The organism is Pectobacterium brasiliense (assembly GCF_013449685.1).
In the GTDB taxonomy this organism is placed as follows: domain Bacteria; phylum Pseudomonadota; class Gammaproteobacteria; order Enterobacterales; family Enterobacteriaceae; genus Pectobacterium; species Pectobacterium brasiliense_A.
The window spans coordinates 1-56,600 of the sequence record NZ_JACDSF010000010.1 but is presented as its reverse complement, the minus strand read 5'-3'; the positions used below and the strand labels follow the sequence as shown (position 1 = coordinate 56,600).

The window sequence follows — 56,600 nt, the reverse complement described above, 5'->3', positions numbered from 1 at the left end:
GAAGCAAATGCATGAGCTTCCACGTCATCGCATCCTTGCTGAAGGCGCTTTCTTTTGGAATATCCGGCAGCACATGGCGACACATATTCCACAAAAAAACACCGGGCAGCGGGAATTGAATATTGGCAGCAATCCCGAAGTGTCCAGCCAGTTCAATTTGCAGCCACTGCGCCATCCCCGGACTTTGAACTAAAATCACTTCCTGCTGGAAGGGATCCGCAAGCGGCTGACGTTTTATCAGCTCAACCATCAGTCTTTTCAAGATATCTAACTGATTAGAGTGATAGATTCTAAACATTCTGGCTCCTGCTCGCCGCGGCTTACGATTTATAGTTCATAGTTTACCCAGGTATGCCTACCCAACAGGCGATGACAGGCAAAACCAACGGTTTAGTGTAGCCTGATAGCGACGTGGCGTCATGACTCTTGCCGTTACCTGACGGCATTCTCCGTTCTGGAGCTGCTCTGACACACTAAACTGCCAGTTTTTACTCGCAAGAGACGCGGCATTATCAATATCAGACGGATTATACCGTACACCCGCTTCATAGGCCTCCAACTGCTGCATCGCAAATCGCCAAGCCTGACGCTGCTGCAACTGGTGTTGAAATGACTGCTGCAAGATTTGGTGATATTGCAGTAGCCCCAGCAGCGACACGGCAAACAGCAGCGCCGCTACCAGCGTCTCCGGCAGGCTAAAGCCAGATTGATGGCTCACAATCCCCTTGTTCAGCGCGCTATTCCGTTGCATCACAGCGTGTCACCTCCTTATCAGGACAAAAATCCAGCCAGCCGTTACCCAATGGTTGAATCGCAATCTGGTTCGACGACAGTGCCGAAAAGGATACCCGTTGGTACAACGTCAACGGTCGCGCTGAAGCGGGAAGCGTTCCTTCGCCACGCAGTAATCCTTGTTCCCCATCCGAGGCCGCACGCAGACACACCACAAGCTGTTCTGCCGACAGCCGCTGACACTGCCAGTTTTCTGTTAGCGTTCCCCAACGCTGCCCCCTTCCCCAGTTCAGCGAGGACAATGCCTGATTGAACGCTCGCAGATAGTGCCGTTCATCGTTCCCCACCTGAATAGCAGCATCAAGCTGGCGCTGCAAGCCAGACATCAATAGCAGACCGATAATGGCAATGAGCAGCACCATAGCTAGCGTTCCACTTCCTTCCTGATATCCCTTTCTCATTGGTTGCGACCAAGAATAAGGCGAGTGGTATGCTGCCGAACGGCAGGACGCTTGGCCCAATAGCCAGCGAGCTGTAATTCATATAACGCCGCCTCATTTTGTCCAGACAGGCGCTGTAACCGGAACACCGTGAGCACCACCTCCTGCGGATCAAACAGCTTCTCCCATCTGTCGCCCTGACAGTTATGCGCCCCGCTCTGAATTTCCAACGACCGACCGCGCAGGCGATAGCCAAAAGACTCGGCATCCTGCTGTTCCCCACCATCCCAAACCCCATTTCGGTTCAGATCGTAAGAGACATTCAGACAGCTGTTTTCCGCCTCGCCCGGATACTTCCCTATGCTCATTGCCTTTCCCTGACAGGTTCCCGCACAAAAACCGGCCCGACGAATATCTTTCTCAACCCCCATCGCCACCTGACTGAACAATTGCTCCAGCCGGAAAAGCTGTGCACTATCCTGACTTTGACCGCGCAGCAGAGGGTACAACTGCGCCGCCGACAGCATAATCAGGCTACCTAAACTCAGTGCTAACAGGATTTCCGGCAGAGTGAATCCACGCTGCTTACACCTCAGCCTTGGTTGCCTCAATTTTGTTCGTTTCAACACGAGCGGTTTCAGCATAGGGGAATCGCCAGGACAACCTGCGCCTCGCTGCACAGACGCATTCGTCCTCTCACCGAGATGATGAGGCGTAGCTGACCCGCAGAATTCGACAACGAGATGTGCCCGGCCTGTGCCGCATTACGCAAGCCAAAGAACGTAAAAACGTTGCTTGTGAACTTTGTCAGCACAACATCCTGCGTGCGGCGAACGAACTGCCCCGGATGATTCTCACGGCACGTCTCCTCTGCCTGCTTTTCATTCTTCCCCGCCACCATGCACCATAGCTCTCCCTGCGGTATGAGCTTCGCCGTGCGGGTTTCGTTATGCCAGTAGGCATTCGCCTGAACCCGACTCAAAAAGTCCAGCAGTTGCTGCGCACTCTGCTCCAGACGGATTGCCTGCTGATACTGCATCCAGCCATGCAAACCACCGCCCGCCATTAGCGCCACAATCGTCAGCACCACCAATAATTCAAGCAAGGTGAACCCTCGCCGTTGCCGATTCCCTGTTTTCATGGCGTCAGGATAGTGAGTCTTATCTGTAAAAACAGCGTGTTAACCGCGTTATACGCGGCGGCTCGCAATGTTTTACTGCAACGGTGTAACAACAGAAAAAGCGTGCGGGGAGGTAGGGAAAACGAGGGAATAGCAGGAGAAACCACGCGGTGAAGGAGGTAATGTCACACCCCGAGTAAGTCGGTGACAAGGAGGAATCGAATTCAGGATGAGGAGATCGAAATGAAATCAATAACAGTGAGAGAAAATGGGATCTTGGCTCTGGAAGTGGCAAATCGTTACTTTAGTACGGTTAACCTTGGTATGTCAGTTTCCCCAATGAATCAGGATGATGTTGACTGGTGCATTGCTCTTGCCAGAGAAAGCGATTTCGATATTGACTGGCGTTTGGCAAAAATGAGTCTTTACGCTGATAGTGAATTCGGGTTTATCTTTAAGATCGATGCTCACATACCAACAACAAAACCTGACGGGGCTTGTGTTTGTTCGTTCAACACAATAAACCATATATTAAGCATTGAGTTACTTCAGAATTTCTCAAAAAGGGGTTCTATTCTGGATGGGAAAATGTTGACCTATTGTTTGGTCATCATCCTATTTTTTCTTATCAAGGTGGAAGGTGAAGGCCTTTATATTCAAAGCCTAGTCAATGAAAAAGTTGCTGATTATTATATCAAAAGTCATCAATTTTTAGATGTAAGCGGAGATAAATCTATCCTCTTTCGCTCGGCAGATGATTTACTCAACTGGTTCATATCGTATTCAAATCGGAGATAGCACATTGAGGAAGAGTAAATAATGCGCGACAATGTGGCTAATAAATCGTCATTTTGCGAGGTGGTTATGAATAAAGAGCCGACAGATTACCGTGCAACAGTGTCATCTCGACAGATGAAATCTCATGCTGGCCGCAAAATGCAAATGACCAGTGAGGAAGAATTATTTACTCTCATGTTTATCGCAGCAGATGGGATTAAAAACTCCCCAGCACCATCGATTCAGGAAGCGGTGGGTCCGTTGCACGAAGAGAAATAATAAAAAAGGCCGCATTACGCGGCCCTCGAAAACATGAGAGAGGCTTTAGATCGCAACCGGTGCTTTGATGGCGGGATGTGGGTCGTATCCCTCGATTTCAAAGTCCTCGAAGCGGTAGTCGAACAACGTATCCGGACGGCGCTTAATCACCAGTTTAGGCAGCGCGCGTGGTTCACGGCTCAACTGTAGATTCGTCTGTTCCAGATGGTTGTTGTACAGATGCGTGTCGCCGCCAGTCCAGACGAAATCACCGACATCCAGATCGCACTGCTGCGCCACCATATGCACCAGCAGCGCATAGCTGGCGATATTGAACGGCAGACCGAGGAAGATATCGCACGAGCGCTGATAAAGCTGGCAAGAGAGTTTGCCATCCGCCACGTAGAACTGGAAAAACGCGTGACACGGTGCCAACGCCATTTTGTCCAGCTCACCCACGTTCCAGGCAGACACGATAATACGGCGAGAATCTGGATCTTGTCTCAACTGGGTCAGAACATTCTTCAACTGGTCGATCTCACGACCGTCGGCAGCCCCCCACGAACGCCACTGTTTTCCATAAACCGGCCCCAAATCGCCGTTCTCATCCGCCCATTCATCCCAAATACTGACTTTATTTTCATGCAGATAAGCAACATTGGTATCGCCGTTCAGGAACCAGAGCAGCTCATGAATAATCGAACGCAGGTGGCATTTTTTGGTGGTAACCAGCGGAAACCCGTCCTGCAAGTTGAAACGCATCTGATGGCCGAAAATAGAACGCGTGCCCGTGCCGGTACGGTCGGCTTTCGGCGTGCCCTCTTCAAGCACTTTTTTCATCAGATCCAGATACTGTTTCATACTACCTCACCACAAATATTAAAGAAGGACGGCGGATTATTGCTGCGCAGGCTGACGGCGGTAGGCCCAGACCATCATCAGAATACCAGCGATCACCATCGGCAGAGACAGAATTTGCCCCATGCTGAACAGGCCACCGAACAGCCCCAGCTGCGCATCCGGCTGGCGGAAGAATTCAGTAATGATTCGGAACATGCCATAACCGATAAGGAAAAGCCCTGAAACGCTGCCCATCGGCCGAGATTTACGAATAAAGAGATTCAGAATGATAAACAGCGCCACACCTTCCAACATCATTTGATACAGCTGGGAAGGATGACGCGGCAGCATACCGTACTGATTGAAAATCGCCTGCCATTGCGGGTTACTGACGGCCAGCGCCATATCTTCGCCGCGCGAACCAGGAAACAGCATGGCCCACGGCGTATCCGTCGTCACGCGTCCCCACAGTTCGCCATTGATGAAGTTGCCCAGTCGGCCAGCACCAAGCCCGAAAGGAATCAGAGGGGCAATAAAATCAGCAACCTGGAAGAAATGGCGTTTGGTGCGATGAGCGAACCACAGCATGACGCAGATAACGCCCATTAAGCCGCCGTGGAACGACATGCCGCCATCCCAGACTTTGAAAAGATAGAGCGGGTTTTCAAGAAATGACGGGAAGGCATAAAACAGGACATAGCCCAGACGCCCGCCGACGAAGACCCCAAGGAACCCCATATACAGCAGGTTTTCGACTTCATCTTTGGTCCAGCCGCTCCCCGGTTTATTCGCCCGACGCACCGCCAACCACATGGCAAATACAAAACCCACCAGATACATCAGCCCATACCAGTGCAGCGCCAGCGGGCCGATTGAGAAAATCACGGGATCAAACTGAGGAAACGCCAGATAGCTTGTCGTCATCATTCACCACATATTTTATTGTGTTATCCCTACTTTTGGGATTGTCATTGATAGGCAAAAGGCAGGAGAATGAATCCGTTCCTGCGAACCGCGGTGGCGAATCATAGCATACGCGCCCACGCTCGTTGATCGCGGAGGGGAAAAGTTCTGTAAAACATTGAGTCGTTGTTAAACATTTACTCGCAATTAAATCTTAATGTCTCCGTCAATACCGCACCGCGACGGATTAGCGTCCACCGCGAATCAAGCCGCCCAATCCGCGCTCTTCCATGAAGATCGCGGCCCACTGTCGAACTTCCGTCGCACTCTGCGCACCGAGTAGTTGCTTCACCAACGCCTGCGATTCCGCCAACGTAATTTGGCGCAGCAGATATTTAATTCGCGCAACGCTACGTCCGTTCATACTGAGCGAGCGATACCCCAACCCCGTCAGCAGCAGTGCGCCGAGCGCTTCGCCCGCCATTTCACCACACACGGAAAGCGGAATATTATGCCGCTCACACTCGACGGCAATCATATTCAACGCCTGCAACATGGAAGGATGCAGACTGTCATAAAGCGATGCCACATGAGCGTTGTTACGATCTACCGCCAGCAGATACTGCGTCAGATCGTTCGTACCAACCGAAACAAAATCGATGCAGGAAGCCAGATGAGGGAGCAGGAACAGCATCGACGGGACTTCAATCATGATCCCAATTCGCGGCTTGGGCTGCGGGAAGCCCAGCAATTCTTCTACTTCGCCTGCGGCCTGATCGATCAGGCGACGTGCTTCGCTGATTTCATCCAGACTGCTGATCATCGGCAGCAGGATATTGAGATTGCCAATATGCGCGTTGGCACGCAGCATCGCGCGCACCTGAATCAGAAAGATTTCAGGCTGATCGAGCGTAATACGAATGCCGCGCCAGCCAAGGCACGGGTTCTCTTCGCTAATAGGCAGATAAGGCAACGGCTTGTCCGCGCCGATATCCAGCGTGCGCAGCATCACGGGGCGCGTAGGGTAAAGCGCCAACATGCTTTGATATTGCGCCATCTGCTCATCTTCAGACGGAAATCCGCTTTGCAACATAAACGGGATTTCCGTGCGATACAGCCCCACGCCATCAACCTGATTGATAAAACGTTTTTCGTGTTCAGCGCTGAGCCCAGCATTCAGCATGACCTGCATACGTTCGCCGCTTTTCAGTACAGCAGGCTGTTCCATCTCGCCTTCGGCCAGGCGAGTCAGCTCATTTTCTTCCGTCAACAGACGCTGGTATTCCTGTACCAGCACGGGTTCAGGATCGACCAGCAGCTCACCGCGATAGCCGTCGATAATCAACTGTCGCTGATGCAGCAGATCGGGCTGGATGTCTGCGCCCACCAGCGTCGGAATGCCCATGGCACGGACGAGAATCGCCGCATGCGAATTCGCGGCACCGTCATAGACAACAACGCCCGCCAGACGCTCCGGCGGCAGTTCCGCCAGCAGCGTGGCGGTTAATTCATCCGCCACGAGGATAAAGCGCTCAGGCCATTGCCCCATGATTTGCGCGTTATCGTCGAGGTGGAACAACAGCCGTTGCCCCAACGCACGCAGATCGCCCGCCCGTTCGCGTAAATAAGTATCCTGCAAATTGGTGAATTGCGCGGCAAAGCGCTCGATCACCAGCTTCACGGCCCACTCGGCGGCATTGCCCGCATCCACTTCCTGAAAGAGTTCTCGCTTGAGCCGCGCATCGTTTAGCAAGTGCGAGTACAAATCGAAAATCGCCGCGCTCTCTTTCTGCGCGCTGGCGCTAAACCGCTTGCTGAAGCGACGGAATTCCGCCGTGGCCTCTTCCAGCGCCTGCGTTAAACGGGATCGCTCACGCTCGCTGTCCAGACTCGATGCGGGGAAAACCTGTTCCAGAGAAGGCTGAGTACAATCCTGCCAGCCGGGGGCAATCGCCACGCCGGGTGCCGCCACCAGCGCCTTAACGCGCGTCTGACGGTATTGACCGAAGAGCGTTTTTATCTGTGAAAGGGAAAGAATAGCAGCCATCTGCGTGGCCAGCGTCACCATGAACGATTCTTCGTTTTTATCAAACTGACGATGTTCACGCTGCTGCACCACCAGTACGCCCAGCAGGTGGCGACGGTAGATAATGGGAACACCAAGAAAAGAGCGGAAATGTTGCTCTTTCACGGCAGGGATATATTTGAAACTAGGGTGTGCACGCGCGTCGGCCAGATTGATGGGCTCAGCACGTTGCCCGACTAGCCCGACAATACCTTGCCCAAACGCCAGCGTAACCGTGCGCCCGCGCGGCTTTTTCAACCCGCGCGTTGCCATCAGGTAATAACATTGACGATCGTGATCGGCCAGATAAATGGAACAGACTTCCGTGTCCATAGCCTGACAGGTCTCATTGACCAGAATGTCCAGCGCATCACTAAGGCGGGCCGTTGCCGCAACGTTTTCGACAATTTCTCGCAAGCGCGTGAGCATAATGTGCCTGAATTACCCTCTTTTTCGCCGAGGACCAGATGGGGTAACCACCCGAGCCGCAACACTCTCCTGAAGCAGTATCACCGGATTGATAAATTCCTTCATCACGCGACGATACACATCTCGCTTAAAAGAGACGACCTGACGTACCGGATACCAGTAACTCACCCAGCGCCAGCCATCAAATTCCGGCGTGCCGCTGCTCTGCATATTGATATCCGACTCATTACATATCAACTGTAGCAAAAACCATTTCTGCTTTTGGCCGATACAGACCGGTTTTGTATCCCAACGCACCAAACGCTTTGGTAATTTATAGCGTAACCAGTTACGGGTAGATGCCAATACGCGCACATCCTTTTTTCTTAACCCGACTTCTTCAAACAGTTCGCGGTACATCGCCTGCTCAGCACTTTCACCGGGGTTAATTCCCCCCTGCGGAAACTGCCAGGAGTGCTGACCATAGCGCCGGGCCCACATCACCTGCCCCTGCCGATTACAAATTACAATACCAACGTTTGGGCGGTAGCCATCATCATCGATCACCGACTACCTCGATAAACATCAATGCAAAGATGACCTGATTGTTTCACACTCCCGTCAGGCGGTAAACCACTGCTTAGAAAGCATGTGATACGAATAAAAGTAAGATAACCCACAGATAAGATCAAAGTTATAAACATGTGAAGACCAGAATCGGCAATTTATTCACTTTTTCTGTGGACATCTTTGTGCAGAACCCATGAAGAAGTGAGTAAAACTCATTTTTCATGAAGAAAAAACATTAATGCGAATTAAAAAATAATGCTTTTTATTCATTAAATTACAAACCACCTGACGTAAAAAAGCAGACCCTTATTTTTTGTTCAAATGGCATACAACGTATGATTGGCGAAAGATTGCACTATGACGATTTTATCCACAGGGAATACCTCAAAGTCAGGCAATAAATAGGCAAAAACAGCAAAAAGGTCAGGAGTCAAGGCTGTAAATCGAACCAGTAATTCATGTTTATGTGGGTTATCCAAGAAATCTGTGGATAACCTAGTGTAAGATCCTGTTTATTGTCGGTGGCTATACGTGCACAGTTTGCCAAACGGTGTTAAGTGATCGCCATCACACTAAAAAAAAGCACTACGAATCATGCTATTATTGTTTTTCTCCACAGTCTTGCAGGCTGTGCACTGGTATTCTCTGTCTGTTGTATTTTTTTTGAGCGAAAAATATCGAGCTATACACTATGAATTCACCCACGGTTCACACGACTGCGCCGCCAAATGAGCACACGTTGCTGGAACGCGCGCAATTCCTCGCCGGTTATAATCTCGCGGAATTAGCGGACATCGCCCGCCTGCCCCTTCCCGCTAACCTAAAACGTGATAAAGGCTGGATTGGTATCTTGCTGGAGCGTTTTCTGGGTGCAAGCGCGGGCAGCAAACCCAAGCAGGATTTCCCCGACATCGGCGTTGAACTCAAAACCATTCCTATTGATGAACAGGGCAAACCGCTGGAAACCACGTTCGTCTGCGTCGCACCATTAACAGGCAACAGCGGCGTGACGTGGGAAAGCAGTCACGTACGACACAAGCTCGCGCGGGTACTGTGGATTCCGGTGGAAGGCTCGCGGCACATTCCGCTGGGGGAACGCCGTATTGGCACACCGTTGATCTGGAGTCCCAATGAAGAAGAAGAGGAACAACTGCGCTGCGATTGGGAAGAGTTGATGGATCTGATCGTGCTTGGCCGGGTAGAAAGCATCACCGCTCGGCATGGCGAAGTGCTACAGCTACGCCCCAAAGCGGCAAATAGCCGGGCATTAACCGAGGCGATTGGCGAATTTGGTCAACCGATTCTGACCTTGCCACGCGGGTTCTATCTGAAAAAAACCTTTACCACGCCGCTACTGGCTCGCCACTTTATGCAGCTCAGCCGTTGAATTTCATTAGCACAATACTTCATCAGCGCCCCGCTTCATCGTACACTAGCCTTATACGCCGCACTCTATTACGTAGCAATCGTGCGACAAGGAAAGCGATCTGGGAAAAGCCTGACGCCGACCCAGAGTAAAAAACCAGGGCAAAAGGGACGCCAGCACACGGCTGCTATGCGAAGTATGAACGTTATATCTCTACGACATCACACTTTCGCTTGCCTACGCCCCGAGCTGGCAGAGTATAATATCGTTTACGTTTCGTTTAAGGTGTATTGATATAATGTTTGATTGGATTGTTGATCCGAACGCATGGTTAGCATTGGGAACGCTGACTATTCTGGAAATCGTTCTTGGGATCGATAACATTATTTTCCTGTCTCTGGTTGTCGCCAAACTGCCTAAAGCCCAGCAAAACAAAGCTCGCCGCATCGGGCTGATGGGGGCGATGTTAATGCGTTTGGGACTGCTCGCTTCTATTGCCTGGGTCATGCGTCTTACCGACCCGCTGTTTACCGTCGCTGGCAATGAAATCTCCACACGTGACCTAATCCTGTTCTTCGGGGGGCTCTTCCTGATCTGGAAGTCGAGCAAGGAAATTCACGAAACCGTCGAAGGCGGTTCAGAAGACCATACTTCCAAGGTGCACTCTTTCTTTGGCGCGATTGTGCAGATCATGATGCTGGATATTATCTTCAGCCTGGATTCGGTGATCACTGCTGTCGGCCTGTCTGACCATCTGTTTATTATGATGGCAGCAGTTGTTATTGCCGTTCTCGTGATGATGTTCTCTGCGCGCCCTATCGGCGAGTTTGTTGAACGCCATCCGTCCGTCAAAATGCTGGCCTTGTCATTCCTGATCCTGGTCGGGTTCACCCTGATTCTGGAAAGTTTCGACATTCACGTACCGAAAGGCTACATCTACTTCGCTATGTTCTTCTCAATGTCCGTCGAGGCGTTGAACCTGCTGCGCAGTAAAAAAGAAAAAACAGCACACTGATCGCTGCATAGCGAGCGCTCACGATAAAGACGTCATAATCAGGCGGCAACCTGCCGCCTGATTACACAATAATTAATTCCCTCCAAACACATTTTTTCCATTATTCCTACGTTATCCCCCGCAACCATTTGCTAGACTCACCTTAGATTTTGGCATTTATGAACGGGTTAATATGATGAAAGTACGGATGAAAATGGCAATCACACTGGCGTTATTATTCACTCTGGCAGGCTGTTCCAGTGACTACGTGATGGCGACAAAAGAGGGGCAAATGCTCCTGACGCAGGGAAAACCCGTGCTGGATAACGATACCGGGTTGCTCAGCTATACCGATGAGCAAGGTAATCAGAAGCAAATCAACAGCGATCAAATCTCCCAGATCGTGCAGCGCTAACGGCAACGTTAGCCCGATATTCACCCCATCGAACGACGCTCTTCGGCAAAATCCTGCTGAAGGGCAACAGAAGAGACTTCCCCACTCGCCACGGCTTCGTTTATAGTCGAATTCAGGTGTGTTTTCCCAAACTCATTGGAATCGCAGCAAATCATGCGGAAATGACGGGAAAAGCGCCTGCTATTTTCAGACATAAGGAAGCTGGCAATGCAATATCACCGTATTCCCCATAGTTCTTTAGAAGTGAGCGTGCTGGGTCTTGGTACGATGACCTTTGGCGAACAGAACAGCGAAGCAGACGCTCATGCTCAGTTAGATCACGCCATTGCCGCAGGTGTTAACCTGATTGACACAGCAGAAATGTACGCCGTTCCTCCGCGTCCGGAAACACAGGGGCTAACCGAGAGCTATATCGGTTCCTGGCTGAAATCCCGTGGCGGACGTGAAAAATTGATTGTGGCCAGTAAAGTCTCCGGCCCCGTGCGCGGAAACGATCACAGCATCCGGCCACAGCAGGCGCTGGATCGAAAAAACATCCGTGCCGCGCTGGATGCCAGCCTACAACGGCTGAACACCGACTATATCGACCTCTATCAGCTGCATTGGCCACAGCGCCAGACCAACTGTTTTGGCAAGCTGAACTATCAATATACTGATAACAAATCGCAATATACTGACGACAAACCGGTCGTTACGCTGCTGGAAACGCTGGAAGCGCTGAATGAACAGGTGCGTGCCGGTAAGATTCGCTACATCGGCGTCTCCAACGAAACCCCGTGGGGCGTGATGCGCTATCTGCATCTGGCGGAAAAACACGATCTGCCACGCATCGTGTCAATTCAGAACCCCTACAGCCTGCTAAACCGCAGTTTTGAAGTCGGCCTAGCGGAAATCAGCCAACATGAAGGCGTAGAGCTGCTCGCCTATTCGTCACTGGCGTTCGGTACGCTGACGGGTAAATACCTGAATGGCGCAAAACCTGCTAACGCACGCAACACGTTGTTTAGTCGCTTCACCCGCTATACCGGCCCGCAGGCGCAGGCAGCGGTTGCTGAGTACGTGGCGCTGGCGCAAAAGCACGGCCTGAATCCGGCGCAAATGGCATTGGCGTTTGTGCGTCAGCAGCCGTTCGTTGCCAGCACGCTGCTGGGTGCGACCACGCTGGAGCAGTTGCAAATCAACCTCGACAGCCAGAACCTGACGCTGGACGGCGAGATCCTTGACGAGCTGGAAGCGATCCATCGTCGTTTTACGTTCCCGGCACCATAACGACAAAACCGAGCATTACTTGATGCTCGGTTTTCTTTCTTTGTCTGTACTCGACTTGCACACTTACTTCAACGTCTGCAACAGACTCTTGCGCTGGTTTTCCAGCGATGTGACGCGGCTACATACGTCATTGCCGAAGCGCTGGAACTCCAGTTCCTGATTGTTCCATTCGGCCTGAATCGCTTTCTGCAAACCACCGAGGTTGCCCATCATCGCCTGTAGTGGGTTGCCGCCGCTGGACATCTGTTTCACGCCCATTTCGTTCAGGCTGTCCTGCAAGACGCCGCCCATGCTTTGCTGCACGAGCTGCTTGCCATCTTGCTCAACTTGCTTAATCGCCTGATGGTGAAACGTCAGGCCATCGGTGCGGTGTTCGATAATTCGGTTCATCTGCTGCTTGAGCTGTTTATCCAGCGTAGTCAGACGATTGCGCACATTGCTGTCGCTGCCAAGCTCCTGCACGATGACGTTATCCAGCGCGACTCGCGCTTTTTCAAGATGCTGCTGCGCGCCCTGATCGATCCACGGCAGCTGCTGGCGTAAATCTGCCTGATAGGCTTTGGCCTTCTGGCGCTGTTCGGCATTCAGAGTCAGCGGCGTACCGTTACGGACGATATCGCCCTGCGGGGAGAGTTGTAAATTGCCGCTGGCACCCACGACCTGTACGTGTTGCGGACTGATAATGATGTCGTCCTGCGGGTTCACGTTGCACTGGTAGGCTGCCTGCGCTTGCCAGGACAGCAACATCAATAAACCCAGGGTTATTTTACGCGACATATTTTCTCCTGAAGAAAACAACGGCAGTAGCGGGAGAGCGGTAATCCGCCCGTTGAAGAGGCGGATAACGCCTGAGCCAGAATCAGCTCAGGCATGCCTTGATAAGACCAAGGATTACAGCAGGTGTTCTGGCAGATCCCACCAGATATCGAACAGGTTGCTGACTTTCACGTCCGTCAGTTTCTGCTCTTCCAACCAGCGGCTAACCAGTTGGCGATGCTCTTCGGTGCAGTGACCAATTTTTTGCAGACAGATCAGACCTTCCCAGAGCAAATAACCGCTGCCTTCAAATGCCAGTCCTTGTGGTTCAATGACGTCGTCAACGAACTTATCCATCAGTTGATCGATATCTTCTACGCTAGTGCCTTCTGGAAAGCGGAAGCTGACAGAAAAACCTAATTCCTGAAACTCATCGATATGAAGCTTTTTACGTAAACGACGGCTACGAGCTTGTGCCATTTTATTTTATCCTCTCAAACATCAGATCCCACACGCCATGCCCCAAACGCTGGCCGCGCGCTTCAAATTTCGTCAACGGACGGGACTCCGGCCGCTCAACGTACTCATTATTATTGGAAAGATTACGGTACTCGGTGACAGAGGTCATCACTTCGAGCATATGTTGCGCATAAGGTTCCCAGTCTGTTGCCATATGGAACACGCCGCCGACTTTCAGCTTACGCTGTACCAGTTGGACGAAAGGTACCTGAACGATACGGCGTTTATTATGGCGGGCTTTATGCCACGGGTCTGGGAAGAAGAGTTGAACCATAGACAGTGAGCCATCCGGGATCATATTCATCAGCACATCGACCGCATCGTGACACATCACGCGCAGATTGCTGATTCCCGCCTCCTGTGCGGCAGCGAGACACGCCCCCACGCCCGGCAGGTGAACTTCGATGCCGAGGAAATTCTGCTCAGGATGCTGTGCCGCCATCGTCACCAGCGAGGCGCCCATCCCAAACCCAATTTCCAGCACTACCGGGGCGTCACGACCAAATAGCGCGTTAAAATCGACCAGCTCGGTCTGATATTCCACGCCCATCACCGGCCAGTAGTTATCCAGCGCCAGCTGTTGCCCGTTCGTCAAACGCCCCTGACGGCGGACAAAACTGCGGATACGACGCATCGGGCGCCCATTTTCATCAAATTCCGGTGAAATGACGTTGTTAATCATAAAGAGTGCTTACTTGCTGTCCGATTTCATTAAGGAAACGCGCATTATGCAAGGATACCGTGGTTTAGCAAGCCCACTGCCTCGGAAAGTTCCGGTTTACAGCACATTCACTCTGTGCTGGAATCGCTATCAAACTTTTTACCTGCCGGATAGTGACCCCATTTTATGATGCAAGCGCAACAGTTCGCCCATCAGGTGCTGGACTGGTATCAACGCTATGGCCGCAAAACCCTGCCGTGGCAGCTTGAGAAAACTCCCTATAAAGTATGGCTATCCGAAGTGATGTTGCAACAAACGCAGGTCACCACGGTTATTCCCTATTTCCAACGCTTTATGGAACGCTTTCCGAACGTAAACGCACTGGCGGCAGCGCCGCTGGACGAAGTGCTCCACTTGTGGACCGGGCTGGGCTACTACGCCCGCGCGCGCAACCTGCACAAAGCGGCACAGACCATCGTGTCACGTCACGGCGGCGAGTTCCCCACCACCTTTGATGAAGTCGCGGCATTACCAGGCGTCGGACGTTCCACCGCTGGCGCGGTGCTGTCGCTCGCTCTCGGCCAGCATTACCCCATTCTCGACGGTAACGTGAAGCGCGTGCTGGCACGCTGCTACGCCGTTGACGGCTGGCCGGGCAAGAAAGAGGTCGAAAAGAAACTGTGGGCACGAAGTGAAGACGTCACGCCAGCCGAGGGCGTCAGCCAGTTTAATCAGGCGATGATGGATCTCGGTGCGATGGTCTGCACCCGCAGTCGCCCCAAGTGCGAGCTGTGCCCGCTGAACACCGGCTGCATTGCCTATGCCAACCACAGCTGGGCGCAATACCCCGGCAAGAAACCGAAGCAGACGCTGCCGGAGAAAACCGGCTGGTTCCTGCTGATGCAACAAAGTTCTCAGGTCTGGCTGCAACAGCGACCTGCCGTCGGCCTGTGGGGCGGGCTATTTTGCTTCCCACAGTTCAGCGAACGTCGGGAATTGGAACTCTGGCTGCAACAACGCGGTCTGAATCCTGATGGATTGCAACAGCTTGTCGCGTTTCGCCATACATTTAGCCATTTTCATCTGGATATCGTTCCGCTCTGGCTGGACGTATCGCAGACCGATCGCTCACAAAACCGGTCCTGCATGGATGACGGTGCAGGTCTCTGGTATAACTTAGCGCAGCCGCCGTCTGTCGGACTGGCCGCCCCGGTAGAACGCTTGCTGAGGGAGTTGGCTCACCCGCAGTCAACACATTTGAAAGCCTGCGAAATTGATGAGGAAGAAGCATGAGCAGAACGATTTTTTGTACTTTTTTACAACGCGACGCCGAAGGGCAGGATTTCCAGCTCTATCCGGGCGATCTGGGCAAGCGCATCTATAACGACATTTCCAAAGAAGCCTGGGCGCAGTGGCAAACCAAGCAAACCATGCTGATCAACGAGAAAAAACTCAGCATGATGAATGTTGACGACCGTAAGCTGCTGGAACAGGAAATGATCAAATTCCTGTTTGAAGGGAAGGACGTACACATCGAAGGCTATACGCCTCCGAGCCACTGAGATTGCGGGCTTTCGGGCCCGCTTACGTCCCCATTCCGACACGGCTTGTTATATGAAGAAAATGTTAGCTCTGCTGGTGATTGCACCACTGCTGGTTTCCTGTTCAGGAAACAAAGGGAATGCCAACGACGAAGAGTTTCTCAAGGATACCAACGCCTTCGATATTTTGATGGGCCAGTTCGCCAACAACATCGAAAATATCTGGGGGATGAATGAAGTACTGATCGCCGGCCCGAAAGACTACGTCAAATACACCGATCAATATAAGACGCGTAGCCACATCAACTTTGATGCCGGTTCAATCACGATCGAAACCATTTCGGCAACCAATTCCGTTGCCAGCTTGCGCCAGGCGATTATCACGACCCTGCTGATGGGCGATGACGCCAGTAACACCGATCTGTATTCCGACGCTAACGATATTCAAATCAGCCGCGAACCGCTGTTGTACGGACAGGTGCTGGACAACACCGGACAGCCGATCCGCTGGGAAGGCCGTGCCGCCAGCTTTGCAGATTACCTGCTCCAGAACCGTCTGCAAAAACGCACCTCCGGCATGCACGTTATCTGGTCGGTCACGATGCAGCTTGTCCCTAACCATCTGGATAAGCGTGCGCACAAATACCTGCCGCTGGTGCGTAAAGCCTCCGAGCGTTACGGTATTGAAGAGTCGCTGATTCTGGCGATTATGCAGACAGAATCGAGCTTCAACCCTTACGCCGTCAGCCGTTCCGATGCGCTGGGTCTAATGCAGGTGGTACAGCACAGCGCAGGACGTGACGTCTTCAAGATGAAAGGGAAATGGGGACAACCGAGTCGCAGCTATCTGTTCGATCCAGAACAAAACATCGACGCAGGTACCGCCTATCTGTCGATTCTGAAGAACAGCTATCTGGCCGGCATCGAGAACCCGACGTCGAAACGCTATGCCGTCATCACCGCGTATAACGGTGGCGCAGGCAGCGTGTTACGCGTCTTCTCCAGCGATCGCGATCGCGCCGTGGGCATTATCAACAACATGTCACCGAGCGATGTCTACCAGACGCTGACAACGAAGCACCCGTCTGGTGAATCACGTCGCTATCTGTACAAAGTGAACACGGCACAGAAAAATTACCGCCGCTAATTCACGCGCACCACAGAACGCCGTGCTACCGGGTTTACTCCGGTAGCACGGTTTCATCAGACCAGATATCTACAATAACGTTGTTGATAAACACGATGACCGCGATCCCTTTACCGTTGATTACCGCACTTCTGCTGGTTATTTTGTTTTTTCGCATCCAGTTTCTGGCTATTCACAACCATTCCCATAACAAGAACACTAAAAAACGCAGTGCAACGGCAGAAGCGATACTCATCGGCGTAAGCTGTCTTGCCCTGACGCTGGTGGCGTTACGCTGGGGCAGTCATGTTGCCTTACCCGCGTTTATTCAACCCGCGATTGCCGCATTAATTCCGCCGCTGCTATGGCTGTGCCTTTTCCCCCACGGCGACAAGGCATCTGAGGACATAACCCGCAGACGCCGACATTCTCTCTGGCATCTGTTACCGCCTTTACTCATCCTTGGCGCAGGCGCGATCCAGAACAGAACACCCGTTCCGCTTATCGATCTGATGCTGGTGAGTATTTACTTCGGTTATGGGGCAGCGCTGATTTACCGCGCTCGCCGTCTACAAACGTCATCACCCAAGTGGAAAAGCGCGCCGTTTATCGCCGGGCTGTATGTGCTTATCTCCGGCGCTATCGACACCGTCATTGCTCTGGATATCGCGTTCTACAGCGGCAATAGCGCAGCAACCATCATCACCGCATTCCACATCATCATGCTGGCGATATTGACCCTGCTGATCGTCACATACCGCACGTCACCGCAGGCAGGGCTTGTCGCGACGCCTGACCAGAAGCATGAAGCCATACCCGCCACCGAAGACGAGCACCAGCTCGCGAAAGCGTTAGATGATTTCATCCGCACTCACGCGCTGTACACCGATCCGGGCATGACGCTTCAGCGTCTGAGCAGGCGCATGGGCATACCGCTCAGACGCCTGTCCGAAACCATCAACCGCGTTCACGGTCGTAATTTCTCGCAGGTAATGAACGAATACCGCATCGAGGAGGCTAAGCGCCTCCTCAGCCAAACGGATGACCGAATCACCGATATCATGCTGGCCAGCGGGTTTCAGACTAAATCAAACTTCAACCGCGAATTTTTGCGGCTAACGGGGGTAAGTCCGAGCGTCTGGCGTAGTCAGTACCCACTTCAGGAACAGACTACGGCTTCCGCCACGCCGCCTGAAGAAAATCGCTGACATCCTTCCCAACTTCCTGATGGATCTGTTCACGCGAACGCTCACCGCCATCGAGACAAATCATGCCGTCGCCCGGGTTCTCGGCGTTGATAATCTCAACAGCACCCGGCTTACAAAGCTGCATAAAACTAAAATGCGTTGCGTCGGCAATTGCTTTATACGCTGAATGCGCTGGCGACAGCTTCTGCGCCAAATCGTGAGATTCCAGCCTGGCGGGTAATTCCTCATTGGGATACCCCGCCGCCATAATCAAGATAGGAATGTTTATTGCCGCCAGACTCTCTGCGGTAAACCCTCGCGCCAGCCCCATATCCAGCGAGACCACCGCGCTAATACGTGGATCGGCAAGTGACTTATCAAGCTGTGCCCGCGATGTGGCACTTTTTGCGACCTGCATCTCTTCATAGACTTTGCAGGACGCCAGCCCAGCGTGCGTCAGACAATCTTTCTCAAATTGCTCCGTACTGAAACGCCCACCAGCCAGCGCCAACACCGTCCATCCACCGAGTGAATGCCCCACGGCGGCAATGCGCTTCGCATCAACCTGCCCCGTCTTCTCTGGCATAGAGAGTAATGCCGTAATCACCCGGCTGAGGTCATGAGGCCGTTGCCACAGTGCCTGAGCGTTCTCAGGGCGCATGTCTTGCGTCGTGGTTCCAGGGTGATTGGGCGCAGCGACAATATAGCCTTGTTTAACCAACACCTGCGCCAGCCAGAATTGATTAAACCAACTCCCGCCGTAGCCATGTGAAACCACAATCAAAGGGTGTTCACCGAGTTCAGGCACAGCATTTCTACTCACAGCAATGCCGGGAAAAGCAACATTTTCACCCATGGTCGTGGTCTGTGAGGATGATGATGCAGGATAAAAGACGGCGACGTCTAACGGCCTGTTAGTGGCCTCATCCGCTAACGTGATGTGTTGAAACCCAATGCCCGCGTTTGCCATAACGGCAAAACTGAGTAGTAAATTCGTTATCAACCCTATCGTGATACGCCATGTCATGCCTATTTCTCCAAGTTTTTTGCTTTGTGAAAAATAGCATTTATAACAATAGCTTTCTTCTCTGTGCGACCTAAAACGCTATTTAGTCCTTCTCTGTGGTACATAAATTTGTCGCTCACAAAAAACTGCGGCCAGCATGTGCTGGCCGCATTCCCTGATAGTGGCGCAAAATTTACCTGCCTTCTTCCTACTTTTGGACATCAGCTTAGGTATATAGCCAAAAAAGTCTGTTATCGCTTAATTTTTTTGAATTGCTGTGTAGTCGCCGTTAATGCGGTTTCTGTCGGCAGCCGCTCCATAGAGCTGGCACCGTAAAAGCCATCGCACTGCGGGCAGTGATCCATAATGAATTGTGCGTCCTGCGGTGTTGAAATCGGTCCGCCGTGGCACAGTACAATCACATCCTTACGGATGGATTTCGCTTCATCCGCCCAGTGATTAATCAACGGCACGCAATCCGCCAGATTAAGCGCGGTTTCCGCGCCAATGTTGCCACCGGTGGTTAACCCCATGTGCGGCACAATAATATCCGCCCCCGCTTTCGTCATCGCGACGGCATCTGCCGCACTGAACACGTAAGGCGTGGTCAGCATGTCTTTTTCATGTGCCAGACGAATCATGTCCACTTCCAGCGCATATCCCATGCCAGTTTCTTCCAGATTGGCGCGGAAATTACCGTCAATCAGCCCAACGGTTGGGAAGTTCTGCACGCCAGAAAAACCCAGCGCTTTCAGGTCATCCAGAAATTTATCAAACTGACAGAAAGGATCGGTTCCGTTTACACCCGCCAGTACCGGCGTGTGCTTCACAACGGGCAGCACCTCTTTCGCCATATCCACGACAATCTCATTCGCATTGCCGTAAGCCAACAGGCCAGCCAGCGAACCTCGTCCCGCCATGCGATAGCGCCCGGAGTTGTAGATCACGATCAGATCGATACCGCCCGCTTCTTCACATTTCGCGGAAAGGCCTGTACCTGCACCACCGCCGATAATCGGTTCGCGGCGCGCGATCATTTCGCGGAATTTTGCCAGCAGTTCCTGACGATTCATGCCTGACATTATGCTTCTCCCTTCTTATTTCACTAACGCCCTAAACGCATCGACTGCGGCTTGGGCAAATAAAGGATCGTTAATATGGAAAGGCAGACGAATAATCTGTCGTTTTGCCGTTTTCTGCACAACACGCTCCAGCGTGCTGATAAATGCGTCACGGGCTTCTGGGTGCCAGAATGCTTGATCCGGTGCATCCAGCGCGGAGAAGCCGCCTTCCGGAATCAGGAAGCGCACCTCGCCTTCACAGCAGTTCAGCTTCTCCCCAATCCAGCGCGCCATCGCGATATTTTCATCTATCGTCGTCCGCATCAGGGTGACCTGCGCGTTGTGGTTGTAGAAAAGGCGATGCGCGTATTTCTCCGGCACGCTGGCGGGAGAACCAAAATTCACCATGTCCAGCGCGCCGCAGGACGCCACGTAAGGCACCTGCGTCTTGGCTATCACATCAAACCGTTCCGGCGCGCAGGCCAGCACGCCATCAAACAGTAAATCGCACACCTCTGTCGTGGTGAGATCGAGCACACCAGTAAGCAAATTGCTATCCACCAGCTTTTCCATCGCCTTCCCACCGCTGCCCGTCGCGTGAAAGACCAGACAGTCAAACTCGGCTTCCAGCAATGCACTGGCTTCCTGAATACATGGCGTCGTGACACCAAACATGGTCAGGCCAATCGCGGGCTTATCGTCATGATGCTCCTGAATATGAAACGTCACGGCGCCGGCGATCTGGTGTGCGGCATTGCCGAGAACCTGACGAGAAATACGGTTCAGGCCCGCCACATCGGTAACGGAATACATCATGCTGATATCGCTGGCACCGATATAACCGGAGATATCGCCGGAGGCCATCGTCGAGACCATCAGCTTCGGCATACCAATCGGTAATGCCTGCATCGCAGGCGTAATCAGCGCGGTTCCGCCGGAGCCGCCGAGACCCAGCACCCCAGCAATATCATCGCGGGACAGCATGAAGTGCTCAAACGCAACGGCCATGGCGCTAATTGCCTGACCTCTGTCATGGCAAAACACCGCCGATGCGCCCTGCGGATGGTAAGAGGCCACCGTTGCGGCGCTGATATCTGTCGCCTCTGACCCCCGTTTATCTGCTGACGGTGGTGTCGTTGACAGATCGACCATGACGGTTTTTAAGCCCGTAGCGGCAATCAGGTCGCGGACGTAAACCTGTTCTTTTCCTTTAGTATCAGCGGTACTTGCAATATAAACGCGGCCAACTTCACTTCCCACTTGGTATCCCTCCCACCGTTAGCGAAACAATTAATAGATTGATATAAAGACAATTATATTAAAATAAAAACAGAAAAGATTAATTTATCGCCATATTGAGACTTGAGTATCAGAAAGACAAACCATTAAATATTCAAATGAGACAAAAGTCTCAAAATGTTATGTATGGCATTACATTAACAGTAAGAAATCTTGACATGGCACAAGAATCACTCAATTTGCTATAGTTCACGCGACAACGCCGTCCGGCCCGAAAATTCAATGAGGTCTATGTGATTGAACGGGATGAAAAACTGACATCAACGAGGGCGAAAACCCGTCGTTTACTAATTGATACTGCTATAAATATGTTCGATCAAGGCATATTCCCTTCCATTACGGATGTTGCTGCTGCGGCTCAACTTTCACGCGCGACGGCCTACCGCTATTTTCCGACGCAAAGTGCGTTAGTCTCCGCCGTTGTCGGTGAAAGCCTCGGCCCGATTCTGGCATGGCACCCGACACAGCCGGATGCCAGCGAACGCGTTACCGAACTGCTACGCTTTGCTTACCCAAGGATGCTGGAACATGAAGGTGCGCTGCGTGCCGCACTGCACCTGTCACTGCAACAATGGGCCGATCGACGTTCCAATCGCCTGCATACGGACACGCTGACGCGTGGTAATCGTAAACGCCTGCTCAAAATAGCCACTGAACCGCTGGAAGGAAAAATCACGCCGGAAGCACAACAGCGGGTGATTTATGCCTTATCGCTTATTTATGGTTCGGAGGTTTTCCTGGTGCTGAAAGATATCTGGCATCTGGAAGAAGACGGCATTCAGGATGTCACGCAGTGGGTCGCCAAAGCCATTTTACGGCAGGCGGAAGAAGACGCCGCACAGGCAGCTTCACAGAAAACCTAACGAACATATTTATGCTGCGTCCCGCCCTATCACCGGATACGCAGCAACGGAAGAATATTCTTTACCAAGGGAACACATGATGCTGAAAGGTAAACGCGCGATTGTCACTGGCGGTGGTCGTGATTTTGGACAAGCGGTATCCGTCTGGCTGGCTCGCGAAGGGGTGAAGGTCGATCTTTGCGCCCGCAAACTGGCCGATGCACAGGCCAGCGTCGACATTATTCATCAGGAAGGCGGCACGGCACGCGCGTATCAGTGCGATATTGCTAATCCTGATTCGGTCAGAGATTTTTCCGCACAACTGCTGGAAGACAGCACGCCCGTCGATATTCTGGTACTCAGCGCCGCCCAATGGCTGGAAGGCGCATTGGGGGAAGGAGACACCGATGCAGATATCGTCAGCACCATCAATTCTGGCCTGACCGGTTCTATCCTGCTCACTAAAGCGCTATTGCCAAGCTTACGCCGTTCACAGGGTGCCGACATTCTGGCGATGGTTTCCGTCTGCGGCATCCCGCAGTTCCACGACTCTATCGCCCACCCCGCCTTCTTCGCCGCCAAGCACGGTATGAGCGGTTTTAGTCAGAATCTGGCGCATCATGTCGCGCAGGAAAATATTCGTGTAACGGGGTTTTATCCGCCAGATTTTGAGGTCACTGGCTTTGATGACAACGCCGACTCCGCTAGCGGGGAAAAAATGGGCGAGCACCTGCTGAACGCCCGCTCGGTATGGGAAGCCATGCGTTTCGTGCTCATCCAACCGCGCAGTTGCCATATCAACGCTATCCATTTTCAGGGGCCAACGCGCGCAGATCTTGGCGTGTAACCCATCACCTTTTACGCGCATCCCGCTCCGGTATTTATCACATAATCGGAGCGGTGAAGGGGGTTCCCTACCTAACGCCCCACGCTCCCCCACACATCATGCTCTGACACACTTTCCCACTATCCATTTTTTGCCACAGCACACAGGAAAAGGTAGCATCGCTGCCGTTGTTTTCTGCCATACGGCGGACAGGAATGTCCGACATAAAAAAATGCCACAGGCGAAAACATAATCAATTGAATTCGAAATAATAATAGCGAACGCGTCGCCAAGAGATGCGTGATAGACAGGAAAGCACGGACACCAATGACACAACATTTCTCCCCTCATGGCGAGCGTCATGCCGCCGAGCAACGTCTCCACGAAAAGGGTTATCACCAGAGTCTCGGTAATCGCCATGTGCAGATGATCGCCATTGGCGGCTCCATCGGCACCGGGCTATTCCTTGGCGCAGGTGCGCGTCTGCAAATGGCAGGGCCAGCGCTGGCGTTGGTCTATCTGGTTTGCGGTATCTTCTCCTTTTTCATCCTGCGCGCGCTGGGTGAACTGATCGTGCATCGCCCCACCAGCGGCAGCTTCGTGTCGTACTCACGTGAGTTTCTGGGTGAAAAGGCCTCCTATGTGGCAGGCTGGATGTACTTCCTCAACTGGGCGATGACTGGGATTGTCGACATCACCGCCGTCGCGCTCTACATGCACTACTGGGGCACATTTGCCGATGTCCCACAGTGGCTGTTCGCGCTGAGTGCACTGTCCATCGTCACGCTGATGAACCTGATCGGTGTGAAGTGGTTTGCCGAAATGGAGTTCTGGTTCGCACTAATTAAGGTCGCAGCCATCGCCATCTTTCTGGTAGTCGGCACAGTCTATCTCGGCACGGGCAGCCCGCTGGATGGCAGCACGCCCGGCCTGCACCTGATTACCGATAACGGCGGCCTGTTCCCGCACGGCATTCTGCCCGCTCTGGTGCTGGTCCAAGGGGTGATATTTGCCTTTGCCGGTATTGAGATCATCGGCACCACCGCAGGCGAATGTAAGAACCCAGAGCAGGTGTTGCCGAAAGCGGTCAATAGCGTCATCTGGCGCATCGGCCTGTTCTACGTCGGCTCTGTCGCGCTGTTGGTCTGCCTGCTGCCGTGGAACGCGTATCAGGCCGGACAAAGCCCGTTTGTGACGTTCTTCAGCAAGTTGGGCGTGCCCTATATCGGCACGATCATGAATATCGTGGTGCTGTCCGCCGCGCTGTCCAGCCTGAACTCCGGCTTGTACTCGACGGGGCGCATCCTGCGCTCGCTGTCGCTGGGTGGTTCGGCTCCCGCGTTCCTGTCGAAAATGAGCAACCAGTCCGTACCCTATACCGGTATTTTAGTCACGGTCGGCATCCACATTATCGGCGTGGTGCTGAACTACGTGGTGCCGTCGCAGGTGTTCGAGATCGTACTGAATATCGCCTCGCTCGGCATTATCTGTTCCTGGGCATTCATCATTCTGTGCCAGATGCAGTTGCGTAAAGCGATTCGTCAGGGGAAAGCCAAGCCGGTGGCGTTCAAAATGCCCGGTGCGCCTGTGACATCATGGCTGACGCTGGCTTTTCTGGTGAGTGTGCTGGGATTGATGGCGTTTGATTACCCGAACGGCACCTGGACGGTTGCGACAATTCCGGTACTGGCGATCATGCTGATTATCGGCTGGCGTGGGCTGAAAAAGCAGCGAGAAGCCGTGACGCTCGCCGACCAGCAGGAATCCAGCCTGCGTTAAGGTTAAGACAGAAAAAACTCAGGCTCGTTTCCGAGCCTGAGTGTCTTAGCTTACCGCTATCCGTAATTACTCTTCTACTACGTAACCGTACAGGCGCTTGCTGCCATCTTCTTCTGCGATGCTGTAAACGCCCTGCAATTCTGGGGAAAAGCCCGGCAGCAGGTTAATGCCCGCTTCCAGCGCCAGAAAATAGCGCTGTACCGCCCCGCCCCAGGTTTCCCCCGGCACGACACACAGTACACCTGGCGGATACGGCAATGCCCCTTCCGCCGCGATGCGTCCTTCTGCTTCGTCGATAGGAATCAGCTCGATATTCCCGCGCACAAATTCCCTGTTGGCATCCTGCGGCAACATCACCACGGACGGAAACTCGGTTTTGCGGAACATCGCTTTTTGCAGATCTTTCACGTTGTGCTGAGCGTAAAAATCATGCATTTCCTGACACAGCCGACGCAGCCGGTAACCGCGATAACGCTCTTTGTATTTTTGATACAGGCTAGGCAGCACTTCGCTCAGCGGTGCATCGCGAGCGATCAGCGTTTCGAAATGCACCAGCGCATTCACCAGCTCCTGCATTTTTGCAGCGTCTTCCGCTGGCGTTAGCAGGAACAGGATCGAGTTCATGTCGCATTTTTCAGGGATGATGCCGTGCTCGCGCAGGTAGTTGGCCAGAATCGTCGCCGGAATACCAAATTCGGTATAATCGCCGCTGATCGCATCAATACCCGGCGTCGTCAGCAGTAACTTGCAAGGATCGATAAAATACTGATCCTCAGCGTATCCTTCGAACGCATGCCATTTCTCGCCCGGCTCAAAGTTGAAAAAGCGCACGTCCTGCGCGATGGTCTCCGTGTCGTGATCCTGCCAAAGCGCGCCGCCCACCGTCACAGGCACGAACGGTTTGATGAGCGAACAACGCGTCAGCAACTGCTTACGCGCCTCAATGCCCAGCTTCACGCAATCCATCCACATCCGACGCCCGCTTGCCCCTTCATGCATTTTGGCATTGACGTCTAGCGCGGCGAACAGCGGGTAAAACGGACTGGTCGACGCATGCAGCATAAAAGCGTTATTCAGCTGTTTATGGTTGCAGAAACGACGCTGGCCTTTGATGTGGGTATCTTTCTTGTGGATCTGCGAGGTCTGGGAGAAGCCAGCCTGCTGCTTATGCACCGACTGCGTCACGAAAATCCCCGGATCGTTCTCATTCAGATCCAGCAACAGCGGCGAACACTGCTCCATCATCGGGATAAACTGCTCATAACCGACCCAGGCGGAGTCAAACAGAATGTAGTCGCACAGGTGCCCGATGCTATCGACCACCTGACGCGCGTTATAAATCGTGCCGTCATAGGTGCCAAGTTGGATCACAGCCAGACGGAACGGGCGCGGCTCGTTGGCGCGTTCCGGCGCAACTTCCGCGATCAGCTTGCGCAGATAGGCTTCATCAAAACAGTGCGCATCCACGCCGCCGATAAAGCCGAACGGGTTGCGCACGGTTTCCAGATAAACTGGCGTCGCGCCCGCCTGAATCAGCGCACCGTGATGGTTAGATTTATGGTTGTTGCGATCAAACAGTACCAGATCGCCGCGCGCCAGCAGCGCGTTCGTCACCACTTTGTTCGCCGAGGAGGTACCGTTCAACACGAAATAGGTTTTATCGGCGTTAAACACGCGCGCAGCGTGCTTCTGAGCCTTCTTCGCCGCCCCTTCGTGGATCAGCAAATCGCCCAGTTTGACGTCCGCGTTACAGATGTCCGAACGAAACACGTTCTCACCGTAAAACTCAAAAAACTGACGCCCCGCCGGATGCTTGCGGAAGAACTGGCCGCCTTGATGCCCCGGACAGGCAAACGTCGTGTTTTTCATGTTGACGTATTTGGTCAGCGTATCGAAAAACGGTGGCAACAGCGTATCCTGATAGGCTTTCGCCGCGCGCTCCAGCACGTTGGCGTGCTCGCCGTCGTCATCAAGAAGCAGCCATTCGCTACCCGCTGGCAGAACATCTAACTCTTTATCTTCATCAGGCTCTTCGACAAACGCCGGAATGCTAAAACCGGTGTGCTGCAATATCGACAGAATGCCGCTACGGGCTTCCTCAATAGAAACCACGACCGCCGCCACATCCGTGAAGTCAGTCTGACTCAACGCGACAATCTCGCGCGTTGTGATTAAACGGGTGGCAACCGCTGCATTCGCCGCAATTTTTAACTGTTTCATGTAACCAAACCCAAACGGTTAAAGGTAAGTGTACGTGCCTGGAAGACACCGTTCAGGGATAACAATCCCGACCAATCACAATGCCAATCAATAACGACAAGCGTATGATCCCTACAGGTAAACTGTAGGCTAAGAATGGAAAAACTGGAGCCAGCACCATCCGATAGACATCAGTAAAAGCAGAGCCGTACTCTATTTTTACTCATGCCTAACAGCGAGCGAACGAACGCCTCACCGCATGGTGAAGGAGGATAATCGACAGGAAGAAAAGTAAACCGCGCAGCGGTGGGAAGAAGAAACGCGCAGTGACGTCATCAGCGAGCTGGCGCGAGCGTTTTGCACCATGAGCAATGAATCTGACATATCGGCGATCCTCTTTAGCTATACGCTAACTACGCTTAAAGGGGCGTTCAGGTGAACGAGACGTTAAAAAACCGCGCAATAGTGGCATTATTCTTCATCAAATTCAACAATCCAGCCCGCACTCAACGCGGTAAAAAGTGCAACGAAACATGCCGAGCGTATACGGGAAGACGCATTACTAGGCTATACCCTAAATAATTCGAGTTTCAGGCAGGCGGCAAGGGAAGGAGTCCCGATGAGCTTACTCAGGTAAGTGATTCGGGTGACTGAGCGAAGCCAACGCACATGCAACTTGAAGTATGACGGGTATAAGCGTGCTGAAAGGATCGCCAGAAACTGGCTAGCAAATAATACAATTGCCTGAAAATAGCGCAGGCGCTCCGCTTTGTGACAGAAACCCATTGACGCCACGTGGCCAATACGGTTTAATGCGCCCCGTTGCCCGGATAGCTCAGTCGGTAGAGCAGAGGATTGAAAATCCTCGTGTCCTTGGTTCGATTCCGAGTCCGGGCACCACTTGCATCAAAGCACGCTGGTTAAGAATGAGAAGCTTAACGGGCGGTTAATACAGGGTTCGGTCATAAAATCGTTCCTGTGCAGAGATAATCGAAAGGCTGCACTGTGAATAAGAACTGAAATCCTCAAGATAGGGAATCTGTTAGCGCAGATTCCCTTTTCTCGTCAGCGTATGGTTACAGCGAATTACACTACTGTCAAGTCATGTAAAACGGGTTGCGCATAAATATCCGTATGTAACGCCAGCTCTTTTTCCAGCGTCCGTCCCACGATTTCCATGTTCAGTTCGACATATTCCATTGTTGTGCTCACATTTCGATGTCCCAGTAGATCCTTGACCAGCAGCAGATTACGCTCAGGTGCTTTCATCAACTCCGTCGCTAACGTGTGTCGGAAACGATGTGCTGACACCAGAAATCCACAATCCCGGGATAATCTGTTGAAAAAAGATCGGATGGTTTGCTGTGCTCTCTTTTCATCGTACTGATATTCATCTTTATGCCGGCGAGATTTCATAAAGCGGGTGACATCAAACAAAATATCGGAGGGTTCAGCCCCAGCCAGTTTTGCTCGCGCCAGTAGTGATGCCAGCCTCGCACGCAGTTGACGAACGGCAGGAACACGCCATTCGCGATGCGTTTTGCTCCCCTCCAGACGCAGCTCAATGTATCCCTCATCCAGATTAATATCCTGCAGCCGAATATGTAGCAATTGATTCTGCCTCATCCCTGTGTAGCGGAGCGTATCGAGCACGGTGAGCCAGTACCAGGCTGGATAAAGTGCGCATCGCTGCCCCCAGGTAGCATGAGGCTCTTCCGCTTCTATCCGCTGCATGAGTAGATAAATAGCGGTGAGTTGTTCACGCGTTAACGTCTTCTTCTTCTTTTTCTCTTTTTGAACAACCGTATCGTTAAAGGGATTCTTGTCCTGCTCTATTAATTTTCGCTCTATCGCAAAATTAAATATTGCCCGCATATGTGCCACTTTGTTATTCCATGTATGCGTCGATAAGTTGCGCTCTTTTAATAGATTCCTGCGCCATTTCAACACATCCCGGTGTGTTATTTGGGTAGGAAAAACTGACTCACCAATAAATCGACTAAAAGCATTCACTACCTTCCGATAACTAATCTCTGTTGCCTCACGTAAATTATGTGAGAAAAAATATTCATCAACGATTTCGTCCCAGGTCATTGACTTATCTGACATATACATTCCTTTCTAATAAAGAGCACAAAATGCACCTTTGCTGTGTGCAGACTAAACATTAGCCCGCTAATGAGATTGCCCATACGTCACGGCAGAATCAATAATGTGCTCTCGTCAGGAATACGATTCCCCCGGTAAAGTGATGACGCTTTAACCAGATAACCGTTAATGTTTTGATACGACCCGGTCCCGGACGGGGTACTGTATATTCTTGCCTGCAGGAAGCGCTTGCCATCAGCAACACGGTGGACACCCAGGCGCTCAAACGATGACTGTAATGCATTACGCTTCCCCTTATTTCCGCACTCCTTCTGAAACTGATAAAATATCTCAGGCACACACAAGAAGACGAACCCGGCAACAATGTGAGCACGTGCGCCTTCTTCATTTATTCTTATTTTCCCGTCAATTAGACCTGCTGATAACCACTCCAGGAATATCGCGCCTTTATTATTATCTTCTCGAGTTTTTTCGTTATTTTCTGACGGAGAAATAGCGGATGTTTCAGTCCCAGTCAGCGGAGCAATTTCATTCTCCTTTTGGCTGTTTATTTCACCCGTGACAGGGATATCTATAGCGGGAGCCTCTTCAACGCCCGGCTCTGGTGACTCCCCTATGCCGGAAAAAAGACTCAGAAGCGCCTGAGTATCATTCTGAGTCGGCTCCGGAGCCTGATCTGTCACTGGTTGTTTTTCAGCAACTGAGGCTGAACCCTCTGGTACCGCTGAATCCAGCACCGAAACCAGCTCAGGCTGAAGTAATGGCTCATCTTTTTGCAGTGTGGCTTCAGAGGCGGGAAGCGAAGGTGACACATGACCGTTCACAGCAACGGCTGAACTACTATCAGGCAGCGCTGATGTCAGAGCTGAAGCGACTAAAGGCTCCGGTGGCAAAATCGCTGTCTCAGCGCTCGCCAGCGGTGCCGGTGGCAGCATACCGGTTAGCGGCGGCGCACCACATTTTTCTGCGGCCGACTGTAACAGTTCATCAATCAGTGTGATCGTTGCGGGCCTCCCCTGCATACGCTGAGCCAGGCAATCGAACGCATCAGGAATGCCCGATAACCAGGGAAGTGCAGATAATGGCAGTAACTGACCGGCCAGCAGCGATACTCTCCCCTGCGCATAGGATGGAGGCAATTTATCGATACAATGTCGAAAGCGAAATGGCCTCCCCGGAATAGTAAATCCCGGCATCCAGCATTCCCCACCATCCAGCTCCCCTTCCCACTCACAAAGCAAGGGCAAGTGATAAAATAAAGCCGACCAGAAGACCACCGCATTCCAAAGTAACCCCTGCGCGGCTTGTTCCTCCGGCGGGATACCCGGTGGCAAGGTTCTCCCCTTGGCCAACCTGACGGCGTACGTAGCGAACTGCACGGTCAAATCACCAAACGCGCCGGCATACGCCCAGATCCCCTCTTTCGACGCCGGCAGGTTCTGAACTCGACTGAGTAATGAAAACAGAGGGGCCAGATAGCACTGTCGATAGAATGCCGTCGGCAATGCATGGTTATCGTTGAGCTGCTGGAGAAAATTTTGCCGCTTTGGAGACGTAATCAACGCATCAGCGGGAAGAGGGAGATGATATCCGGGCGGGCAAGCAGATTCAGGCGAAATAGCTTCACTTCGGGGAACATTATCCGTTCCAACAATAAAATTTTTTATTCGGTTGAACATGATTGCCTCCTGCCAGTAAGCGCCACAGTCTTGAGCGGCTCACAGACCAGAGGCAAGAAAAAACTCTTTTTGCATTTTAAAAATTATTTGGATTAATCGTTGATCGATATAACAGTGTCTTGTTGCAAGATAGTCAGCGAAAAACGGGCATGAACCAACAGGAGCAAAATATAAAAACCCTGGGAGTATCTTTCGAATATTTAATGCCTTAAAAAATTTTAGAACCCATCTTCATAAGCCCACTCGTAACTGAGGTAAAAAGTGAGGGCAAGTTAATTACCTATGACGAAAGAATCTTATCGATTAAATCGGGCTTTAATGTATTCCTCGACCAGGGCCATAATCGTTCCTAGGCTTCCACTGAAGGGAAATGATTTACACCTTTCAGCACCTTTTATCCTGTCCGCGTGTTGTGATACATGTTTTAAAATACTCTACACGCACGCTCTCCCGTGTTTATTCTCAGAGATCCATCAAGACTCATTTTTATGATCTATTGAAGCCTGAACGCTTTGCTGGGACGACGGTTCCGATACTGACAATTTTTTGAGTTGAGTAAACATTGCTCATTTTAAGAGGTTGATGCACTATCAGATTAATCTTAACGCTGCTTAACGCAGCGTCAATGTGCAGGGAGACGCATGCCGTTACGCTTCCCTGATTATCCGGAATGGAGGAGGGTAGTAGCAATGGACGTTAAGCCAGATATCATAGCGTGGCTGTTAAAGCAACAGGACTGGTTTCAGGAGCTCGCGGAACGACTCATTCAGCAGGGCGGCCTGACAGCCGATGATCTTCAGCAGGTTGTCGCCTTACTCAAAACGCCCCAGGGACAGAAAAAAACGGTACACCGGACATTCCCAGGTCTGGCGTCTGCAGATCAGGGGGCTGGAACACTCAGGATAAGCCGGATCGAAGCAGTAAAGGGGATTGAGAACCTCGCTCCCCGTTTACCGCTCGACTTCGGTACAGGGAACCTGACAGTCATATACGGCCATAACGGCTCCGGTAAATCCAGCTACACTCGCGTACTCAAACGCATATCTGGGAAGCCCAGAGCTGCTCAGCTTAAGTCTAATGTCTTTCATCCATTACCACCCGAGCGAAGCTGCCACATTAAATGGGTGGCAAATGGAATTGCCGATGAAGCGGACTGGTCACCTGACAGCGCTGCAATCGATGTCCTCAAGGGAATCGACATCTTTGATACGGATGAAGCTCAGCACTACCTCACCCAGGAGAGCGCCGCAACGTATATACCCGGAGTGGTGGGGCTTTTTGAACAGCTTGCTCAGTACCTGAAGCAGGTGCGCGATAAACTCAGTAGTGAGCAGTCCCAGCTTGTCAGCAAACTTCCCGGACTGCCCGCTGTTTATCAGCATTGTCGTAGTGCCGCCATTTATCGTGCACTGAGTACAGCAACTGTGGAAAATATCGCGGCGATGACGAGCTGGTCTGAGGCGGATGAACAGGTACTAAGTGCCTTGAATGAGCGTCTGAGCGTTCAGGATCCTGCCGAGAGTGCGCGAAACAAGCTTGCAGTTAAAACATCCGTAATTCAGATCATCTCTAAACTTGAGCAGACTGCACAGGCATTCAGCCAAGCAGCTATTGACGGAATCCGGGCATTACGCGTTGATGCCATCAGCAAGCGCGCTGTTGCGCTTGACAGCGAACGGGTTAAAAATGGCTTATTGGAGGGCATAGGCTCGCCTGTATGGCGAGCTATGTGGGAAGCCGCACGCGAGTACTCCCAGCAACCATATCCGGATAAGGCATTTCCGGTAACAGACGAAGCACGCTGTATCTTATGCCATCAAGAATTGTCAGCAGAAGCTCGGCAGCGTCTGAACGAACTCGAAGCTTTCGTGCAATCCCGTCTTGAGGTCGATGCAGCCTCAGCTGAGCGTCTTTATGCTCAGGCTCTCAGCGGGCTCAACATTCCCCCCACTGCAGTTGAAATTGCAACTCTCTGTGCCGGAGCTGCAATTCAGGAAGAATGGAATCAATACCTCACCGGAATCTGGAATGCCGCCTCCATCAGCTACCGGGCACTCACTGAGCATGAAGCCTCTCAGAATGCAGTTCCCTTGGCTGATTTGACCGATGCTATCACGAAATTATGTGTGTACCGCGACAGGCTTCAGGGAGAAGCAGAGCAGTTTCAGAAAGACGCGGCAGGATTTGATCGTGCCAAAGCTTTGCAGGATAAAAACGAAGCTGAAGCTCGCAGGTGGTTATCCAGTCAGGCCGCGGCTATCAAGGCTGAAATTGAGCGGTTAAGAAAAATTAGTGAATTTGATGCATGGATATCACTTGCCGGTTCCCGAGCCTTGTCGACTAAATCTGCTGAAATTACCCAGAAAGTCGTCACCGAGGCCTATGCCGCTAGATTCAACAGCGAGCTGAATGTTCTTGGTGCCCCTAGCTTGCAGGTCGAGCTTGTGAAAATAAGAACGGAAAATGCGAAGGTTCTGCATCAGCTCCAGCTAAAAGGGGCGCAACGGGATAAACTGCACAATGTCCTGAGTGAGGGAGAACGCCGGGTGATCTCACTAGCCGCATTTTTAGCAGATGTCAGCGACAGGCCTGGCTCTGCCCCATTCATTTTTGATGACCCTATTTCATCGCTGGATCACGAATTTGAGTGGCACGTTGCTAAACGCCTCGTTGAACTCGCTAAATCGCGTCAGGTGATTATATTAACTCACAGGCTTTCCCTGTACGGCGTAATTGAAGATTTGGCAAAAAAGGAGGGGGAACCGTGGAAAAAACTGCACCATAAATCGATATGCATTGAATCATTTGATGGTGCTGCTGGCCATCCTGCCGATCAGGAAGTCTGGAATGCAAACACTAAAACAGCTAATAACATACTGCTGACCAGGCTGGACACAGCCTACGAGGCTGGAAAAGAGCATGGCGCTATGGCGTACCGCGGGTTGTCTCAGGGTGTTTGCAGTGATTTTCGTAAACTCATTGAACGTTCTGTCGAAGAGGACTTGTTTAACGGGGTCGTTATACGTCATCGAAGAGGAATTCAGACTGAAGGAAGGCTTCCATTTGTTCAGGATATATCGACAGAAGACTGTAAATTGATTGAGGGCCTCATGACTAAATACAGTTGTTATGAGCACAGCCAGTCGACAGAGATGCCTGCTTTTATACCGGAGTATAATGAACTTAAGGACGATATAAGCAAGTTGAAAGACTGGCGTGAAAAGCTTAAAACAAGACGCACCTCGAATAAATAACCCCCTCACCGAACCCAGTCACTTTACTCACTAAATAAAAGGCTGCTGGGTTCGGTAAAGAGGAACACCCTCTCGCTGGATGTGAATCGCCACGGATAATATGAATGGAGTGTGCGGTAAGGCACTTCGGGCAGATGATAGTTATTGAACTTGCCGCGCCACCAATCAGCCATGCCAAGCGGACAGTCTGTGCGGTAGCGGTAGTGCTAGATCAGCGCGGCGACACTGCATGTCGGAAATACCGAAACGTTCTAACTAGTTCAACTTCGATTGACACAGAGCACAATGTTGGCAACTTCCGCTTTTGGCACTGAGCTGACTGCCAGACCTAGTTGACCCACAAGTAACATGCGTGCCAAATTAAGTTCGAGTCAGTAAAAATTATTCAGCATTTCATTGTTCTTTAGGAAAAAAAGTGTTGTCGATAAATGGCATATTGTCAGGCTCTTCCTTCTCACAGAGCAGCTTCAGCAGTTCATTTCGCACCAAAAGTTTCCGGGCCCGGGTTGTCGCCACATACAGCAAATTAGTTTCATCCGTCCTGGCGGCTTCAGATAACAACGGGTCGGTAATATCTGAGAAGTCGTCGTTTAGAATCACCGTATCCCATTCGAGCCCTTTACTACGGTGCGCAGTCGATACCACAACATCAGCATCTTTTTCATTCGTCGTCGCCTGACGGCGTAAGACCTGTAATTTTTGCGGGAGCGGGAAATATTTATCAAGTAAACCGATCGCCTGATTCATTTCGACGTCGCTGGTTGCCTTGGCGATCGATTTATACTCTTCAAAATCCCGGTATTCACGGCTAAGACGTGGTGTACGCATCCGTTCTGGCATATCGACTGAAAACCAGTACAAATCTTCCAGTTCTTCCGTTTTATAGCCTTCAATACCCCCTACCCAATACACGAGCTTCTCTTTCATGCTCTCGTAAAGCGCCGCACCGATAACACCGGCAACCGTACGGCTGAGCACCGTATAACGCGAAACGTCCGCAGGCAGCCGATCAACCACATCGTCATTACCGCCATTACCAATCACTGGGTGTGTTTCCTCCTGACGCGCCAGCAATACATTCGCCATTTCGGCAACCGCCGGGCCAAATCGAAAACTCTGCGTCAGCCACAAACGGTCGGCACCTTCAAGTGCTGGCGCATTCAGCGCGTTATCGGCTCCACGGAAACGGTAAATTTGCTGATGGCGATCGCCAACCAGGACGACATTACAGCTCTGAGTGAGTACCAGCGAACTGATGACAGGATTGGCATCCTGAGCTTCATCAAACAGGATCGTGTCCCAACGTTTTGACAAATCGGGCGCTGACAACTGGAACAATTTCAGATAGGTATCATGCGTGACAGGAAACGTCGAATCGATGCGACTCATCTCATTCCACAGAAACTGAGCCGCCCCCAATATCTTGCTAGCATCCAATCCTTCGCGATCGTTCTCATCCGGAAGATGCTCATAACTGAGTACTGGGGAAGCGCTACACAGGAAATGGTTCAGCGCAGTCAACGCCATTCTGACCAGCGGCCAGTGGCGGGTATTTAGCTTCCGGCCAATGTCGGTAATGCGCAAATTGGGTGTTAATCTCGGCTTTAGATGCTTACCAAATTTCATCCAGGCCAGTTGATGAGAGGTCTTACATTCGACGTTGAAGGGAAATTTACGTTCAGCTTCATCACGGACGGCTCTGTTATAGGCGAGATAAAGCATTCTACGGTCAGGATTGGCTTGAGCGTAGCGAACCAGCGTTGTCGTTTTACCCGTTCCAGCAAACGCGTTAACGACCAGATGTCGCCCTTTCCAGTTGATAACAGCGAATTGCTCTGGCGTATCCGAGTAAGCCATGCCTGTACCCTATGGTGAAAAATCATGCTGGTACAGTGCGTGAAAGTATATAGTCCCGCCATTAAAAACCAATTCTTCACGTTGGAAATTTTTAGATTCGGGAAAAGGGTTTTCGCATGTTTTTTATCACCATGCGCGATATAAAAATTACTCTATTTATAAAAAATAAGGTAAAAAAAGATGACAGAAGAAATAGCCAACATATTGGCTAATGCAAAAATCCCTTCATCAACCACATTCATTCCATATCGCTATAGTGATGATGATAAAACGACGTTAGATATCATCACTGATGCGGAAAAAACCACTATTATATCTACACAGGCGATAAAACTCTTTCAGTTAATAAGTACTATTCCTAATGCACTACACCTTGATGGTTATAGTAACGATGCAACGTTGAATGGAACGGCATTACTTAGCATTAGCATGAACGAATCATCCAAAATAATCGAACTCACATCAACAAAAGATAACGACTTAACCCGGAAAGAAATTAGCATTTTGAAAAAAACAATAGAAAACGCGGTAAAGAATCAGGCTGACCACATCACTGCATTTATCCTCTTAAAGTAAAAAAAAGCCGTGAAATCACGGCCATTCATAAAATTCACTTAATCTTCAGCATCAAGTCAATAAACGATTTTGAGACTTTTCTCGGGTCATCCGTCCACATCAGCGTATAGTTATTTTCTTTAAGTTGATTAATAAACGTCTGTATATCCTTAGCACTCCCATTTGTATGTAAATATAGCTTTCGCAAAGTTTTTTCCCGCGGACGTTGATCCTCTGGCAGTTTTTTCACACCTACCAAAATCGTTTTTTTAGCATCATCAACAATATCACTGATCTTGTTATGTACTTGTGGCCAAACAGTCCTTAGTGTTTCAATTTTCTTTTGCTCAGCCAATTGCTGCGGAATACTTTTATTTAATTCATCTAAAAGATGCGAAAAACTGAAATCTCCCTTTCCGGGAGTTAATTGAAGCTCATCCGTCATAACTCGCTCTTGTTCAGCATTAAAATACACGGTGAAGTCACCCTGTCGCCGACTACCGTAGAGTTTTAGCGTTAACAACGTATTCATGTTTCTCAAAAAGACGAAAAGATGCTCTCCAGATGATTTTTTATCTTCCTGAGAGAAGAACACCATAAAAACAAAATGTCCACGACCAATCGCAAGCTCAAAAGCGATTGTAGGTTCATGCCTTACCCATGCCGATGAATAGATCGCATGCAATTGATTAAAGTTAAATTTCACGCTCATATTTAGTATCCCTTTACCAGACCCATCCTGTGCTGCCAACATTCATTTTAAATGAAATCGCCTTCGACAACCTCTGAGTAAGCTCTAATTGATGTAGTTACCACAAACTTGTAACGAACAATACAAAGAATTTATGTTAATTCTTACTCGGGATACTTTTGAAAATGATTCTTTCCAGACTCCATAGTGGAACGCTGGCATGATGGAATAAAGCACGAGCCGAACATTTAGCTTCGTTGAACTCAGTGATGCTAACTCCCTCTTTATCTTTCAGCCGAAACCCCCGATGCCAATCATAACTACTTGTAGATTTACTGTTTGCCGATGGTAATTTGGAGTGTGACAATAAGGAGATACATTACCGAAAATCCAGAGAACTGCGAACAATGAATGTATTAGAAGCACAAAACATACTGCGTTTTACAGACGAAGAAGAGCCGGTTATGTTGCCTGCCTCGGTGCTTTCAAAACTCGATTTAACCGATATTCCCGATGGTTGTGGTTTCCAAGTCGGGACTGTTGAGGGAAATATGCATAAGCTCGCCTGGAACGGAACTATCTATCGGCGAGCAGGAAAGCTGGTCGGAGAAGTCGATCATACTTGGTCGCGGAAATATTGGTATTCTCCTCTTGGACTTGAGCAATATCTAGATCTTGTTCGCAGGGCTGTTGAGGCTCGCCAAAAATCGAGTGGTGATGTCGAAGTCACTTACCAAGATGATGATGGCGCTTATGTCGCTTTACGTTTTGAAGTATCGATATTGGACACCAACCTCGGAGCAGCTTATACCGCCGTGCGCACAATTGCGGATCAAATAGAAGAGGCCGCAGAAGGTGCCGCTGATGAGGTAGGTAAGCGCATCGCTGAAATCGCAGCACGTCTCTCAGGATGGGGGAGTGATAGTTTGGACGCCCTTGTAAAGGCTGTCGAAAATGCTTCGACCGCTCAAGATAAAGGTCGATCACTTGAGGAGTTATGCAGCCAGTTGTTCGAGACAGTGCCTGGTATGACAGTTACCCAGCGAATTTTGACAGAGACAGAAGAGATCGACATCTCGATCGTGAATGGCAGTGACGAGCCACGACTTAGGCGTGAAGGCGCTATTATTCTAGCCGAATGTAAAAATTGGTCAGGAAAGTGTGGCAAAAACGAGTTCGTCGTATTCCGCGCCAAATTGGAAAACCGTAGTCAAAGAACAACTCTTGGTTTTCTAATTTCATGGAATGGCTTCACAGAAACGGTGACGAAGGAAATGCTTCGAGGGAGCCGCGAAGAACTGTTGATCGTACCGCTCGCGGGCGATGACTTGCGAAGAGCTGTGCGAGACAACAACTTCGCAGAGGTAATGTTACGAGCGTGGGACAAAGCAGTCGCGCTGTGACTAATTTTCGGTTCATCGGCAGCTTTCGATGATTGATATTGGTGATGTGAAGGCTGTTATGAGGTAGGTTCCCGAAATTCTAGGGTACCCAAGATTAGGTGGCAGTATAAAGCTGAGCGTGAGGAGCTATGAGCGAATTCAACCGGATGACAATCGTTGCTGCCGCGGAGGTAATCTCCGACACCAACTCGCATAGTGACATCGACGTTCTTGAAATGCAGTGGGGGATATCGGACCGTGGAGGTGGGGCGAGCAAATCAGCTAGAGTAGTGAATTTATCAAAAGCCGCTATCAACGACGAAATTGAGGTCTATACCGAGAACGGTGTCGTCACCCTGCGTCGAGCACTCGTAGAAACTGCGTTAAAGTTTTCATCCCGTGCAAAGGACTTCGCATCTTGGGCAAAACTTAAAGCGGGACTTCGACTAGACGGTTTTGATGTAGTCGAGCCAGGTGAAGCCAAGCTGGGTTTTTCCTGGAACAACCAGAATGCTGGTATATCTGCTCAACTCATCCGAATGCTACCGGCTGATATTCCTGAGTTAAATATTAGGGAGGCTGAAAGTGAAGTTGTTATGTTATTAGACAAGCACGGATTTCAGGTTGCCAAAGGTCATCTTTCGCAGGCGATGTCGACCTTTCAGCGAGGTGAATGGTCCGCGGCAAATGGAGCACTTAGAAATTTCTTTGAAAACTACCTCAACGAAATCGCTGACCTGCTCGGTTGTGACCTAAAGCTCGGAAGTAAGGACAAGAGAGATTTTCTCGGTTCTGGTGTACAACCGCCCTTCTTTTTCACCGATTACAACGAGTGGAACCCTAACAATCAGAAGCAGCAATATGTACAAGGCCTGATGAATAGGATGCATCCGCATGGCGGCCATCCAGGTCTATCGGAGGAGGAGGATGCAACTTTCCGTATGCAAATAAATCTTGTGACTGCTAGGCTCTTCCTTCGCAGACTTGATCAGAGGCTCTCGCTGGGTACATACACCCGAACATAGGCAGCCCCGCGACGATTGAGCTCACGCTGAGTACCAGCGATTCGCAATAGGGCGGCAGCTTTCTGGTTAGAATTTATATCGACTGTCCATCTGCATCGAGGCCGAAAATTGCCGTAAGGATAGAAAAACAGATATAACCGCTCATTTGGGGACGGAGCTGCTCAGTTGCACGCTCCAGTAACTGTGTAATAATCCGTGAATGTTCTTCGTTTCCAGATTGTTATCCCTACATATACCCAGAAAAATAGCCAGTCAGTAGCTTAACTGACTGGCATTATTCCTGTAGGGCTTTCTATTTTTTAAGCCGCCAACTGGTGAACCACAGCCACTGGTTGACTGGAGGTATTTAACCGCGATACCACATGTTCTGACTCTTCCCTAATCCACTCAATTGCATCGACCATAACATCATAATAATCCGATGCATTCGGGCGTGTAGGATCATTGACCTCCGTATCCCCCGTAAAACTCTTCATTACAGCACCATTGCGATAATGAACATCTGCGCGGAAAGTCACTGGTACATAAATTCCCGCGGCTATAGCATCGACATGCTGGGTCAGAAAATCATCCTCAAACTCCATGATATCGATGTCATCAATAGACTGCTGAGACATGTACAAACGTATTTCACCAGCGCTGCCACGCCAACGCCGTATCTGTTTTTCCTCGAAATTACAGTTGCTGACAAACTGCGTCAGCGTTTCTGCACACTGATGAGAAACATCACGCAACGATCGCTCCAGGTGATCCATGAAGCGGAACCAATAGCGTTCACTCTGCCGAAATTGCGCCAGAGTCACGTACTCATCCGGCAAACTGTCGCTTTGTCCAGAGGCTTCACGAAACGTCGCTTCATCCAGTTCGTAGAGAGGCATGATGTCAGCGCGCAGCAACTGGTCGGTTCGACCACTGATTTGCGGGTGAACCCGGGGAAGATACAAATATCCATGATCTACCCCGTTACCATTAGCCTGCCAGTTCGTAGCGTTTATCCACAACGTCAGAACTTTCCTGCTGCGCTCACGCTTAGCATCGTCTGTATCAAGGCGTTCCAGCATGGTTTCCATCACGGCCGTCAGTTGCTCGTTTTCAAACAACGTTTGCGTATTAACGTAAGTATGGCCAGCGTTCTCATCCAACTGCCAGCATATGTCGTCATAATCCGGCGCATAGCCTAATGTCCGCTGATACGCCTGCTGAATATATTCATGAATAATGCACATCGTGTACTCCTGTCAAAATAGTGATGGCAGGAGGCCCGGCAGGGCGTTCCCCCTGCCGGGTAAAGTTAAGTAATCAGTCAAGCAACCAGACGTAACGCTGGCGCCGGTGAGTAGTCATCACGTTGCAGACGTCGACGTTCGTCACGCAACCAGGCTATCGCCTGCTGCACAACATCACCGTAGTCTGCTACTGTCAGCCGGTCCACATTCACAACTTCTTTCTGAACGGAAAAACAACCAATGATGGCACCATTGTGATAGTGAATCCGGCTCTCCAACGCAACGAGGTGTATCTCGCGGCGGCAAACCCGTTTGACGAACTCAACAGGATCTGCCGTACTCATGCTCTCTGGATTAACCGTTCCCAGATTCACCGTGATAAACCCAAAGTCCGTATCAAAACGTCGGACAACCCGTTCATCAATATCACAACGCCGTTGCAATGCAGCCAACTGCGCCACGCAATGCTCTCCCGTCTGCGCCAACGTGCGACTCAGCCAGGATTCAAATCGTGACCAGTGCTGCATCGTTTGCGCCAGCTGCGAACGGAGGATGACATCATCAGTATGTCGATCGCCTTGAGCCGTCAGTCGGATAAAATCGTCGTCAGACAAATCCAGCAAGGCAGACGGCTCACCAGGTAACAGACAATCAACCCGACCACTGCTCTCCGGAGACGTCCTCGGTAATAGCCGTGTATTACCACTGGCTGTGGCCAGCGCATCCAGCCCCAAAATCCACAGGGTCAGAATGCGCTCACTCAGTTGGCAACGCGCACGTAACTGACGATTGCCTGGAATGTTATCGAGCATAAACTGCATAACAGGTAACAATCGCTGGCTATGAAACACGATATCCGTATTCATGTAGTCCTGCAGATCGTTACTGATATCCGCCTGCCACTCATCCTGATGCAGGAAGAGGTTCATGTGTTTCAGGTATGTCTGTTGAATAAACTGCTCTGTCAGCATGATGCTCCTTACAAATAAAGTAAGGGCGCTTCCCCTTCCAGGGGAAACGCCCGGTTGGGGTTAAATTGTTATATCAAGCGACGTTCTGTTGCGTTTGCCGCTCCTGCTCATGAGCCCACTTACGTTCCCAGCCAAACATCATCCAGAAAGGCGTACGCCAGGTCTGACGGAGCTCCATACTCAGGCTGTTCCCGACAATCACAATCGCAGGTATGCCACATAAAGCCAGTTGTACATACGCCATCATCGCCGCGACAGGATCGATATCGACGCAGACAGCAGCCATCTGTTTCTGTGGATTGAAGCCCGCTTCAAGCATGGCTTGCGCCATCGCGACAATCAGCCCACCGGCTCCGCATGCAGGGTCTGAGACAGTAATGAAATCCCGTTCCCCGCTGGTAAGTGCAGGCAAACCATCAGCCAGTTGCATTTTCGCCATCATGTAACCAATAGAGTAAGGGGTGAAATACTGCCCCCGGCGTCGATCGCCAAGCTCGAGCTCCATGAATACAGATCCAAGAAAATCCGAAGGACTGAATTCCATGCCTTCGACCAGCGTGTTGAAAAGTGCAGGGAAACGACGCTGATCAACTGCCTTGTAACGTTTTATTCGCCGCATGTAGTCATCTTCGATTTCCTGCACAAAATGGCACCTGTTATGTAACGCCGCTGCCGACATGTGAATAAAATCGCTGAAGACCGTCCAACGGTTCTCATACGGTGCAATTTCGTGAAACTGGCGGATAAACGTTGCCCGATGCGGATTGGGACGTCCCTGGTTTCTGACCCAGGGGAGCGCGGCGAGATTTCCCGGATCATCCGGGTCACCTCCTTCTTCCTCATCGTTAGCTGCAACCTCATCGATTGATTCGGCAGACGGTGGCGGTAGCAACAACGTGCCAAGCTCCGGAGCCTCCAGAACAACGTCGCTATCATCGATGTCGCTGGCGACACGATGAACAGCCAGGCTTCCGGGATTCAGTGAGAAACGCGCCAATGCATCAGCAACGCTATTCAACTCTAGTGTGAACAATGCCGTCGGCATATCACACCGAGGCCATTCGTAGATACGGGCCAGCGCATTTACCGCATTACCCGGTGAAATGTTGTAACGCAAGTGCTGATGCACTACGCTGTCACACACTAACGTCGTATCATCCAACTGCTGGCCATAGTGAGTAGTTAACAGATGTTCTGCCTGTCTCTGCCAATGCTGAACATCATCAAACGGCAATGTGGCCAACCGCTGTTTTTCCAGCCAATCAACCGCCTTGCCTGCTTCAGAAGCAGATTTAAACAGTATCCACGGGTCTGAACCCAACTCACCATTCCACATCGACGGACCAGCAAGATGTATCCCTGCCAGTGCGGCAAGAAATGCACGTCCCACATCAGCAACAAGACTCTCTTGCAGGTATTCATCCAGTTCCGGAACATCATTCCCCGTGAAACAACGGCGCCCCAGTCGAGTGGGATGTCCAGTAGCACTGACGAGCAACGCTATAAGACTATCTAGATTACCCTGCTCACTATCAGGTAATTCAATGCGATCGCTTTCGGGCAGGTAAACCGCCGGACGTTGTGCATTGAACAGAACAGGAACCCCGGATGCAAACTGCCACTGCCCTACCCGCTCCATTCCAGGTACGGGAGACGGTGGCCACGGCCAGCCGGGTTGCAACATGTCGGATAATCCCTCGCACTGTTCAACGTTGATAACCCGAAACAGTGAAAGTGACGGTTTGTAGCGGACGACGGTGGTCGGTCGCTGCCCCGGAGTGATTCTTCCGCCCAGAGAGCGTAAATCATCACCCGTCAGCCAACGATTTGATACCAGGCCGTTTTGCAACGCCGATTGCCAGAGCAATAAAGCGTTAATGCCGGTGAAGCGTTGTCCGCTTAATGCGTGTTCCGGTATCCCCTGGCGAATAACACTCTGTCTCCACGGCGTTTTACCCGCGTTGACACTCTGCATCAGACGTTCTGTTAACAGCCGGCAAATATCACCGGCATCCCTCAATGTGAAAGTTTTCATCATGGTCTCCATCAAAAATCGGGACCATCCCCTGAGGGATGGCTCCCTCAGGAAAAATCAAAAATCAGAGTACAGTGGTGAATAGTTGCAGAATTGCGTGCCCCGCAATAACGGCTTGCTGGTACAACTGCACAAACTGCTCATGATGCAGATAGGCCCAGACAACAGAGGATGTAATTATCCCTGTCGCCGACATAGCGATCAGAAACTGGTTACGCCGGCGGCGAAACAGTGCTTCTTTCTCTGCGACTTGCGTATGTAAAAACAGCCCTAGCGTTTGCAGTTCCGCGAAACGGCTAAACTCCTCACGTCTTAGCGCATCACAGGCCGCATCAAAACGTTCCAGCTCTGTCGGGTGCTGATCCTCAAGAAATCGGCGATAACCACCATCGCGTATCGTTTTGTAATGACGGTCAAACTCGGCCTGCAACCAGCTATAAAAATGACTGCGCGTGCGCTCAATAGCTCCTGACTCTCGCGTTAGCGACTTCATTGCGCCTTGCGTTGCTAGGGCCGATTCTTGGTGTTCATTAATGGTCAGTAAACTCATGGTATGGACTCCGAAAAAAAAGACGGGTCCACCCCTGCGGGTGTCCCCGTCAGGGTTAGTAAGATGCTGTGTTAACCGGTCAGGCTGATATGAATAACATCATTCTCATAGCGCAGATAAAACTGCTGCCACAACGATGTCGATTCATTGCCGTCACCGGTTAAACAAAAATAGCCGGTCGTTATTTCTGAGCGAGTGCTCGCAGCCAGTGCTTTTAATGCATGACGAATCAGACGATGTAGCCGTTCAGTCTCGCATGCCGGCTCGGGCGTAAACGCGACGAGTCTTTCCCAGGCGCTGTCATCAATTGCAACGGCCGGAGATGATTGCGGCCGCCCAGTCATGCTGCTTCATCATTCTGAGCAGCTGACGAAATCGTCACGACAGCGGGCATCCTTTCAGGTTTAGATCGTTGGCGCACATTACGTAATAACTTCTGGTGCATGGCCAATGCGGTATCAACCGCTTCGTCCTCGTTATCCATATAACGTTCGCCATAAAACGCTTGCGGAGTCTCTTCACCGAAATATTGCAACTCCACACCAGGTTTATAATTGTGGCGGTGCTTCAGTACGACAGCACGCCCGCTACATTGATGATCATCGGCGAGCAACCATTTACCGGTGTAAATTATTCGATGAGTCGACGCTTCCATAGGCTCAGAACGCTGACGCCATGTCTGATAAAGCCAGACAAGTGCGCGAGCGGACAATTTGCACATCCAGCGCACGACGAACCATAGCCCCGTGGACAAAACAATCAGTATGTGTAAAGGCATTGGCATAACCTCTCCTTTCAATGCGTTAATCCGCGAAGTGCGAGGACAACAGCTAAAAGCACCAGAGAACCGGCGACTTTCAGCAACGTGAGATAACCGAGCAGTTTCAGTAGTGCATTTCTGTCTCGCCGAAAACATTCCCGGCGAATCAACTGACACAATGCGTCTTCCTGCTCTGGTGTAAACGAAGCATCCTGAGCGGGAGCTTCTTGAGTGATATCAATGTGAGACATGAACTCTCCTTTTTGGTGACAAAAAAAGGGAGAGTCATCCCGTAGCGGGAGAAGGCTCTCCCCGTGGGGTAACGTCTGATTAGACGAAAGTATTTAATTTATGTGGTTATAACCAGCCGCGTTCAGCAAACGACACCATTTTGATGACACGTGCCTCACGCTCGGTATAAGCAGTAGTACTGTGGGGTGTTAATTCGCGCATAAAAGACCTTTTACGGGCGAATGCTTTCCCCCTGGTGGCGGAAAGCATTGCCACTGGGGGAAAGGTAAATCTGTATTCAATTGACCCGACCGAGCCACTTAATGTAGCCATCGAAATCACCGTCGCCATCCAAGCAAGAAGAGAATTCCCAGCAAGTATGCTTACCCTCCTGGACGCCATTCTGAAAGGCTTTGTCCCAAAACCCTTGAGCAACTTTGTTGCCCAGTGAAATCACATCATTAAAATAATGACTGTAATTCTCAGGGATAAAATTCAGCCCAACGGTTTCGCCAAGACAGTGTGCGATTTCGAAAATCTGATAGTCATTGTCTGTAAAACCATCCTCATCAGGAGAACAGTTGATTCGAAGTGCGTCGAATGCATCAATCTCCATCAATTTTCCCTCTATGTCAGAAATCACACACAGCAGGTCAACGGCAGAATGACGATTACGAGCAAGACGATTAAGTAAAGTATTCATAATGGATAAATCCTCTCTTCTATTTGAAAAGGGATTTATCCCCCATAGGGGAAAAATCCCCATATGGGTTAAGTTGAATAGCGCTAACAACCTTTTTGAACCAGCCGTGCTGCTAGCTGGTCATACGTTAGGCTATCGCTAATGACGAGCAAGTATTCTTCTGCATATTTGATGCCGTCCGGATACAAGGTGATACGATCATCTCCCAACCATGACGGAACTTCATCAGAAAAAAACCAACTGCTATCTGGGTAAACAAAAACAATGCCATTAGCCATTGTGGCTATCCCTGTTCAAAACACGAGATGCACATTCGATGATGTCACCCAATACCATTAGCAATTGCGGCATGGTCAAAGGTGTACCTTCCGCGATAATCCCGAGCTTCACTGCGCCTTCGCCAATTGCATTGGCGAAAAGAGCACGCTGATGAAGAAGATCATCAACAGATTCGGTAGCCAAATCACGATAACTGCTGTTGTCTGAACCGAACTCCGGCGTTATTGCATTCGCTTCCGCATGAGTGCGAGCGTAACGCAGCAAATCGTCGAATGCGTCCTGGATTTGCTTGCCTTCTGTGTCCGATATCATTGGCAATCAGTTATCTTTGAAATCGAGTAGCACCCCATGAAGGGCGCATAACGTCACCATTAACCCGAATGCATCCGTTGTTACTTGGACTCGGAACCGAGATGCGTAAACATTATAAAGTTTATCACCGTCAGGAACGGCATATACCGGGGTTTCCAGATCGTCGGTCACCTGAGGGTGCCAGTCATTCCAGCTACCACTGCTAACATGGAGCTTAGACTGCCAGACCTCAATAATGTACTGAACGAATACGTCGTAAGTCTCTTTCGACATGAAAGAGTAGAAAGTTTCAAAGGCTGACGCTTTGTTAATCTGAGTCATGGATAAATCCTTTCTAAATTCAATGTGAAAGGGATCTATCCCCAGCGGGATAAATCCCGCATGGGTTAAGTAACGATATGTCTGTCGGTCAGTAGAACGTCCGGCCTTCATACCAGTTGCGTTCGACATCTACACTGAGCGCGTAAAGGTAGTAGTCAATGAGCCAAATGCTCGCATTAGGGCTCTCATGAACACGGGCAGCATCCTTCAGGCCTTTATTAAAATAGTGCTGCCACAGGGCAGCATTAATAGAAATGCCGAGCTCAAGAATATCTGCGAAGTATTTGTCAAAAAAAGTGCGCGGTAGCAGTTCCAGGCTGATAATTTCACCGGCCTGCCGTGCAACCCACGCGATACTTTTTTCGTCAGGAGTCATACACGCTAAATCGTCCCACTCAATCATGTCATCAATTCTGATACGCATGAACGAAGCAGCTGTCATCAGTTCGGACTCAAGACGTATCAGCGCAGTCGCTTCCATCAATACAGACTCAATATCAGAGACAATCCTGATGAGGTCTGTTGTGGAACGTTGTAAAAATTCATCATCACGTCGCAGGATCGCCAGGCGCGAGACGAAAGGTTTCGTGTTGAAATCGTGCATCGATAAATCCTTTTTTCGGTTCAAAACGAAAAGGGATTTATCTCCACTGGGGATAAATCCCCATGTGGGTATGTTTTAAGTCACTGGAAGCGATAACGCAGCGTTGCTAACTGTTTTGCCAGCAATTGCGCAGCCTTGATTGCCTCGTGACGCTGTGAAAACGTATTATCGGCGCAGGCATGAGAGTCGAACTGGTAAGATTTTGAGCCTAACCATCCAGTACAGCTTTCTATCTGATAGCTCCATTCCGAATCGCTTCGAAAAACCAGCGCACGGAATCTCATATGTCCAGATCGATTAGGTATCCACTCACCAATAAACGCATCGTTACGCTGTGTGTTTTTCTTCAGCAGCGCAGACAGACGCTCAGTAAAATTACTCGTACGACGTAAGACCATTTGCATGATGTTCTCCTGATAAAACGGGAGAACATCTACCCTGACGGGAAGATATTTTTCCCGTTAGGTTGCTGGCTTAAAGTCGGTGTTAGAAAGAGTCTTCCGGATATGCCTGTTCTGTCGAAACCGTAACCGGTTCAACAGCGGTATCCATCGGTTCATCTTGCTGAGGTTTATGCTGAAAACCGCCGATTCTGCTCAAATAAAAAAAGCAGAAGACGATGACAACACTTCCCCAGATGAGTAACAGCTGAAGGAAACTGTAGGTCTTATAAACATGCTGCCGCGTTTTCACCTTTTTTTTCAGTGAAAGCAACAACTGACCTGCCCAGTATCCATCACGATATGCAGTAGAAGAGTTCAAGTTCATTGTGGTTGCTCCAAAATAAAATATTTGGAAAACCACACCCCAGCAATCGGGAAGTAGCTTCCCGTAGGGATTGAGAGATAGTTAGTAAAATCGGACCTTCATCACCACGCTCGCAACGTCGTTTAAACTACCTGGTGATATCTGCTTCCAAAGGCTGGCAGATTTACCACACGCAACTGAGCGTGTTCTTCCTTGCAGGCTACAGAAGTGTTCTTTTGTGACTACCCGAAAGCGATCCTCACAAGTCACCGGATCATTGGTGGTCGTCAGAGACGACAGGTTAGCCCGTTCAACATACTCAAAGATGGAATTAAATTCAATATATTCCCAACTATTCCTGAACCATTAAATTATTCGTATCAGATACGAATAAAGCATTGAACTGTTTTCAGAAAGAATATTTAATCGTATCTGATACGAATAAGATGGGGTAGTGTGCGTATTTCAAGAAATCAACGTGATGTCTTGTTTCTGCTGTATGCAATTGAGCAGAAAAAAGGCCATCAACACTTTGTAACAGCTACAGCCTTATTCTCTATGATAAGTAGAAACCGTAGCGCGACATTATATCAAAATCATTTAAGAACGTCCTGTCATACTCTACATAAAAATGGTTTTGTTGAACAGTATAGAGACGAACAATTAAAATTATCCTATGCGTTAACAGAACAAGGAAGATTGGCAGCCTTGACGATTTACAATGAAACTGCCAAAAATCCTTCTTGAAATTCTCTCACTGAGAGGGATCAACTTTATTATAAACGCGGGCAACATAACGACCTCGGCCATCACCGTGCCCCAAATCCATGGAAACTAATGCATCAGCCTCCTCTTTACTAAATCCATTTTTAAGATGTAGCTTTGTTGCATCTTGGGTATAAGCATATCTAAGGCTATGAGGTGCATATTTTCCGACAAGCCCCGCTTCCCTAACGATATTACGATACTGTTCAATTGCCAAATGCAACGCAGGACGATTAATCAACCGCCCGTTATTTTCGCTCGTAATATGTATTGCATTATTCACTGCATTGATTAACTTGTCCCGTTCAATAATTGTCGTATCTCTTGGCCTCCCTCCTTTCGTGCCATAAACAATCCGGACTTTCTCATTACCATTTTGTAATGCCTTCTGCCATGTTTTAAGAGACTTAACTGATTGAATAGTTTCCTCAGTCCGTAAACCAAGAAGGCGGGATAATTCCATTGCAGCTGCTGCACCTTTATCTGCAGCACTCACCTTTTCTAAAATCCCTTGATATACATTATCTGGAATAGCGACTTTTGAACCGTCACGACTCGCGCCAGAAATACCCAATGCTTGATTACTCAGCTTTTCGTTTTCTGGATTAGCCATAATGGTCTTACCGGCTGCACGCAGAATGGATCGTATTGCTGACATTTCATTTTGCAACGTCCTGATTGAAATTTTCTCGTCCTGACGACTTCTGATATACATTTCAATATGACGAGGCTTAATATTCTTTGCATCCCTAATCTGCACATTCAAACGCTTTAACCTTTCCGCAAAACGATCGGCTATTTTCATACGGTCATTAAGTGTTTTAAAACTGCCGCCACCGTCCCGCGCTAACGTCACGAGATTCTTGTTTAACTTAGCCATATAGTCCTCCAGTTCTAATGAAGTGAGTTATGTATTCCGTCCCGTGTGAACGGAATACATAACTCACCGGCTCCCTTCTAAAAGAGAGTAAAAATAGGTACTTCATCCCCGACGACACGGTTTGATTTTGCGCATCCTGCGTCTCAGCAGACATCTGTGCATCGGGGGCGAAATGTTGAATTGTTGCAAGGCACCCTGGGTGTTACCCATTCGCGGCTTACGCCGGGCTGACTCTCGTCAGTCTACCTCCACACGCCAGTTTGGTTGCTGGCGTCGCCATCGATGTCGTGCTGATTACCTCCTCTATCTAATAGAAATGTCTTCATGATGATGTTTTTCATACATTCGGACTGTTTGTTAAATGAACGACCATTAAACGGTTAGTAAAACGTCTTTATACGTACTAAAAACCGTTACTACGTGTTGGTCAGATGGTAGAAGAATCGTCTATCGGGCAGTGCGTAAGCTCTGACCGTATTACGCGCTCGCGCGTCACTTGGTATTCGCGTTGCTCATGCACAAGTGACGCCGCGCAGCTTCGACCTTCCATTGCGACTCCCGTAAGCGGCCAAATGTACCAAATGGCCTTATACGTGCGTGCAAAGGTCGGACGTCGCTCTAGACGTATTCGTATCTTGAATCGTGCGTAAAACAGAAAACTTCGAACAACAGCAAATTGTTGCTGAAGCTATCAGGCTGCACTCGCTAAGACGAGTCAGTATTTGAGTGGATAAACGGACCTTCATCACCACGCTCGCAACGGCGTTTAAACTACCTGGTGATATCTGCTTCCAAAGGCTGGCAGATTTACCACACGCAACTGAGCGTGTTCTTCCTTGCAGGCTACAGAAGTGTTCTTTTGTGACTACCCGAAGGCGATCCTCACGAGCCACTAGATCATTGGTGATCGTCCGAGTGGACGATGGTACAGCGAAAATGATACTAACAACGCAATTCGAGATCGTCAAATAGTTACCCACATACCCACCGACAAAGTCGGCTCGACACTCGCCGACCGCTCCCGTTCGCCCGCGCCTTTGGTGGGCGCAGACTCACTGGCTTATTTGTCCGTGGATATGTGGATAACAACAAAATTAATTATTCAGAACATCAATGAATAGAATCTCTTTCTTTCCAGATATCGGGTTTATCATCAATATTCCCAACAGAAACACGTAAGAAACCTATTTTTGCCAGAGACAATATTTTATTTAATTTTTTGTCTCGCTCAATCCGCTTTTCTCTTTGATGAGTCGCATCATCAAGTTCGATGACACAAACTACCTTATTTGTTTTCTTTGAAACAAGGACGTAATCTAAAGCCATATTATTTACTATTGCTGAAAAACGTCGATACTCTTCATCCGACAAGGTTCCTTTGGGTATTGTAGTCAACTGGCCTAAAGAAACCTGGCAATGAATTTCACAATAATTACCATGCCATGCGGTTAAATTATCATAGAACTTCCGTTCACACTCAGTTAAAAAGTAACCTTTCCTATTAATACAAGCACCACTATTAATCACTCCCCAGAAAAGAGCATCTCTTGTTTCCCATTTTTTAGGAGTAGTATCGAAAACAGATAAATCACTATATTCTATGTTAGCATCGTCCTTGAAGGTTGGAGGAGTTTTCTTCCCCTTGTTATTTGGATGCTTATTTAAAAGCCCAAAAACCAAAATAATAATTAGAAAAACAATCGCAATGAAATCCATTCCAACACCACAAAAAAGCGTTAAATTAAAAACGCCCAACCGATACCATGTTGAGCGTACATACCTTACTTAAATTCAGAAACAACTCTTTTTCTGGCATTCCACATAACATCATCTGAATGATATGTGCTCAATGGTATAAGTTCGTTCTTAACACTAGGCCATAACGTAAGTCCAGCTTCCATATTATTCAAAACATCCTGACTTATTACCCATGCAGAAAAAATCACCTCATGCTCTTTGAGGTAAGAAAGAAACTCTTTCATTTGTCGAAGGCCACTATCCCCTTCTAAAGCAAAGCGACCGCGATTAAAAACAAACCATTCGCCTGTAACAGAGGATTCAATAACATAACCGGGAAGATAATACATGGTGCTAGGCTTATCCTCCACCAAGAGATATACTTTAGGTGAATCCAATTTACTCAAAAACTCGACATAATCTAATGCATCATAGGATTCAAACAACCGGGATGTATTTGACATATTTATTCCTTATATTGCCACGATAATGATATTACACAGCCTTTGCTTTAAGGTATTAAAGAGAAGAATAACCTGGCTGATATTGAACTCCGCACTCGTGTTGTAGTCAGGCAGTATTCCTTTTCATACCCATTTATTTATCATACAACGTCTTCAGAGCAGTGATAACATTTCGTTTATTCATGTCTTTTTATAGCACGTTTTTTACGCTATAGTGGTGCTATCATGGTTACACCAGAGGATAAGTCATGAGTATTGTAGCCGAAAAAACGACAGGCAAAAGCGCACGCTTGCGTAAGCAGGGTAGAGCCATCGTTGTAACAATTCCTAAGGAGATCGCCCTGGCGATGAACTGGAAAGAAGGCGAAGATGTGATTTTTGTTCAGGATAATGATGCGCTGAAAATCATGCCCCAGACAGTAAAACCTCGTAAGCGCAGGATGTCTCCTGACGAACTGGTGTCTGATTTAAGTGCTGAAGATATCCAGACACTAAGGGAGGCGACACAGCCATTTCAGCAACTGAAACCTACAGGACGGGAGATCTTTTGATGGCCCGAACACCAAAAAGAGGTGAAATATGGTTAGTCAATCCAGACCCCATTGCAGGTAAAGAGATTGCCGGACCACACTATTTTCTTGTGATATCTGTTGATGCCGTGAACAAGGAAACCGGCGTTACCGCTTGCGCAGCGATAACATCAGGCGCAGGATCCTTGCGCGAAAAGAACATCGTAGTTTATATCGGGGGTGGTGACAGCGAGAAAGGAAAAGTGACCGGGGTTATCCTTTGCCACCAGTTGAACTCTCTTGATTTCCAGGCCAGAGGGGCCAAGTATATTGATACGGTTTCACCCCAGGTCATGGCTGATGTCGAAATCACACTGGCGAACATATTGGGCATATGAAAAATAGATTCATTTAAATCCGGTCTTGTAGCGGCAGACATCTCTTGCGAAACGGTGTGTAATCTCTATCAATTTAATGGATTTACGCTCCTGGTCAGGTTAAAATGTAACCATGAGATATTCCATTGAGAAGGATATTCAGATGCAAAGCACAGCAAAGAACCAAGCCTATCAGCGTGGACTCAAGGCGGCAGGTATCTGGAAAGGCACAAAAAACCGCCTGAAGCAATGTGATGCGGTCTGTGTTGCTTGGGCTACCCAGAACCATTTACCGAAGTTGGTTGGCCATATTCCTGTTACTGCATTTTTAACCTTATCCATTGCAGCGATTCTGTTTGGTGGATTTATTATTGGTGGTATGTTTCTTTTGCTTTGGGCTGTTTTTTTGATCAGTCCTAAAAAAGGTTTAACAGACAGAAATGCTCATGACGATGAGTATTTCGATGATTATTGGTGGTGGTGGAGAAAGAAATAGCCGATATATTACATCGGCTATTTTACTAGCAATCAATTCAAAATTCTTTTTGCCCCTTTTTGTGACACTGCGCTACTAGCAACTTCACCTGCGCTACCTCCTGTTTTTTGTGCGTCCTGTACACCGCTTTTCATCGCACTAGCTAAATCACCGACACGAACACCAGCCCACGATAACGCCCCCACCCAAAGAGTCGGTAGAACGATAAACATCGTTCCCATCACAAAGTTCATGACCATATCGTCAGAAGTATTTTGAAACCCTGCCAGATTAAATCGGCTGTGGGTATCCGAGCTGTAGAGTGCTTCAAGTAACCAACTGTCGAGCCACCTAGCCAGTTCCCACCAGAACGTAAGGAAATTCAGCGCGAATATCACAAATGTTAGGGTAACCACAACCTTGAATTCATAGACACCAAAAGCCAGAATCAGCGGCAGCATGACGCAGACAGCCATCAACAATATGGCCTGAACCATCGGTAGCGCCTGGCGCATTGCATCAAATGCCGGAAATGCTCCCAGACTTCCCAACGCGCCGCCGGCAATGGCACCAAACCGATTGACGGTATTCATCGTAGTGAAGTCCGCATTACCCCCGTAACCAGCGTAAACCTGCCCCCCTTGAGAGATATTTAGGCTCTGAGGACTCACCAGGCGCCTGATCACCGCTTCTTTATAGTCAGCCGTGCTTTTCCCCATCATTTTCAGTGCAGCAGAAAGACGCAGCCACATACCAGGATCAGCTTGATTGACTACCCTATCCTGCAAACCGGTATCCGCTGTGGACCACCATTCATTACAGGTGGGGTAACCACCCCGCCCCGTATTCGGCCGACCACTGTCCCTGGCATCGCTCCAGGGAAAATTTGACCGCGGCATTTTTGAGTTCAGTTCACCATAATAGCGGGAACGAAATGTTGAGCTGCCTAGCCATTCGATGTCCTTCAGCACATCCTTATCCGTTGTAGCCCCCTGGTCTTGCTGCTTCCACGTGTATAGCGCGAGCGCATAGCAGTCGTTGGTAAAGTCCTGCAGTTCTTCAGCCAGAGCCGGATTGCTGATGCTGGTCCTCTGCACCTCAAAACGAACCTGGCGCAAATCCGGTCGACAAGGAATGGTTGCGACCGCAGCCTGCGTTACGCCTTTTGACAGGCGATGTACGACAGCCCACCAAAAGGGTACCGCAGCTGTCTGATCGCCGAGGCTGGATACCACACTTGAATATCCACTTTCATCCGGAGACTGCGTTGTCCAGGTTCCACACATTTTCGCCCGAGACGTATCATATTGCATGGTACTCAGGCTCAGATTAATCAGCGGAACGCAGCAAGCCAGCATCACAAAGAACGCACCGTACAACGCGTTCTCGATACGGGGCAGTGACAGCATCCCTTTATTGCCCTCATCCTCCCCTTCTTCCCTGACCTTCATCCAGATACCAACAACTTTAAACGCCAGCGGCGCAGCAAAAAGCCCGGTACCAATCAGAATATTCCACAGGCCATTATTAATGACCCAGCCCAACAGTGTCAGAAAATACTCGAGATAGCTGTTCGCGGTCATCGCGCCGCCCCTGTATCGATATACATGGCATATTCACATGCCAGTAAAAACATCGCGCTCACGATGGCCATCCGTTTCAGCGACGCTTTATACTCAGGCTTACATCCTGGCGCATGCCAGATTTTCCAGAGTCCCCATCCCAGCGCGCTGTACAGCATCAACCGCCAGACCAGCCAGCCAGTGCTCGTTCGCTGCATCCAGTGGCGTAGCGCTACGAATTCATCCGAATAGGACAAGCCAATGCTCGCGATCAGAAATGCAATAAACATAACGCCAGAGCAGAATGCCAGCGCGAGCAGCAGCACGTTGGTTCCCTGGCGTAGTCGCTTAATGGCGGATTGAGGCTGCGCCTTTTTAGATTCAGACATAGTTAGTTGCTCTGGGCGGGAATCGTCATCTGGTTGAAGCGTGTATCCGTATTGTCCTGGATTTGCTTCTGCGGATTGGTTTCTACACGATTGTTTTCCCGTTCGATGATAGTCAGCACTGAGTTACGTGCCAGCTCGCGCTTGAGTTCCATCTCGTTCTTCAGTGCATTAATTTCCCGATCGAGCGACTCAATACGCCGGGTTCCCTCATCAACAGCGGCTTCCTGAGCCGCGGCATTTGGCTCAGACATTCCAGTCATCAGCATACGGCGCATCAGTAATGCCGTCTCGACCGTATCCGCCATCGCCAGTTCGCTTGCCAGTCGGCCGGTTAACGCCGCATTATCCGGATCGCGTTGTAATGCCCGGATAACACCACTGGTGATAGTCAGACTCCCTGCCTTCAGCTTGGCCAGGTTCGCAGCCGTTGGTTTCTCCACCCCGTTAACCATTTTCACAAGTTGTTCCAGATTGGTTTTCGTTGCGTCTTCCAACATGGGGGCGAATCCTGTTCCTGCCTGAGTAGTTCCGGGTTGTTGGCCTTCATCCCCACTCGTGCAATCAGTGGCAACCTTACACGTCCGCATCGAGCGATCGCCAAGTACCTGAACAACCGCTTTTGCGGCTTCCTCCGAGTTAGGGAATTTTTGGCAAACTGATCCCATGCAATTACTGGCACTGACAGAAGATGTACTCAACACGGGCTGGCTGTTCATCATGTTATAGCCCGCAGACGCCAAATCATGAGTTGGACGAATAGCTGGTTGCCCTTTACCGCCACGTCGTTGGCCACCAATCCAGTTTTGGCCATTATTGCCGGTCAATTTTTGGGAGTCGTTATCCGTTTGAACGGCATCCGCTTTTCCACTGTTAACCAGTTGCTTATATTCATCTGCCTGTGCCGATTGGGTCCATTTACTGGAGTCAGAAAAATCCATCATCCGTTTGGTCATGTTTTGGCAGTTAAGCATGGCCTTATCAAATGCAACATTTGCCTGAAGCACACCGTTAGTTAGCATGTCATAGAGTCCCGGACTCGCTCGTTGAATAATGGCGCCGGGTAAACTGGAGACTGCACCAGTCGCACCTTGAATAACTTCCCCCATCAGGTTTTTGAATCCGGATGTCACCCCATTCAACTGATTGCCGACCGTTGTTTTCAGATCGAAATTACCGCACTGCAGATCCGAGC

Annotated in this window: 62 protein-coding genes and 1 tRNA gene (1 of these 63 running past the window's edge); 22 read left to right on the top strand and 41 right to left on the bottom strand. The window is 50.0% G+C overall.

Translation table 11 applies throughout. The features are described from left to right. The 5 genes in view from recC to H0248_RS04520 are tightly spaced (at most 57 nt apart) and all read right to left on the bottom strand, a layout consistent with a single transcriptional unit that may run on beyond the window. Positions 1–298, bottom strand: partial view of an exodeoxyribonuclease V subunit gamma gene (gene recC / locus H0248_RS04540; RefSeq protein ID WP_180784929.1) — the start only. 3,101 nt of this gene lie to the left of the window's left edge; 298 of the gene's 3,399 nt are visible here — the first part of the coding sequence; its start codon is at positions 296–298; its stop codon lies beyond the left edge, outside the window. 57 nt (positions 299–355) lie between these two features. Then, complete coding sequence (locus H0248_RS04535; RefSeq protein ID WP_180784960.1) at positions 356–751, bottom strand: prepilin-type N-terminal cleavage/methylation domain-containing protein; 396 nt, start codon at positions 749–751, stop codon at positions 356–358. After that, a complete protein-coding gene (locus H0248_RS04530; protein WP_240346037.1) occupies positions 738–1,193 on the bottom strand; it encodes a YgdB family protein in 456 nt (151 codons plus the stop codon). The genes H0248_RS04535 and H0248_RS04530 overlap by 14 nt, the downstream gene beginning before the upstream one ends. Then, the gene (locus tag H0248_RS04525) at positions 1,190–1,801 is read right to left on the bottom strand and encodes a prepilin peptidase-dependent protein (RefSeq protein WP_180784959.1); all 612 of its coding nucleotides are present in this window, start codon (positions 1,799–1,801) and stop codon (positions 1,190–1,192) included. Before H0248_RS04525 ends, H0248_RS04530 begins: the two co-directional genes overlap by 4 nt. Before the next feature lie 8 nt (positions 1,802–1,809). Continuing rightward, positions 1,810–2,313: a prepilin peptidase-dependent protein gene (locus H0248_RS04520; protein ID WP_180784927.1), complete on the bottom strand. Its 504-nt coding sequence runs from the start codon at positions 2,311–2,313 to the stop codon at positions 1,810–1,812. Positions 2,314–2,535: 222 nt separating this feature from the next. On the opposite strand from H0248_RS04520, the gene H0248_RS04515 reads away from it, so the two are divergent. After that, positions 2,536–3,090: a hypothetical protein gene (locus H0248_RS04515; RefSeq protein WP_180784926.1), complete on the top strand. Its 555-nt coding sequence runs from the start codon at positions 2,536–2,538 to the stop codon at positions 3,088–3,090. A 21-nt stretch (positions 3,091–3,111) separates the two neighbouring features. Then, positions 3,112–3,348, top strand: coding sequence for a hypothetical protein (locus tag H0248_RS04510; RefSeq protein WP_100017445.1), 237 nt, complete (start codon positions 3,112–3,114; stop codon positions 3,346–3,348). Between the two features lie 45 nt (positions 3,349–3,393). On the opposite strand, the gene thyA is transcribed toward H0248_RS04510, so the two are convergent. The 4 genes from thyA to rppH form a co-directional block, all read right to left on the bottom strand. Continuing rightward, positions 3,394–4,188, bottom strand: a complete 795-nt coding sequence (thyA, locus tag H0248_RS04505) for a thymidylate synthase (RefSeq protein WP_039312476.1) — start codon at positions 4,186–4,188, stop codon at positions 3,394–3,396. 36 nt (positions 4,189–4,224) lie between these two features. Continuing rightward, entirely contained in the window at positions 4,225–5,091 is an 867-nt protein-coding gene (gene lgt / locus H0248_RS04500; protein ID WP_039313946.1) for a prolipoprotein diacylglyceryl transferase, read from the bottom strand. Between the two features lie 226 nt (positions 5,092–5,317). Continuing rightward, complete coding sequence (ptsP, locus tag H0248_RS04495) at positions 5,318–7,564, bottom strand: phosphoenolpyruvate--protein phosphotransferase (RefSeq protein WP_180784925.1); 2,247 nt, start codon at positions 7,562–7,564, stop codon at positions 5,318–5,320. Between the two features lie 12 nt (positions 7,565–7,576). Next, positions 7,577–8,110 carry an RNA pyrophosphohydrolase gene (gene rppH / locus H0248_RS04490; RefSeq protein WP_180784924.1) on the bottom strand — a complete coding sequence of 178 codons (534 nt, stop codon included), beginning with the start codon at positions 8,108–8,110 and terminating at the stop codon, positions 7,577–7,579. A 694-nt stretch (positions 8,111–8,804) separates the two neighbouring features. On the opposite strand from rppH, the gene mutH reads away from it, so the two are divergent. The 4 genes from mutH to H0248_RS04470 all read left to right on the top strand — a co-directional run bounded on the left by mutH (position 8,805) and on the right by H0248_RS04470 (position 12,157). Further along, positions 8,805–9,500 (top strand): DNA mismatch repair endonuclease MutH, encoded by a 696-nt coding sequence (gene mutH / locus H0248_RS04485; RefSeq protein ID WP_180784923.1) that lies wholly within the window; start codon positions 8,805–8,807, stop codon positions 9,498–9,500. A gap of 277 nt (positions 9,501–9,777) precedes the next feature. Then, entirely contained in the window at positions 9,778–10,494 is a 717-nt protein-coding gene (locus H0248_RS04480) for a TerC family protein (RefSeq protein WP_180784922.1), read from the top strand. 187 nt (positions 10,495–10,681) lie between these two features. Beyond that, positions 10,682–10,888, top strand: coding sequence for a YgdI/YgdR family lipoprotein (locus tag H0248_RS04475; RefSeq protein WP_275898513.1), 207 nt, complete (start codon positions 10,682–10,684; stop codon positions 10,886–10,888). Positions 10,889–11,095: 207 nt separating this feature from the next. Next, the gene (locus tag H0248_RS04470; RefSeq protein ID WP_180784921.1) at positions 11,096–12,157 is read left to right on the top strand and encodes an NADP(H)-dependent aldo-keto reductase; all 1,062 of its coding nucleotides are present in this window, start codon (positions 11,096–11,098) and stop codon (positions 12,155–12,157) included. Between the two features lie 63 nt (positions 12,158–12,220). Here the strand turns inward: H0248_RS04470 and H0248_RS04465 are convergent, their stop codons facing one another. The 3 genes from H0248_RS04465 to trmB all read right to left on the bottom strand — a co-directional run bounded on the left by H0248_RS04465 (position 12,221) and on the right by trmB (position 14,114). Further along, a complete protein-coding gene (locus H0248_RS04465) occupies positions 12,221–12,934 on the bottom strand; it encodes a YggN family protein (RefSeq protein WP_010282855.1) in 714 nt (237 codons plus the stop codon). Positions 12,935–13,048: 114 nt separating this feature from the next. After that, positions 13,049–13,393 (bottom strand): YggL family protein, encoded by a 345-nt coding sequence (locus tag H0248_RS04460; RefSeq protein WP_014914389.1) that lies wholly within the window; start codon positions 13,391–13,393, stop codon positions 13,049–13,051. 1 nt (position 13,394) lies between these two features. Next, positions 13,395–14,114 (bottom strand): tRNA (guanosine(46)-N7)-methyltransferase TrmB, encoded by a 720-nt coding sequence (gene trmB, locus H0248_RS04455; protein WP_180784920.1) that lies wholly within the window; start codon positions 14,112–14,114, stop codon positions 13,395–13,397. 165 nt (positions 14,115–14,279) lie between these two features. Between trmB and mutY the strand changes: the two genes are divergently transcribed. The 4 genes from mutY (at position 14,280) to H0248_RS04435 (ending at position 17,968) form a co-directional block, all read left to right on the top strand. Continuing rightward, positions 14,280–15,386 (top strand): A/G-specific adenine glycosylase, encoded by a 1,107-nt coding sequence (gene mutY, locus H0248_RS04450; protein WP_180784919.1) that lies wholly within the window; start codon positions 14,280–14,282, stop codon positions 15,384–15,386. Further along, positions 15,383–15,655, top strand: coding sequence for an oxidative damage protection protein (locus tag H0248_RS04445; protein ID WP_014700955.1), 273 nt, complete (start codon positions 15,383–15,385; stop codon positions 15,653–15,655). Before mutY ends, H0248_RS04445 begins: the two co-directional genes overlap by 4 nt. Before the next feature lie 52 nt (positions 15,656–15,707). After that, a complete protein-coding gene (mltC, locus tag H0248_RS04440; RefSeq protein WP_010282844.1) occupies positions 15,708–16,781 on the top strand; it encodes a membrane-bound lytic murein transglycosylase MltC in 1,074 nt (357 codons plus the stop codon). A gap of 95 nt (positions 16,782–16,876) precedes the next feature. Beyond that, on the top strand, positions 16,877–17,968 hold the full coding sequence (locus H0248_RS04435) for a helix-turn-helix domain-containing protein (RefSeq protein WP_180784918.1): 1,092 nt from the start codon (positions 16,877–16,879) through the stop codon (positions 17,966–17,968). Here the strand turns inward: H0248_RS04435 and H0248_RS04430 are convergent. The 3 genes from H0248_RS04430 to H0248_RS04420 form a co-directional block, all read right to left on the bottom strand. Next, positions 17,931–18,974 (bottom strand): alpha/beta hydrolase family protein, encoded by a 1,044-nt coding sequence (locus H0248_RS04430; RefSeq protein WP_180784917.1) that lies wholly within the window; start codon positions 18,972–18,974, stop codon positions 17,931–17,933. The two genes, H0248_RS04435 and H0248_RS04430, sit on opposite strands and share 38 nt — an antisense overlap. Positions 18,975–19,204: 230 nt before the next feature. Continuing rightward, positions 19,205–20,035 carry a phosphoenolpyruvate hydrolase family protein gene (locus H0248_RS04425; RefSeq protein WP_039472174.1) on the bottom strand — a complete coding sequence of 277 codons (831 nt, stop codon included), beginning with the start codon at positions 20,033–20,035 and terminating at the stop codon, positions 19,205–19,207. Between the two features lie 15 nt (positions 20,036–20,050). Then, the gene (locus H0248_RS04420) at positions 20,051–21,274 is read right to left on the bottom strand and encodes a Tm-1-like ATP-binding domain-containing protein (protein ID WP_180784916.1); all 1,224 of its coding nucleotides are present in this window, start codon (positions 21,272–21,274) and stop codon (positions 20,051–20,053) included. 272 nt (positions 21,275–21,546) lie between these two features. Between H0248_RS04420 and H0248_RS04415 the strand changes: the two genes are divergently transcribed. The 3 genes from H0248_RS04415 to ansP all read left to right on the top strand — a co-directional run bounded on the left by H0248_RS04415 (position 21,547) and on the right by ansP (position 24,760). Then, a complete protein-coding gene (locus H0248_RS04415) occupies positions 21,547–22,176 on the top strand; it encodes a TetR/AcrR family transcriptional regulator (protein WP_180784915.1) in 630 nt (209 codons plus the stop codon). 79 nt (positions 22,177–22,255) lie between these two features. Beyond that, the gene (locus H0248_RS04410) at positions 22,256–23,002 is read left to right on the top strand and encodes an SDR family oxidoreductase (RefSeq protein WP_180784957.1); all 747 of its coding nucleotides are present in this window, start codon (positions 22,256–22,258) and stop codon (positions 23,000–23,002) included. A 306-nt stretch (positions 23,003–23,308) separates the two neighbouring features. Further along, positions 23,309–24,760, top strand: a complete 1,452-nt coding sequence (ansP, locus tag H0248_RS04405; RefSeq protein ID WP_180784914.1) for an L-asparagine permease — start codon at positions 23,309–23,311, stop codon at positions 24,758–24,760. Between the two features lie 66 nt (positions 24,761–24,826). Here the strand turns inward: ansP and H0248_RS04400 are convergent, their stop codons facing one another. Together H0248_RS04400 and H0248_RS22035 are read right to left on the bottom strand one after the other, a co-directional pair. After that, the gene (locus H0248_RS04400) at positions 24,827–26,980 is read right to left on the bottom strand and encodes an ornithine decarboxylase (protein WP_180784913.1); all 2,154 of its coding nucleotides are present in this window, start codon (positions 26,978–26,980) and stop codon (positions 24,827–24,829) included. A gap of 231 nt (positions 26,981–27,211) precedes the next feature. Continuing rightward, positions 27,212–27,343 (bottom strand): hypothetical protein, encoded by a 132-nt coding sequence (locus H0248_RS22035; RefSeq protein ID WP_257981536.1) that lies wholly within the window; start codon positions 27,341–27,343, stop codon positions 27,212–27,214. A gap of 440 nt (positions 27,344–27,783) precedes the next feature. On the opposite strand from H0248_RS22035, the gene H0248_RS04395 reads away from it, so the two are divergent. Next, positions 27,784–27,859: transfer RNA gene (locus H0248_RS04395), tRNA-Phe, on the top strand. Positions 27,860–28,045: 186 nt separating this feature from the next. Here the strand turns inward: H0248_RS04395 and H0248_RS04390 are convergent. Further along, positions 28,046–29,068, bottom strand: a complete 1,023-nt coding sequence (locus H0248_RS04390) for a tyrosine-type recombinase/integrase (protein WP_180784912.1) — start codon at positions 29,066–29,068, stop codon at positions 28,046–28,048. A gap of 86 nt (positions 29,069–29,154) precedes the next feature. Further along, positions 29,155–30,747 carry a conjugal transfer nickase/helicase domain-containing protein gene (locus tag H0248_RS04385; protein WP_044206409.1) on the bottom strand — a complete coding sequence of 531 codons (1,593 nt, stop codon included), beginning with the start codon at positions 30,745–30,747 and terminating at the stop codon, positions 29,155–29,157. Positions 30,748–31,388: 641 nt separating this feature from the next. Here H0248_RS04385 and H0248_RS04380 point away from each other — a divergent pair. Further along, the gene (locus H0248_RS04380) at positions 31,389–34,001 is read left to right on the top strand and encodes an AAA family ATPase (protein ID WP_235814442.1); all 2,613 of its coding nucleotides are present in this window, start codon (positions 31,389–31,391) and stop codon (positions 33,999–34,001) included. Between the two features lie 393 nt (positions 34,002–34,394). Here H0248_RS04380 and H0248_RS04375 read toward each other — a convergent pair whose 3' ends face one another. Further along, a complete protein-coding gene (locus H0248_RS04375; RefSeq protein ID WP_044206415.1) occupies positions 34,395–35,858 on the bottom strand; it encodes a UvrD-helicase domain-containing protein in 1,464 nt (487 codons plus the stop codon). A gap of 180 nt (positions 35,859–36,038) precedes the next feature. Here H0248_RS04375 and H0248_RS04370 point away from each other — a divergent pair, with 180 nt between their 5' ends. After that, positions 36,039–36,434 carry a hypothetical protein gene (locus H0248_RS04370; protein ID WP_044206418.1) on the top strand — a complete coding sequence of 132 codons (396 nt, stop codon included), beginning with the start codon at positions 36,039–36,041 and terminating at the stop codon, positions 36,432–36,434. Positions 36,435–36,468: 34 nt separating this feature from the next. Here the strand turns inward: H0248_RS04370 and H0248_RS04365 are convergent, their stop codons facing one another. Next, positions 36,469–37,125, bottom strand: coding sequence for a hypothetical protein (locus tag H0248_RS04365; RefSeq protein WP_044206474.1), 657 nt, complete (start codon positions 37,123–37,125; stop codon positions 36,469–36,471). Between the two features lie 386 nt (positions 37,126–37,511). Here H0248_RS04365 and H0248_RS04360 point away from each other — a divergent pair, with 386 nt between their 5' ends. Together H0248_RS04360 and H0248_RS04355 are read left to right on the top strand one after the other, a co-directional pair. Beyond that, positions 37,512–38,507 (top strand): restriction endonuclease, encoded by a 996-nt coding sequence (locus tag H0248_RS04360; RefSeq protein WP_052510474.1) that lies wholly within the window; start codon positions 37,512–37,514, stop codon positions 38,505–38,507. 128 nt (positions 38,508–38,635) lie between these two features. Continuing rightward, the gene (locus H0248_RS04355; RefSeq protein ID WP_044206421.1) at positions 38,636–39,511 is read left to right on the top strand and encodes a hypothetical protein; all 876 of its coding nucleotides are present in this window, start codon (positions 38,636–38,638) and stop codon (positions 39,509–39,511) included. A gap of 299 nt (positions 39,512–39,810) precedes the next feature. Here the strand turns inward: H0248_RS04355 and H0248_RS04350 are convergent, their stop codons facing one another. From H0248_RS04350 to H0248_RS04285, 14 genes are all read right to left on the bottom strand, one after another. Beyond that, positions 39,811–40,737, bottom strand: a complete 927-nt coding sequence (locus H0248_RS04350) for a hypothetical protein (RefSeq protein ID WP_044206423.1) — start codon at positions 40,735–40,737, stop codon at positions 39,811–39,813. Positions 40,738–40,814: 77 nt separating this feature from the next. Then, entirely contained in the window at positions 40,815–41,708 is an 894-nt protein-coding gene (locus H0248_RS04345; protein ID WP_044206425.1) for a hypothetical protein, read from the bottom strand. A 73-nt stretch (positions 41,709–41,781) separates the two neighbouring features. Then, entirely contained in the window at positions 41,782–43,746 is a 1,965-nt protein-coding gene (locus H0248_RS04340) for an ArdC-like ssDNA-binding domain-containing protein (protein ID WP_257981535.1), read from the bottom strand. A 61-nt stretch (positions 43,747–43,807) separates the two neighbouring features. After that, complete coding sequence (locus H0248_RS04335) at positions 43,808–44,293, bottom strand: hypothetical protein (RefSeq protein WP_165707361.1); 486 nt, start codon at positions 44,291–44,293, stop codon at positions 43,808–43,810. A gap of 71 nt (positions 44,294–44,364) precedes the next feature. Next, the gene (locus H0248_RS04330; RefSeq protein WP_165707360.1) at positions 44,365–44,637 is read right to left on the bottom strand and encodes a hypothetical protein; all 273 of its coding nucleotides are present in this window, start codon (positions 44,635–44,637) and stop codon (positions 44,365–44,367) included. Next, positions 44,634–45,077, bottom strand: a complete 444-nt coding sequence (locus H0248_RS04325) for a hypothetical protein (RefSeq protein WP_165707359.1) — start codon at positions 45,075–45,077, stop codon at positions 44,634–44,636. Before H0248_RS04325 ends, H0248_RS04330 begins: the two co-directional genes overlap by 4 nt. A gap of 11 nt (positions 45,078–45,088) precedes the next feature. Next, positions 45,089–45,304: a hypothetical protein gene (locus tag H0248_RS04320; RefSeq protein ID WP_165707358.1), complete on the bottom strand. Its 216-nt coding sequence runs from the start codon at positions 45,302–45,304 to the stop codon at positions 45,089–45,091. Between the two features lie 278 nt (positions 45,305–45,582). Beyond that, positions 45,583–45,987, bottom strand: a complete 405-nt coding sequence (locus H0248_RS04315) for a hypothetical protein (protein WP_165707357.1) — start codon at positions 45,985–45,987, stop codon at positions 45,583–45,585. A gap of 83 nt (positions 45,988–46,070) precedes the next feature. After that, positions 46,071–46,265: a hypothetical protein gene (locus tag H0248_RS04310; RefSeq protein ID WP_165707356.1), complete on the bottom strand. Its 195-nt coding sequence runs from the start codon at positions 46,263–46,265 to the stop codon at positions 46,071–46,073. After that, positions 46,258–46,584 carry a hypothetical protein gene (locus tag H0248_RS04305; RefSeq protein ID WP_219608943.1) on the bottom strand — a complete coding sequence of 109 codons (327 nt, stop codon included), beginning with the start codon at positions 46,582–46,584 and terminating at the stop codon, positions 46,258–46,260. Before H0248_RS04305 ends, H0248_RS04310 begins: the two co-directional genes overlap by 8 nt. Further along, positions 46,585–46,899: a hypothetical protein gene (locus H0248_RS04300; protein WP_180784910.1), complete on the bottom strand. Its 315-nt coding sequence runs from the start codon at positions 46,897–46,899 to the stop codon at positions 46,585–46,587. 88 nt (positions 46,900–46,987) lie between these two features. Then, the gene (locus H0248_RS04295) at positions 46,988–47,503 is read right to left on the bottom strand and encodes a hypothetical protein (RefSeq protein WP_165707354.1); all 516 of its coding nucleotides are present in this window, start codon (positions 47,501–47,503) and stop codon (positions 46,988–46,990) included. Positions 47,504–47,583: 80 nt separating this feature from the next. Further along, on the bottom strand, positions 47,584–47,907 hold the full coding sequence (locus H0248_RS04290) for a hypothetical protein (protein WP_116186711.1): 324 nt from the start codon (positions 47,905–47,907) through the stop codon (positions 47,584–47,586). Positions 47,908–47,989: 82 nt separating this feature from the next. Then, a complete protein-coding gene (locus tag H0248_RS04285; protein WP_116186710.1) occupies positions 47,990–48,271 on the bottom strand; it encodes a hypothetical protein in 282 nt (93 codons plus the stop codon). 435 nt (positions 48,272–48,706) lie between these two features. Between H0248_RS04285 and H0248_RS04280 the strand changes: the two genes are divergently transcribed. Further along, positions 48,707–48,997: a chromosome segregation protein ParM gene (locus H0248_RS04280; RefSeq protein WP_125233388.1), complete on the top strand. Its 291-nt coding sequence runs from the start codon at positions 48,707–48,709 to the stop codon at positions 48,995–48,997. Between the two features lie 7 nt (positions 48,998–49,004). On the opposite strand, the gene H0248_RS04275 is transcribed toward H0248_RS04280, so the two are convergent. From H0248_RS04275 to H0248_RS04265, 3 genes are all read right to left on the bottom strand, one after another. Beyond that, a complete protein-coding gene (locus H0248_RS04275) occupies positions 49,005–49,895 on the bottom strand; it encodes an integrase domain-containing protein (RefSeq protein WP_116186709.1) in 891 nt (296 codons plus the stop codon). 1,110 nt (positions 49,896–51,005) lie between these two features. Beyond that, entirely contained in the window at positions 51,006–51,611 is a 606-nt protein-coding gene (locus H0248_RS04270) for a DUF2726 domain-containing protein (RefSeq protein WP_180784909.1), read from the bottom strand. A gap of 65 nt (positions 51,612–51,676) precedes the next feature. Continuing rightward, positions 51,677–52,096: a hypothetical protein gene (locus H0248_RS04265; RefSeq protein WP_180784908.1), complete on the bottom strand. Its 420-nt coding sequence runs from the start codon at positions 52,094–52,096 to the stop codon at positions 51,677–51,679. Between the two features lie 248 nt (positions 52,097–52,344). Here H0248_RS04265 and H0248_RS04260 point away from each other — a divergent pair, with 248 nt between their 5' ends. The 3 genes from H0248_RS04260 to H0248_RS04250 all read left to right on the top strand — a co-directional run bounded on the left by H0248_RS04260 (position 52,345) and on the right by H0248_RS04250 (position 53,478). Next, positions 52,345–52,647 (top strand): AbrB/MazE/SpoVT family DNA-binding domain-containing protein, encoded by a 303-nt coding sequence (locus H0248_RS04260; RefSeq protein ID WP_180784907.1) that lies wholly within the window; start codon positions 52,345–52,347, stop codon positions 52,645–52,647. After that, positions 52,647–53,003 carry a type II toxin-antitoxin system PemK/MazF family toxin gene (locus tag H0248_RS04255; protein ID WP_257981534.1) on the top strand — a complete coding sequence of 119 codons (357 nt, stop codon included), beginning with the start codon at positions 52,647–52,649 and terminating at the stop codon, positions 53,001–53,003. Before H0248_RS04260 ends, H0248_RS04255 begins: the two co-directional genes overlap by 1 nt. A gap of 142 nt (positions 53,004–53,145) precedes the next feature. After that, positions 53,146–53,478: a hypothetical protein gene (locus H0248_RS04250; RefSeq protein ID WP_180784905.1), complete on the top strand. Its 333-nt coding sequence runs from the start codon at positions 53,146–53,148 to the stop codon at positions 53,476–53,478. 32 nt (positions 53,479–53,510) lie between these two features. Here the strand turns inward: H0248_RS04250 and H0248_RS04245 are convergent, their stop codons facing one another. The 3 genes from H0248_RS04245 to H0248_RS04235 all read right to left on the bottom strand — a co-directional run. After that, positions 53,511–55,040 carry a conjugal transfer protein TraG N-terminal domain-containing protein gene (locus H0248_RS04245; protein WP_180784904.1) on the bottom strand — a complete coding sequence of 510 codons (1,530 nt, stop codon included), beginning with the start codon at positions 55,038–55,040 and terminating at the stop codon, positions 53,511–53,513. Continuing rightward, complete coding sequence (locus H0248_RS04240; protein ID WP_180784903.1) at positions 55,037–55,408, bottom strand: hypothetical protein; 372 nt, start codon at positions 55,406–55,408, stop codon at positions 55,037–55,039. The genes H0248_RS04245 and H0248_RS04240 overlap by 4 nt, the downstream gene beginning before the upstream one ends. A 2-nt stretch (positions 55,409–55,410) precedes the next feature. Continuing rightward, the coding region (locus H0248_RS04235; protein WP_180784902.1) for an integrating conjugative element protein at positions 55,411–56,600 on the bottom strand (1,190 nt) is incomplete at its 5' end.

Coding starts and splice junctions, on each gene's coding strand:
- H0248_RS04535 (WP_180784960.1), bottom strand. CDS start 751: ATGCAACGGAATAGCGCGCTGAACAAGGGGATTGTGAGCCATCAATCT.
- H0248_RS04530 (WP_240346037.1), bottom strand. CDS start 1,193: ATGAGAAAGGGATATCAGGAAGGAAGTGGAACGCTAGCTATGGTGCTG.
- H0248_RS04520 (WP_180784927.1), bottom strand. CDS start 2,313: ATGAAAACAGGGAATCGGCAACGGCGAGGGTTCACCTTGCTTGAATTA.
- H0248_RS04515 (WP_180784926.1), top strand. CDS start 2,536: ATGAAATCAATAACAGTGAGAGAAAATGGGATCTTGGCTCTGGAAGTG.
- H0248_RS04510 (WP_100017445.1), top strand. CDS start 3,112: ATGCGCGACAATGTGGCTAATAAATCGTCATTTTGCGAGGTGGTTATG.
- thyA (WP_039312476.1), bottom strand. CDS start 4,188: ATGAAACAGTATCTGGATCTGATGAAAAAAGTGCTTGAAGAGGGCACG.
- lgt (WP_039313946.1), bottom strand. CDS start 5,091: ATGACGACAAGCTATCTGGCGTTTCCTCAGTTTGATCCCGTGATTTTC.
- ptsP (WP_180784925.1), bottom strand. CDS start 7,564: ATGCTCACGCGCTTGCGAGAAATTGTCGAAAACGTTGCGGCAACGGCC.
- mutH (WP_180784923.1), top strand. CDS start 8,805: ATGAATTCACCCACGGTTCACACGACTGCGCCGCCAAATGAGCACACG.
- H0248_RS04480 (WP_180784922.1), top strand. CDS start 9,778: ATGTTTGATTGGATTGTTGATCCGAACGCATGGTTAGCATTGGGAACG.
- H0248_RS04475 (WP_275898513.1), top strand. CDS start 10,682: ATGAAAATGGCAATCACACTGGCGTTATTATTCACTCTGGCAGGCTGT.
- H0248_RS04470 (WP_180784921.1), top strand. CDS start 11,096: ATGCAATATCACCGTATTCCCCATAGTTCTTTAGAAGTGAGCGTGCTG.
- H0248_RS04465 (WP_010282855.1), bottom strand. CDS start 12,934: ATGTCGCGTAAAATAACCCTGGGTTTATTGATGTTGCTGTCCTGGCAA.
- H0248_RS04460 (WP_014914389.1), bottom strand. CDS start 13,393: ATGGCACAAGCTCGTAGCCGTCGTTTACGTAAAAAGCTTCATATCGAT.
- trmB (WP_180784920.1), bottom strand. CDS start 14,114: ATGATTAACAACGTCATTTCACCGGAATTTGATGAAAATGGGCGCCCG.
- mutY (WP_180784919.1), top strand. CDS start 14,280: ATGATGCAAGCGCAACAGTTCGCCCATCAGGTGCTGGACTGGTATCAA.
- H0248_RS04445 (WP_014700955.1), top strand. CDS start 15,383: ATGAGCAGAACGATTTTTTGTACTTTTTTACAACGCGACGCCGAAGGG.
- mltC (WP_010282844.1), top strand. CDS start 15,708: ATGAAGAAAATGTTAGCTCTGCTGGTGATTGCACCACTGCTGGTTTCC.
- H0248_RS04435 (WP_180784918.1), top strand. CDS start 16,877: ATGACCGCGATCCCTTTACCGTTGATTACCGCACTTCTGCTGGTTATT.
- H0248_RS04430 (WP_180784917.1), bottom strand. CDS start 18,974: ATGACATGGCGTATCACGATAGGGTTGATAACGAATTTACTACTCAGT.
- H0248_RS04425 (WP_039472174.1), bottom strand. CDS start 20,035: ATGTCAGGCATGAATCGTCAGGAACTGCTGGCAAAATTCCGCGAAATG.
- H0248_RS04410 (WP_180784957.1), top strand. CDS start 22,256: ATGCTGAAAGGTAAACGCGCGATTGTCACTGGCGGTGGTCGTGATTTT.
- ansP (WP_180784914.1), top strand. CDS start 23,309: ATGACACAACATTTCTCCCCTCATGGCGAGCGTCATGCCGCCGAGCAA.
- H0248_RS04400 (WP_180784913.1), bottom strand. CDS start 26,980: ATGAAACAGTTAAAAATTGCGGCGAATGCAGCGGTTGCCACCCGTTTA.
- H0248_RS22035 (WP_257981536.1), bottom strand. CDS start 27,343: ATGTCAGATTCATTGCTCATGGTGCAAAACGCTCGCGCCAGCTCGCTG.
- H0248_RS04390 (WP_180784912.1), bottom strand. CDS start 29,068: ATGTCAGATAAGTCAATGACCTGGGACGAAATCGTTGATGAATATTTT.
- H0248_RS04385 (WP_044206409.1), bottom strand. CDS start 30,747: ATGTTCAACCGAATAAAAAATTTTATTGTTGGAACGGATAATGTTCCC.
- H0248_RS04380 (WP_235814442.1), top strand. CDS start 31,389: ATGCCGTTACGCTTCCCTGATTATCCGGAATGGAGGAGGGTAGTAGCA.
- H0248_RS04375 (WP_044206415.1), bottom strand. CDS start 35,858: ATGGCTTACTCGGATACGCCAGAGCAATTCGCTGTTATCAACTGGAAA.
- H0248_RS04370 (WP_044206418.1), top strand. CDS start 36,039: ATGACAGAAGAAATAGCCAACATATTGGCTAATGCAAAAATCCCTTCA.
- H0248_RS04365 (WP_044206474.1), bottom strand. CDS start 37,125: ATGAGCGTGAAATTTAACTTTAATCAATTGCATGCGATCTATTCATCG.
- H0248_RS04360 (WP_052510474.1), top strand. CDS start 37,512: ATGAATGTATTAGAAGCACAAAACATACTGCGTTTTACAGACGAAGAA.
- H0248_RS04355 (WP_044206421.1), top strand. CDS start 38,636: ATGAGCGAATTCAACCGGATGACAATCGTTGCTGCCGCGGAGGTAATC.
- H0248_RS04350 (WP_044206423.1), bottom strand. CDS start 40,737: ATGTGCATTATTCATGAATATATTCAGCAGGCGTATCAGCGGACATTA.
- H0248_RS04345 (WP_044206425.1), bottom strand. CDS start 41,708: ATGCTGACAGAGCAGTTTATTCAACAGACATACCTGAAACACATGAAC.
- H0248_RS04340 (WP_257981535.1), bottom strand. CDS start 43,746: ATGATGAAAACTTTCACATTGAGGGATGCCGGTGATATTTGCCGGCTG.
- H0248_RS04335 (WP_165707361.1), bottom strand. CDS start 44,293: ATGAGTTTACTGACCATTAATGAACACCAAGAATCGGCCCTAGCAACG.
- H0248_RS04330 (WP_165707360.1), bottom strand. CDS start 44,637: ATGACTGGGCGGCCGCAATCATCTCCGGCCGTTGCAATTGATGACAGC.
- H0248_RS04325 (WP_165707359.1), bottom strand. CDS start 45,077: ATGCCAATGCCTTTACACATACTGATTGTTTTGTCCACGGGGCTATGG.
- H0248_RS04320 (WP_165707358.1), bottom strand. CDS start 45,304: ATGTCTCACATTGATATCACTCAAGAAGCTCCCGCTCAGGATGCTTCG.
- H0248_RS04315 (WP_165707357.1), bottom strand. CDS start 45,987: ATGAATACTTTACTTAATCGTCTTGCTCGTAATCGTCATTCTGCCGTT.
- H0248_RS04310 (WP_165707356.1), bottom strand. CDS start 46,265: ATGGCTAATGGCATTGTTTTTGTTTACCCAGATAGCAGTTGGTTTTTT.
- H0248_RS04300 (WP_180784910.1), bottom strand. CDS start 46,899: ATGACTCAGATTAACAAAGCGTCAGCCTTTGAAACTTTCTACTCTTTC.
- H0248_RS04295 (WP_165707354.1), bottom strand. CDS start 47,503: ATGCACGATTTCAACACGAAACCTTTCGTCTCGCGCCTGGCGATCCTG.
- H0248_RS04290 (WP_116186711.1), bottom strand. CDS start 47,907: ATGCAAATGGTCTTACGTCGTACGAGTAATTTTACTGAGCGTCTGTCT.
- H0248_RS04285 (WP_116186710.1), bottom strand. CDS start 48,271: ATGAACTTGAACTCTTCTACTGCATATCGTGATGGATACTGGGCAGGT.
- H0248_RS04275 (WP_116186709.1), bottom strand. CDS start 49,895: ATGGCTAAGTTAAACAAGAATCTCGTGACGTTAGCGCGGGACGGTGGC.
- H0248_RS04270 (WP_180784909.1), bottom strand. CDS start 51,611: ATGGATTTCATTGCGATTGTTTTTCTAATTATTATTTTGGTTTTTGGG.
- H0248_RS04265 (WP_180784908.1), bottom strand. CDS start 52,096: ATGTCAAATACATCCCGGTTGTTTGAATCCTATGATGCATTAGATTAT.
- H0248_RS04260 (WP_180784907.1), top strand. CDS start 52,345: ATGAGTATTGTAGCCGAAAAAACGACAGGCAAAAGCGCACGCTTGCGT.
- H0248_RS04255 (WP_257981534.1), top strand. CDS start 52,647: ATGGCCCGAACACCAAAAAGAGGTGAAATATGGTTAGTCAATCCAGAC.
- H0248_RS04250 (WP_180784905.1), top strand. CDS start 53,146: ATGCAAAGCACAGCAAAGAACCAAGCCTATCAGCGTGGACTCAAGGCG.
- H0248_RS04245 (WP_180784904.1), bottom strand. CDS start 55,040: ATGACCGCGAACAGCTATCTCGAGTATTTTCTGACACTGTTGGGCTGG.
- H0248_RS04240 (WP_180784903.1), bottom strand. CDS start 55,408: ATGTCTGAATCTAAAAAGGCGCAGCCTCAATCCGCCATTAAGCGACTA.